General features: G+C 67.0%; 54 protein-coding genes, 2 tRNA genes and 1 pseudogene (2 of these 57 only partly in view). 42 read left to right on the top strand and 15 right to left on the bottom strand.

The features are described 5' to 3' along the window. Together B0684_RS02365 and B0684_RS02360 are read right to left on the bottom strand one after the other, a co-directional pair. Positions 1-309, bottom strand: the 5' portion of a protein-coding gene (locus B0684_RS02365; RefSeq protein ID WP_018650247.1) for an efflux RND transporter permease subunit. The gene continues 2,766 nt to the left of window position 1, outside the view; the window shows 309 of its 3,075 coding nt (coding positions 1-309); it begins with the start codon at positions 307-309; its stop codon lies beyond the left edge, outside the window. Next, the gene (locus tag B0684_RS02360; protein WP_018650246.1) at positions 306-1,526 is read right to left on the bottom strand and encodes an efflux RND transporter periplasmic adaptor subunit; all 1,221 of its coding nucleotides are present in this window, start codon (positions 1,524-1,526) and stop codon (positions 306-308) included. Before B0684_RS02360 ends, B0684_RS02365 begins: the two co-directional genes overlap by 4 nt. Positions 1,527-1,720: 194 nt before the next feature. Here B0684_RS02360 and B0684_RS02355 point away from each other — a divergent pair, with 194 nt between their 5' ends. From B0684_RS02355 to arsJ, 3 genes are all read left to right on the top strand, one after another. After that, entirely contained in the window at positions 1,721-2,179 is a 459-nt protein-coding gene (locus tag B0684_RS02355) for a TspO/MBR family protein (RefSeq protein ID WP_077276954.1), read from the top strand. 84 nt (positions 2,180-2,263) lie between these two features. Continuing rightward, entirely contained in the window at positions 2,264-3,277 is a 1,014-nt protein-coding gene (locus B0684_RS02350) for an ArsJ-associated glyceraldehyde-3-phosphate dehydrogenase (RefSeq protein ID WP_018650244.1), read from the top strand. A 7-nt stretch (positions 3,278-3,284) separates the two neighbouring features. Beyond that, positions 3,285-4,520, top strand: coding sequence for an organoarsenical effux MFS transporter ArsJ (arsJ, locus tag B0684_RS02345; RefSeq protein WP_018650243.1), 1,236 nt, complete (start codon positions 3,285-3,287; stop codon positions 4,518-4,520). Between the two features lie 40 nt (positions 4,521-4,560). Here the strand turns inward: arsJ and B0684_RS02340 are convergent, their stop codons facing one another. Further along, positions 4,561-5,442, bottom strand: coding sequence for a LysR family transcriptional regulator (locus B0684_RS02340; RefSeq protein WP_018145863.1), 882 nt, complete (start codon positions 5,440-5,442; stop codon positions 4,561-4,563). A 447-nt stretch (positions 5,443-5,889) separates the two neighbouring features. On the opposite strand from B0684_RS02340, the gene leuC reads away from it, so the two are divergent. The 17 genes from leuC (at position 5,890) to iscR (ending at position 24,298) form a co-directional block, all read left to right on the top strand. Further along, complete coding sequence (gene leuC / locus B0684_RS02335) at positions 5,890-7,302, top strand: 3-isopropylmalate dehydratase large subunit (RefSeq protein ID WP_018145862.1); 1,413 nt, start codon at positions 5,890-5,892, stop codon at positions 7,300-7,302. A 3-nt stretch (positions 7,303-7,305) separates the two neighbouring features. After that, a complete protein-coding gene (gene leuD / locus B0684_RS02330) occupies positions 7,306-7,953 on the top strand; it encodes a 3-isopropylmalate dehydratase small subunit (protein WP_018650242.1) in 648 nt (215 codons plus the stop codon). A 399-nt stretch (positions 7,954-8,352) separates the two neighbouring features. Beyond that, a complete protein-coding gene (leuB, locus tag B0684_RS02325) occupies positions 8,353-9,426 on the top strand; it encodes a 3-isopropylmalate dehydrogenase (RefSeq protein ID WP_198928518.1) in 1,074 nt (357 codons plus the stop codon). A 46-nt stretch (positions 9,427-9,472) separates the two neighbouring features. Next, entirely contained in the window at positions 9,473-10,498 is a 1,026-nt protein-coding gene (locus tag B0684_RS02320; protein WP_018145859.1) for an aspartate-semialdehyde dehydrogenase, read from the top strand. A 109-nt stretch (positions 10,499-10,607) separates the two neighbouring features. Further along, a complete protein-coding gene (locus B0684_RS02315) occupies positions 10,608-13,085 on the top strand; it encodes a FimV/HubP family polar landmark protein (RefSeq protein WP_018650240.1) in 2,478 nt (825 codons plus the stop codon). Between the two features lie 197 nt (positions 13,086-13,282). Next, positions 13,283-13,945, top strand: coding sequence for a hypothetical protein (locus B0684_RS02310; RefSeq protein ID WP_018145857.1), 663 nt, complete (start codon positions 13,283-13,285; stop codon positions 13,943-13,945). An 11-nt stretch (positions 13,946-13,956) separates the two neighbouring features. After that, positions 13,957-14,808, top strand: a complete 852-nt coding sequence (gene truA / locus B0684_RS02305) for a tRNA pseudouridine(38-40) synthase TruA (protein ID WP_018650239.1) — start codon at positions 13,957-13,959, stop codon at positions 14,806-14,808. A gap of 71 nt (positions 14,809-14,879) precedes the next feature. After that, positions 14,880-15,521 carry a phosphoribosylanthranilate isomerase gene (locus B0684_RS02300; protein ID WP_018650238.1) on the top strand — a complete coding sequence of 214 codons (642 nt, stop codon included), beginning with the start codon at positions 14,880-14,882 and terminating at the stop codon, positions 15,519-15,521. Next, complete coding sequence (gene trpB, locus B0684_RS02295; protein ID WP_018650237.1) at positions 15,508-16,716, top strand: tryptophan synthase subunit beta; 1,209 nt, start codon at positions 15,508-15,510, stop codon at positions 16,714-16,716. The genes B0684_RS02300 and trpB overlap by 14 nt, the downstream gene beginning before the upstream one ends. Further along, a complete protein-coding gene (gene trpA, locus B0684_RS02290; protein ID WP_018650236.1) occupies positions 16,713-17,546 on the top strand; it encodes a tryptophan synthase subunit alpha in 834 nt (277 codons plus the stop codon). Before trpB ends, trpA begins: the two co-directional genes overlap by 4 nt. Positions 17,547-17,582: 36 nt before the next feature. Next, positions 17,583-18,560 carry an acetyl-CoA carboxylase, carboxyltransferase subunit beta gene (gene accD / locus B0684_RS02285; RefSeq protein WP_018650235.1) on the top strand — a complete coding sequence of 326 codons (978 nt, stop codon included), beginning with the start codon at positions 17,583-17,585 and terminating at the stop codon, positions 18,558-18,560. Between the two features lie 8 nt (positions 18,561-18,568). After that, the gene (locus B0684_RS02280) at positions 18,569-19,906 is read left to right on the top strand and encodes a bifunctional folylpolyglutamate synthase/dihydrofolate synthase (protein WP_018650234.1); all 1,338 of its coding nucleotides are present in this window, start codon (positions 18,569-18,571) and stop codon (positions 19,904-19,906) included. Between the two features lie 110 nt (positions 19,907-20,016). Further along, complete coding sequence (locus tag B0684_RS02275; protein ID WP_018650233.1) at positions 20,017-20,616, top strand: SPOR domain-containing protein; 600 nt, start codon at positions 20,017-20,019, stop codon at positions 20,614-20,616. Between the two features lie 82 nt (positions 20,617-20,698). Then, on the top strand, positions 20,699-21,250 hold the full coding sequence (locus B0684_RS02270) for a CvpA family protein (RefSeq protein WP_018169615.1): 552 nt from the start codon (positions 20,699-20,701) through the stop codon (positions 21,248-21,250). A 95-nt stretch (positions 21,251-21,345) separates the two neighbouring features. Beyond that, positions 21,346-22,854 carry an amidophosphoribosyltransferase gene (purF, locus tag B0684_RS02265; protein WP_018169616.1) on the top strand — a complete coding sequence of 503 codons (1,509 nt, stop codon included), beginning with the start codon at positions 21,346-21,348 and terminating at the stop codon, positions 22,852-22,854. Between the two features lie 13 nt (positions 22,855-22,867). Then, positions 22,868-23,455, top strand: coding sequence for a L,D-transpeptidase (locus tag B0684_RS02260; RefSeq protein WP_018176894.1), 588 nt, complete (start codon positions 22,868-22,870; stop codon positions 23,453-23,455). Positions 23,456-23,818: 363 nt separating this feature from the next. Further along, complete coding sequence (iscR, locus tag B0684_RS02255) at positions 23,819-24,298, top strand: Fe-S cluster assembly transcriptional regulator IscR (protein ID WP_018145846.1); 480 nt, start codon at positions 23,819-23,821, stop codon at positions 24,296-24,298. A 114-nt stretch (positions 24,299-24,412) separates the two neighbouring features. On the opposite strand, the gene B0684_RS02250 is transcribed toward iscR, so the two are convergent. From B0684_RS02250 to B0684_RS02240, 3 genes are read right to left on the bottom strand one after another with little or no spacing between them, the layout of a single operon-like run. Continuing rightward, positions 24,413-26,419 (bottom strand): transglutaminaseTgpA domain-containing protein, encoded by a 2,007-nt coding sequence (locus B0684_RS02250; RefSeq protein ID WP_018650232.1) that lies wholly within the window; start codon positions 26,417-26,419, stop codon positions 24,413-24,415. Positions 26,420-26,463: 44 nt separating this feature from the next. After that, complete coding sequence (locus B0684_RS02245; protein ID WP_077276946.1) at positions 26,464-27,486, bottom strand: DUF58 domain-containing protein; 1,023 nt, start codon at positions 27,484-27,486, stop codon at positions 26,464-26,466. Then, positions 27,468-28,406 (bottom strand): AAA family ATPase, encoded by a 939-nt coding sequence (locus B0684_RS02240; RefSeq protein ID WP_077276945.1) that lies wholly within the window; start codon positions 28,404-28,406, stop codon positions 27,468-27,470. Before B0684_RS02240 ends, B0684_RS02245 begins: the two co-directional genes overlap by 19 nt. 124 nt (positions 28,407-28,530) lie before the next feature. On the opposite strand from B0684_RS02240, the gene B0684_RS02235 reads away from it, so the two are divergent. The 7 genes from B0684_RS02235 (at position 28,531) to B0684_RS02205 (ending at position 33,811) form a co-directional block, all read left to right on the top strand. Beyond that, the gene (locus tag B0684_RS02235) at positions 28,531-29,679 is read left to right on the top strand and encodes an MlaE family lipid ABC transporter permease subunit (protein ID WP_018650229.1); all 1,149 of its coding nucleotides are present in this window, start codon (positions 28,531-28,533) and stop codon (positions 29,677-29,679) included. Between the two features lie 3 nt (positions 29,680-29,682). Continuing rightward, entirely contained in the window at positions 29,683-30,486 is an 804-nt protein-coding gene (locus B0684_RS02230) for an ABC transporter ATP-binding protein (RefSeq protein WP_026331566.1), read from the top strand. Continuing rightward, positions 30,483-31,496 (top strand): MlaD family protein, encoded by a 1,014-nt coding sequence (locus B0684_RS02225; protein WP_018650227.1) that lies wholly within the window; start codon positions 30,483-30,485, stop codon positions 31,494-31,496. Before B0684_RS02230 ends, B0684_RS02225 begins: the two co-directional genes overlap by 4 nt. Before the next feature lie 4 nt (positions 31,497-31,500). After that, positions 31,501-32,172, top strand: a complete 672-nt coding sequence (locus B0684_RS02220; RefSeq protein WP_026305966.1) for a PqiC family protein — start codon at positions 31,501-31,503, stop codon at positions 32,170-32,172. Beyond that, positions 32,169-32,678, top strand: a complete 510-nt coding sequence (locus tag B0684_RS02215) for a glutathione peroxidase (RefSeq protein ID WP_018650226.1) — start codon at positions 32,169-32,171, stop codon at positions 32,676-32,678. The genes B0684_RS02220 and B0684_RS02215 overlap by 4 nt, the downstream gene beginning before the upstream one ends. After that, positions 32,668-33,162 (top strand): tRNA adenosine(34) deaminase TadA, encoded by a 495-nt coding sequence (gene tadA / locus B0684_RS02210; protein ID WP_018650225.1) that lies wholly within the window; start codon positions 32,668-32,670, stop codon positions 33,160-33,162. Before B0684_RS02215 ends, tadA begins: the two co-directional genes overlap by 11 nt. A gap of 85 nt (positions 33,163-33,247) precedes the next feature. Next, the gene (locus tag B0684_RS02205) at positions 33,248-33,811 is read left to right on the top strand and encodes an RDD family protein (RefSeq protein WP_018650224.1); all 564 of its coding nucleotides are present in this window, start codon (positions 33,248-33,250) and stop codon (positions 33,809-33,811) included. Positions 33,812-33,862: 51 nt separating this feature from the next. Here B0684_RS02205 and B0684_RS02200 read toward each other — a convergent pair. Together B0684_RS02200 and B0684_RS02195 are read right to left on the bottom strand one after the other, a co-directional pair. Beyond that, positions 33,863-33,938 (bottom strand) — tRNA-Thr (locus B0684_RS02200). Between the two features lie 68 nt (positions 33,939-34,006). Then, a tRNA-Leu gene (locus tag B0684_RS02195) sits at positions 34,007-34,093 on the bottom strand. A gap of 104 nt (positions 34,094-34,197) precedes the next feature. On the opposite strand from B0684_RS02195, the gene queA reads away from it, so the two are divergent. From queA to secF, 5 genes are all read left to right on the top strand, one after another. Then, complete coding sequence (gene queA, locus B0684_RS02190; RefSeq protein ID WP_018650223.1) at positions 34,198-35,274, top strand: tRNA preQ1(34) S-adenosylmethionine ribosyltransferase-isomerase QueA; 1,077 nt, start codon at positions 34,198-34,200, stop codon at positions 35,272-35,274. Next, positions 35,264-36,379: a tRNA guanosine(34) transglycosylase Tgt gene (gene tgt / locus B0684_RS02185; RefSeq protein ID WP_018650222.1), complete on the top strand. Its 1,116-nt coding sequence runs from the start codon at positions 35,264-35,266 to the stop codon at positions 36,377-36,379. Before queA ends, tgt begins: the two co-directional genes overlap by 11 nt. Before the next feature lie 83 nt (positions 36,380-36,462). Beyond that, positions 36,463-36,792, top strand: coding sequence for a preprotein translocase subunit YajC (gene yajC / locus B0684_RS02180; RefSeq protein ID WP_018145833.1), 330 nt, complete (start codon positions 36,463-36,465; stop codon positions 36,790-36,792). Positions 36,793-36,813: 21 nt separating this feature from the next. Then, positions 36,814-38,682 carry a protein translocase subunit SecD gene (secD, locus tag B0684_RS02175; RefSeq protein ID WP_018650221.1) on the top strand — a complete coding sequence of 623 codons (1,869 nt, stop codon included), beginning with the start codon at positions 36,814-36,816 and terminating at the stop codon, positions 38,680-38,682. Positions 38,683-38,696: 14 nt separating this feature from the next. Next, positions 38,697-39,644: a protein translocase subunit SecF gene (gene secF / locus B0684_RS02170; protein ID WP_018169631.1), complete on the top strand. Its 948-nt coding sequence runs from the start codon at positions 38,697-38,699 to the stop codon at positions 39,642-39,644. 115 nt (positions 39,645-39,759) lie between these two features. On the opposite strand, the gene B0684_RS02165 is transcribed toward secF, so the two are convergent. From B0684_RS02165 to B0684_RS02150, 4 genes are all read right to left on the bottom strand, one after another. After that, on the bottom strand, positions 39,760-40,278 hold the full coding sequence (locus tag B0684_RS02165; protein WP_018169632.1) for a DUF302 domain-containing protein: 519 nt from the start codon (positions 40,276-40,278) through the stop codon (positions 39,760-39,762). Positions 40,279-40,377: 99 nt separating this feature from the next. Further along, positions 40,378-40,929, bottom strand: coding sequence for a C40 family peptidase (locus B0684_RS02160; protein ID WP_231362644.1), 552 nt, complete (start codon positions 40,927-40,929; stop codon positions 40,378-40,380). Then, a complete protein-coding gene (locus tag B0684_RS02155; RefSeq protein WP_018650220.1) occupies positions 40,907-41,707 on the bottom strand; it encodes a hypothetical protein in 801 nt (266 codons plus the stop codon). Before B0684_RS02155 ends, B0684_RS02160 begins: the two co-directional genes overlap by 23 nt. A 117-nt stretch (positions 41,708-41,824) precedes the next feature. Continuing rightward, positions 41,825-43,387, bottom strand: coding sequence for a bifunctional aminoglycoside phosphotransferase/ATP-binding protein (locus B0684_RS02150; RefSeq protein ID WP_026313060.1), 1,563 nt, complete (start codon positions 43,385-43,387; stop codon positions 41,825-41,827). A gap of 140 nt (positions 43,388-43,527) precedes the next feature. Here B0684_RS02150 and mrcB point away from each other — a divergent pair, with 140 nt between their 5' ends. Genes mrcB through truD form a run of 5 tightly spaced genes read left to right on the top strand, consistent with a single transcriptional unit; the run spans position 43,528 to position 50,176 of the window. Further along, on the top strand, positions 43,528-45,882 hold the full coding sequence (gene mrcB, locus B0684_RS02145) for a penicillin-binding protein 1B (protein WP_143592436.1): 2,355 nt from the start codon (positions 43,528-43,530) through the stop codon (positions 45,880-45,882). After that, a complete protein-coding gene (locus tag B0684_RS02140; protein ID WP_018650217.1) occupies positions 45,879-46,451 on the top strand; it encodes a tetratricopeptide repeat protein in 573 nt (190 codons plus the stop codon). Before mrcB ends, B0684_RS02140 begins: the two co-directional genes overlap by 4 nt. Positions 46,452-46,470: 19 nt before the next feature. Beyond that, positions 46,471-48,432, top strand: coding sequence for an ATP-dependent DNA helicase (locus tag B0684_RS02135; RefSeq protein WP_018650216.1), 1,962 nt, complete (start codon positions 46,471-46,473; stop codon positions 48,430-48,432). Further along, positions 48,423-49,106: a tRNA (adenosine(37)-N6)-threonylcarbamoyltransferase complex dimerization subunit type 1 TsaB gene (tsaB, locus tag B0684_RS02130; protein WP_018169639.1), complete on the top strand. Its 684-nt coding sequence runs from the start codon at positions 48,423-48,425 to the stop codon at positions 49,104-49,106. Before B0684_RS02135 ends, tsaB begins: the two co-directional genes overlap by 10 nt. Positions 49,107-49,120: 14 nt before the next feature. Then, positions 49,121-50,176 (top strand): tRNA pseudouridine(13) synthase TruD, encoded by a 1,056-nt coding sequence (gene truD, locus B0684_RS02125; protein WP_018650215.1) that lies wholly within the window; start codon positions 49,121-49,123, stop codon positions 50,174-50,176. 7 nt (positions 50,177-50,183) lie between these two features. Here the strand turns inward: truD and B0684_RS02120 are convergent, their stop codons facing one another. The 3 genes and pseudogenes from B0684_RS02120 to B0684_RS02110 all read right to left on the bottom strand — a co-directional run bounded on the left by B0684_RS02120 (position 50,184) and on the right by B0684_RS02110 (position 52,236). Beyond that, positions 50,184-50,615, bottom strand: coding sequence for a PAS sensor domain-containing protein (locus tag B0684_RS02120; protein WP_018650214.1), 432 nt, complete (start codon positions 50,613-50,615; stop codon positions 50,184-50,186). 222 nt (positions 50,616-50,837) lie between these two features. Then, positions 50,838-51,446, bottom strand: coding sequence for a Tll0287-like domain-containing protein (locus tag B0684_RS02115; protein ID WP_018650213.1), 609 nt, complete (start codon positions 51,444-51,446; stop codon positions 50,838-50,840). A 252-nt stretch (positions 51,447-51,698) separates the two neighbouring features. Next, positions 51,699-52,236, bottom strand: a pseudogene (locus B0684_RS02110) (Smr/MutS family protein). 110 nt (positions 52,237-52,346) lie between these two features. On the opposite strand from B0684_RS02110, the gene surE reads away from it, so the two are divergent. The 5 genes in view from surE to rpoS are tightly spaced (at most 59 nt apart) and all read left to right on the top strand, a layout consistent with a single transcriptional unit that may run on beyond the window. Then, positions 52,347-53,117 (top strand): 5'/3'-nucleotidase SurE, encoded by a 771-nt coding sequence (gene surE, locus B0684_RS02105; protein WP_018145818.1) that lies wholly within the window; start codon positions 52,347-52,349, stop codon positions 53,115-53,117. Further along, positions 53,107-53,772, top strand: coding sequence for a protein-L-isoaspartate(D-aspartate) O-methyltransferase (locus B0684_RS02100; protein WP_018169643.1), 666 nt, complete (start codon positions 53,107-53,109; stop codon positions 53,770-53,772). The genes surE and B0684_RS02100 overlap by 11 nt, the downstream gene beginning before the upstream one ends. A 59-nt stretch (positions 53,773-53,831) precedes the next feature. Further along, positions 53,832-54,416 (top strand): YqaA family protein, encoded by a 585-nt coding sequence (locus tag B0684_RS02095; RefSeq protein ID WP_018145816.1) that lies wholly within the window; start codon positions 53,832-53,834, stop codon positions 54,414-54,416. A gap of 1 nt (position 54,417) precedes the next feature. Next, a complete protein-coding gene (locus B0684_RS02090) occupies positions 54,418-55,188 on the top strand; it encodes a peptidoglycan DD-metalloendopeptidase family protein (protein ID WP_018650211.1) in 771 nt (256 codons plus the stop codon). A 23-nt stretch (positions 55,189-55,211) separates the two neighbouring features. After that, positions 55,212-56,200, top strand: the 5' portion of a protein-coding gene (rpoS, locus tag B0684_RS02085; RefSeq protein ID WP_018650210.1) for an RNA polymerase sigma factor RpoS. The gene runs 88 nt beyond the window's last position; the window shows 989 of its 1,077 coding nt (coding positions 1-989); the start codon lies at positions 55,212-55,214; its stop codon lies beyond the right edge, outside the window.

Raw genomic sequence — 56,200 nt, 5'->3', positions numbered from 1 at the left:
CTGGCGGATGTCCGTGCCCCAGGCAAAGTTGATGCGGACGTTGCTGTTGCCCTCGGCGGAGGTCGAGCGGATCTCCTGGGCACCGGTAATGGCGGCCGCGGCCTGCTCCACCTGGCGCGTGACGAGTTGTTCGACTTCCTCGGCCCCGGCATTGGGGTAGGACGTCATCACCGTGACCACCGGGTAGGTGATATTCGGCAGCAGATCCACCGGCAGGCGGGTCAGCGCGGTCAGGCCGAGGATCACCACGATCAGGGCCACCATGCTGGTCAGCACGGGGCGGTGGACCGTTACGCGGGCCGGATTCACGGGGTGTCCGACTCGGGTGTGTCGTCTCCACCCGGCACGTTGCGCGGGTCGGTCAGGCGCAGCGGGGTGCCGTCCGCGAGCAGGTGCTGGCCGAGCACGACGACCTCGGTGCCTTCCGGCAGCTCCGGTTCCAGCAGCTCGACCCAGTCTCCATCACGCACGCCGGTAACCGCCTGATGGCGGCGGGCCTGCGGGCGTTCGCCGCTGCGGTCCACGCTGAACAGGGTCGGGCCGGCCTCGCGCTGGATGATCGCGTCGCGCGGGATGGCCCGGACGGCGTTGCGTTCCCCCAGGGTAATGGCGGCCTCCACGAACATGCCCGGGCGCAGCTGGTCGCGTTCGTTGGGGATCTCCACCTCGACCCGAGCCTGACGCGACCCGGGCCGGAATTCCGGGGCGATGCGGGCGATGGTGCCGGCAAATCCGGCGTCCGGATAGGCGGCGGTGTAGACCTGTGCCCCCTGGCCCGGCGACAGCCGGCCGTAGTCGGCCTCGGTCACGGCCAGGATGGCGCGCACCGGCTGCAGCCGGACCAGCGCCAGTGCGGTGTCGTTGGCGCTGATGACCGTGCCGGGATCCACGTGGCGTTCGGCGACCCAGCGGGTGCTGTCGGCCGTACCCGCCTCGATGCGGGTGTAGCTCAACTGGATCTCGCGGGTGCGTAGCGCGGAACGCCGCTGGCGGATCTGCGATTCGGCCAGGGTGACGCGCGTCTGTGCCAGGGCGAGTTCGGTTTCCGCGGCCTCCAGCTCCGAGCGCGACGCGATCCCCTGGTCGCGCAGCTCGCGGGTGCGCTGCAGTTCGCGCCGGGTGGCATCGCGGCTGGCCAGGGCCTCGGCCAGGCTGGCCTCGGCGACTTCCAGCTCCGCCGCGGCCTGGGCCACATCCTGCTCGAATTCCTCGGTATCCAGCTGCAGCAGCGGATCACCGGGCTCCACGCGGTCGCCCAGATTGACGAACACCTCGGCAACCCGCCCGCCCACGCGGGGGGTGATCTCGATCCGGTCGGCGCCCTCGATGCTGCCGGTGAAGCGCCGCCGTTCGACCAGGTCGCGGGTCTCGATGCCGGCAATGGCGACCGCGACCGGGCGGGTCTCGCCGCCGCCCGGACGACCGGAAGGGGCCGCGTCGTCTTCCGGCCCCAGCAGCATCCAGACGAGGATGCCAGCGGCCAGGAGGAACAGGATCGCCGTGATCAGTGTGGCGGGGCGGGGCATTGCAACTCGCTTGTGTGCCGGGTGGTCAGGTTAGAGTGTCGCGTGGCTGACTGAATCGTGCATGAATTCCGTTCGGAATCCGGCGCCGATTCGATGAAGCCCGGACTAGGACCCGCGAGTACAAGGAGAATTCCGTGACGACATCCGATTCGGCCCGTTCCCCGCGCCCGCGGCGGCGCTCCTTTGCCATGGACATGCTGGGCCTGCTGGCCTGGATGGTGTTGGTCTTCGCTGTGGCGGGATTGGGGGGCTGGGCGACCAGTCTGTCGGTGGGCGACTGGTATCCGACGCTGACGCGCCCGCCGCTGAACCCGCCGGACGCGGTATTCGGCCCGGTCTGGTCCGTGCTGTTCGGCCTGATGGGTCTCGCCGCCTGGCATGTCTGGCGGCGCGTCGGTTTGACCGGTGCCCCGATGGCGCTGGGGCTGTTCCTGGCCCAGCTCGCGCTGAATCTCGGCTGGTCGGTGCTGTTCTTCGGCATGCAACGCCCGGATCTGGCGCTCGCCGAGATCCTGATCCTGTGGCCGGTGATCCTGGCCACCCTGATTGTCTTCTGGCGGATCGACCGAATCGCCGGCGCGCTGCTGGTGCCGTACCTGCTGTGGGTCGCCTTCGCCATCTACCTCAACGCGGGGATCGTCTGGCTCAACTGACGAGCCGGGTTTTCGGCGCCCGGGCGTCATGCGTTTGTCATTTGGGCGGGGTATGCTGACGCGATTTTTCGCGGGAGGGGCTCCATGGCGGTGCGCGTCGGTATCAACGGGATAGGGCGGATCGGTCGGTTGGCCCTGCGCGCGGCATGGGACCGGGACGACATCGAGGTCGTGCATCTGAACGAGTCCGCCGCGGACGGGACCGTTACCGGGCATCTGTTGGAGTTTGATTCCGTTCACGGGCGTTGGGGCCGCGAGCCCGAGGCCCAAGCGGACCAGATCCGGATCGACGGGCGCGAGCTGCGCCACACGGGCCTGGCCGAGCCGGGGCAGGTGCCGTGGGGCGAGTCGGACGTGGACATCGTCATCGACGCCACTGGCGCCTTCCGCACCATGGACACGCTGGAGCCGCACTTCACCCGGGGCGCGAAGCGCGTGGTGGTCGCGGCGCCGGTGAAGGACGAGCGCGCGCTGAACGTGGTGATGGGCGTGAACGACGCCGCTTACGATCCCGCGAAGCACCACGTCGTGACGGCTGCCTCCTGCACCACCAATTGCCTGGCGCCGCTGGTCAAGGTGCTGCACCCGGCGCTGTCGATCCGCCACGGCACCATCCTGACCGTCCACGACATGACCGCCACCCAGTCGCCGGTGGACCTGCCGCGCGACAACCTGCGCCGGGCTCGTGCGGCCGGGCTGAACCTGATCCCGACCACTACCGGCTCGGCGAAGGCGATCGGCGACATCTTCCCCGAGCTGAACGGGCGGCTGAACGGCCATGCGGTGCGCGTGCCGTTGATGAACGCGTCGCTGACGGATTTCACCTTCGAGGCCGCGCGCGAGACGACGGCGAAGGAGGTCAACGGCCTGCTGCGCGAGGCTGCGAACGGTGATCTGAACGGCATCCTCGGCTTCGAGGAGCGCCCGCTGGTCTCCAGCGATTTCCGCACCGACCCGCGCTCGTCCATCGTGGATGCCCAGTCGACGATGGTGGTCGATGGCACGCAGGTGAAGGTGCTGGCCTGGTACGACAACGAGTGGGGCTACGCGAACCGGCTGGTCGAACTGGTCGCCCGCGTCGCCAAGCTCGGGGTTTGATGCCGTCGTGAGCGGCACGGCCGACCAGCCAAACTCCGGCGGGCCGCCTACCCTGGGGCTGGGTGCCTACGCGCGGATCACCGCGAACTATTGGGCGTTCACCGTCACCGACGGCGCGATCCGCATGCTGGTCGTGCTGTTCTTCCACCAGCTGGGCTACAGCCCGCTGGAGATCGCCTTCCTGTTCCTGTTCTACGAGCTGTTCGGGGTCATCACCAACCTCACCGGTGGCTGGCTGGCCGCGCGGCTGGGGGTGAACACCACCATGATCGGCGGGACGCTGCTGCAGGTGGCGGCCCTGCTGATGCTCACGGTGCCCGAGGCGTGGCTGGGCGTGGCCTACGTGATGTTTGCGCAGGCCCTGTCCGGGATCGCCAAGGATCTGAACAAGATGAGCGCGAAGTCCGGCGTGAAGCTGATCGCCGGCGACAGGGAGGGGCGGCTGTTTCGCTGGGTGGCGGTACTCACCGGCTCGAAGAACGCGCTAAAGGGGGTCGGCTTCTTTGTCGGCGGGGCGCTGCTCTACAGCGTGGGCTTCCAGATGGCGCTGGTCATCCTGGCCGGGATGCTGGCGCTGGTCATGCTGTTCTCGGTGGTCGGACTGCCGCGCGGGCTGGGGCGTGTCGGGGGCAAGCCGAAGTTCACCCAGATGTTCTCCAACTCCGCCGCGATCAACGTGCTCTCGGCCGCACGCTTCTTCCTGTTCGGCGCGCGTGATGTCTGGTTCGTGGTCGCGTTGCCGGTGTTCCTCAGCGCCACGCTCGACTGGAACCACATGCAGGTCGGCGCGTTCCTCGCGCTGTGGGTGATCGGCTACGGCATCGTGCAGGCCTCGGTGCCGCGCCTGCTGGGCCGGGGCGGGGTGCATCCGACCGGACTCACCGCGCGCCTGTGGGCGTTCATCCTGATGCTGCTGCCGATCGCCATTGTGATCGGCCTGGAGGTGGGCCTGGACCCGGCCTGGGTGCTGATGGTCGGACTGGGCGTGTTCGGCGTGGTGTTCGCGATCAACTCGGCCGTCCACTCCTTCCTCATCCTTGACTACGCCGAGGCCGACCGCGTTGCGATGAAGGTGGGCTTCTACTACATGGCCAACGCTGGCGGCCGCCTGGTCGGCACTGTCGCCTCCGGCGCCATCTTCATGGTCTGGGGCCTGGAAGGCGCCCTGATCGCTTCCACCTTCTTCATCTTCGCCACCTGGATGATCTCGTCCCTCCTCCCCCGCGAAGCCGCCCGCGCCTGACCGCGCGGCTGCCGGCCTGGAAGGGGGCGGCGGCATCGGGTTACTGCGGCCGCTGTAACGCCTCGATGACAGCCTCCAGCGTGCGGGAGCGGTACCGCTCGGCATGGCGGACCCAGCCGAGCTGGCGGGTGACGGGCCCGCCGGGCCAGTCGAGCACGGCGAGGTCGTCGGTGGCCATGGTGCGGGGGAGGAAGCCGATGCCGAGGCCGGCCGCGATCAGCATGCGGATGACTTCCAGGTAGGGGCTTTCCTGGGCGGCAGTGGGGTGCAGGCCCTGTGCGGCCAGGGCCTGGTCGATCTGGCGGCGGGTGGTGGAATCCCCGGGCGGCAGGATGGCTGGCCAGTCGTGCAGGCGCCGCAGGGTATCCAGCGGGGTATCGTCAGCGCGGTTGCGGGCGACCATGGGAACAAGCTCGTCGGTCCATACGGTGTGCGCCTCGGCGCCCTTCGGCAGATCCTCGGGCAGGGTGGCCAGGGCCAGGTCGGCGTCGCCGTGCATGACGGCCTCGATGCCGGCCTCGGAATCCATGAATGCCAGTTCCAGTTCCAGCTCCGGGTAGCGCTCGCGCAGGGCCGACAGTGGCGTGGGCAGGCGGTGCAGGGCGATGTGGTGCGAGGTGGCCAGGCGGATGCGGCCGCGCACCACCTGGTCGAGGTCGGCGACCTGCTGCTCGATGGCGCGCAGGCGGGCGAGGATTTCCCGGGCCTCGGGCAGCAGGCGTTCGGCGACCTCGGTCGGCCGTACACGCCGACCCTGGCGCTCGAATAACGGACGTTCCAGCGTGGCCTCCAGCGACTGGATGCGCTTGCTGATGGCGGGCTGCGTCAGGTGCAGCCGTTCGGCCGCGGCGGAGAAGGCGCCGGTGTCGACGACCGCGACGAAGGCCTGCAGGGATTCGACACTCAGTTGTTCTGGGCGCATCCGTGTCTCTCCAGTCCCCGCGTGAGATAATGGTCCGTTCGATGGTCGGGCTCGGCATGACCCGGCACCTATATAACCGTATGGAATGATACGGATAAGAAATCGGATTTGAAAGAATACCGGGGCGGGCCCAGACTCTAGATCAACGGGCGTCATGAAACGACGTCATTGCGAGGAGCCGAAGGCGACGCGGCACAAAAGCGCTAAGCGCGTTGAACGGCCGCAGGCCGGCCCGAAGGGCGAGCGCAGCGAGTAACCTCCTGAAGCTGGCAGAGCGCCAGTACCGGGATCGGGTGGTTTCGGACGGAGGTTGCTTCGTCGCTACGCTCCTCGCAATGACGGTGCCAGTTGGCGACGCGGTGCAAGGGCGAGCCTGTATAGCGCCGGTGGATCGTCGGCGGTGGGACGCAAGAACGATAGAACGCGGCGCGGCCGCGGGAGTAGGTAATGGCTGGCAAGACCCTGTATGACAAGTTGTGGGAGGCGCATGGGGTGCGCGAGGAGCCGGATGGCTCGACGCTGCTCTACATCGACCGCCACCTGGTGCACGAGGTGACCAGTCCGCAGGCCTTCGAGGGGCTGCGGCTGGCCGGGCGCAAGCCATGGCGCGGCGATTCCGTGCTGGCGGTGCCGGATCACAACGTGCCCACGGAGAACCGCGACCAGGGGATTGCGGATCCGGTCTCGCGCATCCAGGTGGAAACACTGGAGAGCAACGTCACGAGCCTGGGGCTGAAATTCTTCCCGATGGCGGACGTGCGCCAGGGCATCGTGCACGTGATCGGCCCGGAGCAGGGCGCGACCTTGCCGGGCATGACCGTAGTCTGCGGCGACTCGCATACCTCCACGCATGGCGCGCTGGGCGCGCTGGCCTTTGGTATTGGCACCTCCGAGGTGGAGCATGTGCTGGCCACGCAATGCCTGTGGCAAAAGAAGACCAAGGCCATGCAGATCCGTGTGGAAGGCGCGCTGCGCCCGGGCGTCACCGCCAAGGACGTGGTGCTGGCCATCATCGGCCGCATCGGCACCGCTGGCGGTACCGGCTACGCGATCGAGTTTGCCGGCTCCGCGATCCGCAGCCTGTCGATCGAAGGCCGTATGAGCGTCTGCAACATGTCGATCGAGGCCGGGGCCCGTGCGGGCATGGTCGCGGTGGACGAGAAGACCATCGAATACGTGCGCGGCAAGCCGCAGGCGCCGACCGGCGAGATGTTCGAGCGGGCGGCCGAGTACTGGCGCACGCTGGTCTCCGACCCGGATGCCGAGTTCGACGCGGTGGTGGAGATGGATGCCGCCGAGATCGCCCCGCAGGTCAGCTGGGGCACCTCGCCGGAGATGGTCGCGCCGATCGACGGGCGGGTGCCGGACCCGGCGGCCGAGTCCGATCCGGTGCGCGCCGAGGGCATGCAGCGGGCGCTGGAGTACATGGACCTGAAGGCGAATACCCCGATGACGGAGATCCGTCCGGACAAGGTGTTCATCGGGTCCTGCACGAATTCCCGGATTGAGGACCTGCGCGCCGCCGCCGAGGTGGTGAAGGGCCGCAAGAAGGCCGACAACATCAAGCTGGCGATGGTGGTGCCGGGCTCCGGGCTGGTGAAGCAGCAGGCGGAGCAGGAGGGGCTGGACCGCATCTTCCTGGATGCCGGCTTCGAGTGGCGCGAGCCGGGCTGTTCGATGTGCCTGGCGATGAACGCCGACCGCCTGGAGCCGGGCGAGCGCTGCGCCTCGACCTCGAACCGCAACTTCGAGGGCCGTCAGGGGCAGGGCGGGCGCACGCATTTGGTCAGCCCGTCGCTGGCCGCCGCGGCGGCCGTCGCCGGGCACTTCATTGAACCGTCCGCGTTGAAGGAGGCGTAAGCGATGCAGGCCTTTACTGTACACAAGGGGATCGTCGCGCCGCTGGACCGCTCCAACGTGGATACCGATGCGATCATCCCCAAGCAGTACCTGAAGTCGGTTAAGCGCACGGGCTTTGGCCCGAATGCCTTCGACGACTGGCGCTACCTGGACCCGGGCGAGCCGGGCATGGACGGCTCGAAGCGCCGGCCGAACCCGGACTTTGTGCTGAATCAGGCGCCGTTTGACGAGGCGACCATCCTGCTGGCGCGCAAGAACTTTGGCTGTGGCTCCTCCCGTGAGCACGCGGTCTGGGCGCTGACCGATTTCGGTTTTCGTGCGGTGATCGCGCCGTCGTTCGCGGACATCTTTTTCTCCAACAGCTGCAAGAACGGGCTCCTGCCCGTGGTGCTGGCCGAGGACGAGGTGCAGCGCCTGTTTGATCAGGTGGAGGCGAATCCGGGTGCGCAGGTCGAGGTGAATCTGGAAGAGATGACCGTGACCGCGCCGGACGGTAACGTATTCGACTTTACGCTGGACGAGGACCGCCGCCATCGCCTGCTGAACGGGCTGGACGATATCGCCCTGACGCTGCAGTTTGCGGACGATATTCGCGCCTTCGAGGAGCGCCAGCGCCGCGAATGGCCGTGGATGGCGGAACAACAACGGTAGACGGTGCGTCTGGCACGGCCTGGATCCGGGCACCGTCATTGCGAGGAGCGAAGCGACGAAGCAACCTCCGTCCGGAACCACCGGATCCCCGTACCGGCGCTCTGGCAGCTTTGGGAGGTTACTCGCTGCGCTCGCCCTTCGGGCCGGCCTGCGGCCGTTCAACGCGCTTCGCGCTTTTGTGCCACGGCCCCTGGCGGGGCCTCGCAATGACGGGGGGCAGGAAGCACCGTCATCGCGAGGAGCGCAGCGACGTGGCGATCTTCCAGGGCAGCCCCGGCGCTGGCTCGGGTAAACGTCGGGGGTTGCGACCGGAGGTTGCCACGTCGCCTGCGGCTCCTCGCAATGACGTTGCCACTAGGAATGTATAGGTAAAGAATAATAGTTACTTGGGAGAGGTTTGTGAGCCGAATTCTGGTATTGCCCGGGGACGGGATTGGGCCCGAGATCGTGGCCGAGGCGCTGAAGGTGCTGGAGCGCGTGGGCGAGATCGGCGGTCTGGATCTGGAGATCGAGCAGGGCCTGATCGGGGGCGCGGCGCATGACGCGGCCGGGCACCCCTATCCGGAGGCCACCCGCGAGGCGGCGCGTCGTGCAGACGCGATCCTGCTGGGGGCGGTGGGTGGCCCGCAGTACGAGTCGCTGGAGCGCGACCTGCGCCCCGAGCGTGGGCTGCTTGGCATCCGCTCGGATCTCGGCCTGTTCGCGAACCTGCGCCCGGCGATCCTGTATCCGCAGCTGGCCTCGGCCTCCACGCTGAAGCCCGAGGTGGTCAGCGGGCTGGACATCCTGATCGTGCGCGAGCTGACCGGGGGGATCTACTTCGGCCAGCCACGCGGGATCGAGGAACGCAATGGCGAGCGGGTCGGCTTCAATACGCTGGTCTATAGCGAATCGGAGATTGAGCGGATCGCCCGGGTCGGCTTCGAGGCGGCGATGAAGCGGGGCAAGCGCCTGTGCTCGGTGGACAAGGCCAACGTGCTGGAGGTCTCCGAGCTGTGGCGCGAGGTGGTCGAGCGTGTCGGGAAGGAATTCCCCGAGGTCGAGCTGTCTCACATGTATGTGGACAACGCCGCGATGCAGCTGGTGCGTGACCCGAAGCAGTTCGACGTGATGGTGACCGGCAACATGTTCGGGGACATCCTGTCCGATGCAGCGGCGATGCTGACCGGCTCCATCGGCATGCTGCCGTCCGCCTCGCTGAACAGCGAGGGCGTGGGTCTGTACGAGCCGATCCACGGTTCGGCACCGGATATTGCGGGGCAGGGCAAGGCCAACCCGATGGCGACGGTGCTGTCGGTCGCGATGCTGCTCCGTCATAGTCTGAACCGCAACGACCTGGCCGAACGCATCGAGGCGGCTGTGGGTCGGGTACTGGATCAGGCCTTGCGTACCCCAGACATCTTCGGTGAAGGCATGAAGCTGGTCGGTACGCAGGGCATGGGCGACGCCTTGGTCGCGGCCCTGGATGAGTAATTATCTATCAAAGCGTTAACGATTAAAGTTCAACCGGGAATTAACGATGAGTGACCGCAAATTTGACGTGGCCGTGGTCGGGGCAACGGGCGCCGTTGGCGAGGCCCTGCTGTCCATCCTGGCCGAGCGCGACCTGCCGATCGGGCGCGTGCATGCCCTGGCCAGCTCGCGGTCGGTGGGCAAGACGGTGGACTACGGCCGGCGCGAGTTGGAGGTCGAGGACCTGGCGACTTTTGATTTTTCCACGGTGCAGATCGGGCTGTTCTCGCCGGGCGCCTCGGTGTCCGCGGAATATGCGCCCAAGGCGGCGGCGGCCGGCTGCGTCGTGATCGACAATACCTCCCAGTTCCGCTACGACCCGGAGATCCCGCTCGTGATTCCGGAGGTGAACCCGGACGCGGTGGGCGATTACACGAAACACGGGATTATCGCGAACCCGAATTGCTCCACCATTCAGATGCTGGTGGCGCTGAAGCCGCTGCACGATGCGGTCGGCATCGAACGGATTAACGTGGCAACCTACCAGGCCGTGTCCGGTACCGGCAAGGAGGCGATCGAGGAGCTGGCGCACCAGACGGCGGCGTTGCTGAATGGCCGTCCGGTGGAGTGCAACGTGTATCCCAAGCAGATCGCGTTCAATGCCCTGCCGCACATCGACGTCTTCCAGGACAATGGCTACACCAAGGAAGAGATGAAGATGGTCTGGGAGACCCGGAAGATCATGGGCGACGAGTCCATCCTGGTGAACCCGACCGCGGTGCGCATTCCGGTGTTCTACGGGCATTCCGAGGCCCTGCATATCGAGACGCGCGAGAAGATCAGTGCGGAGAAGGCGCGCGAAATCCTCTCCGGCGCACCGGGGATCACGGTGCTGGACAAGCACGAGGACGGGGGCTATCCGACTGCGGTGACCGAGGGTTCCGGCAAGGATGCGGTGTTCGTCGGCCGCATCCGCGAGGACATTTCCCACCCCCGCGGACTGAACCTGTGGGTGGTCTCGGACAACGTGCGCAAGGGGGCCGCGTTGAACACGATTCAGATCGCGGAGGTTTTGATCCGCGATTACCTGTGATTTAATCCGGGAAAACGCCGGGGACACTACCCGGTACATCCGTGGCCAGGGGGTCATCGGCCGTGTCGGCCGAGGCAGTACGGCCACGTGGCATTTTCAGGGGGAATTCGTGCGCAAGTTTTTGGTTGGGTTTTTGTTCTTGCTGCTGGTGGCCCCGGCGTCCTCGAGTTCCGTGGGCTTCGGCGAAATCAATCTTCAATCCTTCCTGAATCAGCCCTTGCGGGCGGAGATTCCCTTGCGGGGAGCGGCAGCTGCCGGCGATTCCCTGCGAATTCGCCAGGCTTCCGAGGATGCATACCGCCGCGCCGGTCTGAACCGTGGCGGTGTTCCGGGGGACCTGAACATCCAGGTCGAGGGTGACCGCATCATCCTGACCACACGCCGGCCGGTGCGCGAGCCCTATGTGGGCATGCTGCTGGAGGCGCGCTGGGATGGCGGGCGCGCCATGCGCGAGGTCTCGTTGTTGCTGGATCCGCCCGGCACGATGCCTTCCGGAACTTCTGCGCCGGCCGTGAGCGGGGACCCCGGCGCAGCGCCGCGTGCGACCCGCGAAGGCGAAACCATCCGGGTGCGTAGTGGCGACACCCTCTACGCGGTCGTGCGCCGCAGCGGTGTCTCGGGATACAGCGACGAGCAGGCCATGCTCGCGTTCCTCGACGCCAATCCGCAGGCCTTCATGGGTAACAACATCAATTCGCTGCGCGCGGACGCGGAATTGCGTACGCCGTCCCGCGAACAGTTGGACGCGCGCAGTACCGCCGAAGCGCGGGCCGAGGTTGCCGATCAGACGCGCTCCTGGCAGGAATCCACTCGCGCGGCTCGCGAAGAACCGGAGCCGGCTCCGGCCGCGGCTGAGGAGGGTGTCGAGGGCGAGGCGCTCGCCGAGGACGAAGAATCGGCTGTTACGGAGGACGCTGCCGCGGCGGTTGCGGACGACGAATCCGCAGTGGCCGAATCGGACTCGGCCGTGACCGAGGACGAAACGGCGGTGGGCGACGAGGCCGCGACCGAGGCGGTGGCGCCCGAGGATCGCCTGGAGATCGTCGCCGATCTGCTGCCGGAAGATGCCGAAGCCGGGGCAACCCAGGGGGGTTCCGAGGAGCTGCTGCAGGAAGCCCTGCTGTCCCAGCGCGCCGAAATGGACGGAATGCGCGACGAGCTCTCCGAATTGCGCGAGGAGCTTGGCGAGCGTGGGCGTCTGGCCGAGATCTCCAGCGAGAACATGGCTGGGCTCGAGGAACAGCTGAGCCAGCTGCGCGCCGAGCGCGAACAGCTGCGCACCCGTCTGGATCGTGCGGATGCTGAACGCAATGCCCCGCTGCACGAACGCATCATGAATGACCCGTTGCTGCTGATGATGGCGATTGCGCTGGTCATTCTGCTGCTGCTGGTGTTGCTGGCTTTTGCCCGCGGCGGCCGCCGCGAGGTGATGGTCGACGATCACGGTTCCGGCCTGAAGCCGCGTGCGGACAACAGCAAGGTGCAGGCGACCGGCTTCGATGCCCGCAGTTACGAGACCGGGGAGATGGGTTCGCCAGATCGCTCGACGACCCGTGCCGCCGCTGCCACCGTGGTTGGCACGGCCGCGGCGGCGGGTGGCGCGGAACGCGATGATGGGCAACAGGAAGACGCTTCCCATCTGTCGGCCGATTCGGGGGAAGAGGTTGGCGAGGTCGTGGTCGCCAGCACCAGTCAGAAGGGAGGCGAGGCGACAGATGACGTACTGGCAGAGGTGGATGTCTGCCTGGCGTACGGCATGAACGATCAGGCGGTCGAGACGCTCAATGCGGCGATCGAGCGCGATCCGGATAACAAGCAGTACCGCCTGAAATTGGTCGAGGCACATCTCGCGCTTGAGGACGAGGAGAGCGCAAGGCAGGCGGCCGGTGCGCTGCGCGGTCGGCTGGATGCGGGTGATACGGCTACGCGTGATCGCCTGTCCGATCTGGAATCCCGGATTGGGGAGGGGGCCGGTCTTGGCGCCACTGCAGCTGGTGGCGCGATGGCCGGCGATCTCGGTGATGTGCCTTCTGCGGAAGGAAGCCGCGCGACGGAATCCGACAGCAATGAGATCGATTTCTCGGGTCTGGAGCTTCCCGAGACCGACGAGGCGGCGGAAAGCCTGGGGAGCGAGCCGGTTGCGGATGATCAGGGCCTGTCGTTCGACCTCGACGAGAATCTGGAAGCGGATCTGGCGAACGCCGCGGAAGGTAATGTTTCCAGCGCGGATGCTGATGGGGACTTGAACAATCTTGCGTTCGACATCGACGAGAACGAGCTTCCGGAGACAGATTCCACCGCGAGTGGCGGGGAACAGGCGGAGCCGGAAGCTGGCCTGGATCTGGACGAGAACCTGCTTGGCCCGGGTGGTTCCGATGCGCCTGTTGCCGGTCAGGATGAAACCGACGATGGTTCCGCAGGAGCGGACGCGGACGAGAACGTCACGCGTCTGAGTCTGGCCCAGGCCTATGCCGACATGGGAGATCAGGAAGGTGCCCAGGAATTGATCGACGAGGTCCTGACCTCGGGCACCGATGATCAGAAACGCGAGGCCGAGGGGATCCGCGAGCAGATTCAGGGCTCGTGACCGTCGGGAAGTCGGAGTTCCGGACCGGATGTTCCCGGTTCGGTCTCGGCTGACCCCCGGAATGTGCAGACCGGCCCCGCCCGGGGGCAAAACCCCGGGCGGGGCCTTTTTTGTGGTTCATTAATCGCTGCGAGGGCGGTTCACGCTTGGTTCAGACCTCCGAATTGCCGCCAGAATCGGTACCGCACCCGCCGGGCGTGGTGTGGGCGGTGTGGGCGTTTCTGGGGGTGCTGGCTGCTTCTGCTGCGCTGGTATCGGCCGAGCCACGGGTACTCGTGGTGATGGCCGTGCTCGTGGGCGGGCTGGCGTGGCCCGGCGGGTTTGCCTGGGGCCGTGCCGGTCGCTTGATCCTGCGCATGAAGTGGTTCTACCTCTCCCTGCTGATCTTCTATGGCCTATGGCCGATGGAGGGTGGCGATCTTGCCGCTGGGCTCCAGGAGGCCGGGACTCGTATCCTCGCCCTGGTCCTGGTGCTGCTGCTGGTGGTCTGGCTTACCGAGCGGTTTTCAAGGCCTGTGCTCGTACGCAGTCTCGGTTTGGTGCTGGGCGGACCTTGGCAGGTGTTCGGTGCCTGGGGCGAGCGTTTCGCCCGGCGACTGTTTCTCGCCCTGATGTATTTCGAGGGGGATCGAGCGGCGATCAAGGCGCGCCGGGAGGCGCTTGGGGGGGCGAGAAAGGCTCGGCTGGAAGCGGTGCGCGAGTGGCTGGTGCAGCGTCTGGATCAGGCCCTTTCCGGACCGAGCGGGGCGGAGGACGGCCCGGCCGACCTTGGGACGGAGAATCGGGCAGTGCCCCGCTGGGCAGTCATCGGCTTGTGGTTCGGGGTGCTGGCGGCCTGGCTCACTTGGTGGTTTTTTTGAGGAGCGGACATTTGAGTGAGGCGCACGCACAACCGGGCTTCAACGATGCGGGTGAGCTGGTACAACGCTGGGCGCTGGGGGTCGAATATGACGGGCGTGGGTTGTTGGGCTGGCAGCGCCAGAAGGACGGTCCCAGCGTGCAGCAGCAGTTGGAGGCGGCACTGGGGTTTGTGGCGAATCATCCGGTCGCGTTGAGTTGTGCGGGGCGCACCGATGCGGGAGTCCATGCCACGGCGCAGGTGGTGCATTTCGATACTCCGGCGCAGCGCGAGCCGCGTGCATGGATCCTGGGCGCCAACAGTCGCCTGCCTGACGCGATTGCCGTGACCTGGGCGCAACCGGTTCCGGGGGCGTTTCACGCCCGGTTCGGCGCATTTGGCAGACGGTATCGCTACGTCATTGCGAATCGAGCAGTGCGTCCGGCACTGGAGGCCGGACGAGTGTCCTGGTGGCGGCGTCCGCTGGATGCGGAGCGCATGCATCGCGCGGGTCAGACCTTTGTCGGCGAACATGACTTCAGCAGCCTGCGGGCGGCGGCTTGCCAGGCGAAATCGCCGGTGCGGCGCGTGCATTCGTTGTCGGTGATCCGGCGCGGGGCCCTTGTGATCCTGGACATCCACGCGAATGCCTTTCTGCATCACATGGTGCGCAACATCGCCGGCGTGCTGTTGGCGGTAGGGGATGGGCGCGCCGATCCCGGCTGGCCGGCGGAGGTTCTGGCGGCGCGTGATCGGCGCGCGTCGGGGATCACCGCGCCGGCCGGCGGGCTCTATTTCGTGCATGTGGATTATCCGGTGGAGTTCGAGCTGCCGATCACCGCGGGGCCGGTCCTCGATGGCGTCCCGGGGAATGCGCCGGGGTGATTGCGGGAAAGCCGGATCGCGTGCCGGGTTCTGGTAGGCTTTGCGACCGGACAGAGGAGGCCGGCGGGCGCATGCGTTATCGGGTGAAGATCTGCGGAGTGACGAGCCCGGAACAGGCACGCGCCGCGGCGGCGGCCGGGGCCGATGCCATCGGGCTGGTGTTTCATGCAGCGAGTCGGCGGGCGGTTGAGCCGGCGCAGGCCGCGGCCATCGCGGCCGCGCTGCCGCCGTTCGTGACCACGGTGGGTCTGTTCGTGGACCCGGATCCGTCACGAGTCGAAACGGTGTTGCAGACGGTAGGGCTGGATTGCCTGCAGTTTCACGGGCACGAGACGGCGCCGTTTTGCGCGCGCTTCGGGCGGCCTTATCTGAAGGCCATCGCCATGGGCGAGGGGCAGGATCCGCGCCCGGCGATGGAGCAGCACCCGGATGCCCAGGGGTTTCTCCTGGATAGCCATGGTGGGGGGCGCAGCGGCGGGTCGGGGCACCGCTTCGACTGGCAGCGCGTCCCCGATGCCCTGGAACGGCCCTGGCTGCTGGCCGGGGGGCTGGATACGGACTCGGTGCGCGCTGCGCTGGAACACCTGCGCCCGTACGGGGTCGATGTGAGTTCCGGGGTGGAATCCGCGCCCGGAATCAAGGATGCACGACGCATGCGGGCCTTCGTGCAGGCGGTGCGTCAATGCGAGGTGGAGACTGATGAACAAGATTGACTGGGCGGCTTTCCCGGATGCCCGTGGGCATTTCGGGCCGTATGGCGGGCGCTTCGTGTCCGAGACCCTGATGGGGGCGCTGGACGAGCTGCAGGCGGTATACGAGCAGTACATGCAGGATCCCGACTTCCTGGCGGAGCTGGATCATGACCTGAAGCAGTTCGTTGGGCGGCCCAACCCGCTCTATCACGCCGAGCGCATGTCGCGGGAACTGGGTGGGGCGCAGGTCTACCTCAAGCGCGAGGACCTGAATCACACCGGCGCGCACAAGGTAAACAACACGATCGGCCAGGCCCTGCTGGCCAAGCGCCTGGGCAAGAAGCGAATCATCGCCGAGACCGGTGCCGGACAGCACGGCGTTGCGACGGCCACCGTGGCCGCGCGGCTGGGGCTGGAATGCGTGGTCTACATGGGCGAAGAGGACACCCGGCGCCAGACACAGAACGTCTATCGCATGCGTCTTTTGGGTGCCGAGGTGGTGGCGGTGAAATCCGGGACCCGCACCCTGAAGGACGCGTTGAACGAGGCGATGCGCGACTGGGTGACCAACGTCGACGACACCTTCTACATCATTGGCACCGTGGCAGGGCCGCACCCGTATCCGGCGATGGTCCGGGACTTCCAGGCGGTGATCGGCCGCGAGGCGCGCGAGCAGCACCTGGCGATGACCGGCCGCCTGCCGGATACCCTGGTGGCTTGCGTCGGCGGGGGGTCCAACGCGATCGGCCTGTTCCATGCGTTCCTCGGTGACGAGTCGGTGGCGATGATCGGGGTCGAGGCCGGGGGCGACGGGGTCGAGACCGGGCGCCACTCCGCACCACTGTGCGCCGGACAGCCGGGCGTTCTGCACGGCAACCGGACGTACCTGATGGAAGACGAGAACGGCCAGATCATCGGCACGCACTCGGTCTCGGCGGGCCTGGACTACCCGGGCGTCGGGCCGGAGCATGCGTGGCTGAAGGACATCGGCCGGGTGAACTACGTGTCGGTAACGGATGACCAGGCGCTGGCCGGCTTCCACCGCATGACCCGCACCGAGGGCATCATCCCGGCGCTGGAGACCAGTCATGCGATTGCCCATGTGCTGGACCTGGCCCCGCAGATGCGTCCCGATCAAAGCATCATCATCAATCTGTCCGGGCGCGGCGACAAGGACCTGAACACCGTGGCCGAACGCGAGGGGATTACGCTATGAGCCGCATCGAGCAGCGTTTTGCCGAACTGCGCGAACAGAATCGCGCGGCGTTGATCCCGTACGTGACGGCGGGCGACCCGGAGCCGGGGGCCACCGTACCCCTGATGCACGCACTGGTGGAGGCCGGGGCCGACCTGATCGAGCTGGGCGTCCCGTTTTCCGACCCGATGGCCGATGGCCCGGTGATCCAGAAGGCCTGTGAGCGGGCCCTGCGTTTTGGCACCGGGTTGCGCGACGTGCTGGCGATGGTGGCGGAGTTCCGCAAGACCGACACCACTACGCCGGTGGTCCTGATGGGCTACCTGAATCCGGTGGAGCGCATGGGGTACGAGACCTTTGCCCAGACCGCGAAGGCGGCCGGGCTGGATGGGTTGCTGACGGTGGACCTGCCGCCGGAGGAGAGCGAGGACGTGGTGGGGCTGCTGGAGCAGGCCGGCATCGATCCCATCTTCCTGATCGCGCCCACGACCTCGGAGGCGCGTATCGATCATGTGGCCCGGGCGGCGCGCGGCTTCGTTTACTACGTATCGCTGAAGGGCGTGACCGGTTCGCAGACCCTGGATACCTCGGCACTGGCCGCGCGCCTGGAAGGTCTGCGTCGCCACACCGGGCTGCCGTTGGGCGTGGGCTTCGGCATTCGCGATGCCGAGACCGCGGGGAGGGTGGCGCAGGTGGCCGATGCCGTGGTGGTGGGCAGCGCGATCGTGCGCCTGGCCGAGGAGCACGACGGAGATGCCGACGGCTTCGCCCGTGCGGCGGCGGCGGTGGTCAGTGAGATGCGTCATGCCATGGATGCGGCGCGCTCCCCGGGCGCGGCAGCCACGGTGTAGAATGCGCGGCGCCGATTCGAATTACGGGGAGACGGCATGAGCTGGTTCGAGAAGTTGATGCCTTCGCGCATCCGCACCGACAATGCGACCAAGCGGGGGGTCCCGGAGGGCCTGTGGGTCCGTTGCGAGGGCTGTGACGCGACGCTTTATCGCCCCGAGGTGGAACGCAACCTCGATGTCTGCCCGAAATGCAGTCATCACCGCCGCATGAGCGCACGCCGGCGCCTGGAGACCTTCCTGGACGCCGAGGGCCGCGAGGAGATCGCGGCGGATATCGAATCCTCCGATGTCCTGAAATTCCGCGATTCCAAGAAGTACAAGGATCGCCTGGTGGCGGCCCAGCGGGCCACCGGCGAGCGCGATGCCCTGATCGTGATGCAGGGCCAGCTTCTGGGGCGCCCCTTGGTGGCGTCTGCCTTCGACTTCCGCTTCATGGGCGGTTCCATGGGCTCCGCGGTGGGCGAGCGCTTCGTGCGCGGCGCCAACCGGTCGCTGGAACAGGGCATCCCGCTGGTGTGCTTCAGTGCCTCCGGTGGTGCGCGCATGCAGGAGGCGTTGTTCTCGCTGTTGCAGATGGCCAAGACCAGCGCGGTGCTGGCGCGCATGCAGGAAGAACGCCTCCCGTTCATCTCGGTGATGACCGATCCGACCATGGGGGGTGTGTCCGCGAGCCTGGCCATGCTGGGTGATCTGAACGTGGCCGAGCCGAATGCCCTGATTGGCTTTGCCGGGCCCCGCGTGATCCAGCAGACCGTGCGCGAGACCCTTCCCGAGGGCTTCCAGCGTTCGGAGTTTCTGCTCGAGCATGGCGCGATCGACATGATCGTCGATCGCCGTGACATGCGCAGCCGTCTGGCTGCGGTGCTGGGCATGCTGACCCACGCCCCGGCGCCGGGCGCCGACCCAACCGCAGATGAGGCGGAGGGTGAGGGTGAGGGTGAGGGGTCCGTCGAGGTTATCAGTCCCGAAAACGGGGCGGAGGGCGAGCGCGTCGACGCGCCGCGCCCCGCCTGAGGCAGTCGGTGCGCTTCACGACCCTGGCGCAGTGGCTCGCCTTCCAGGAGCAACTGCATCCCGTGGGAATGGATCTGACCCTGGAGCGCATTGCCCTGGTGGCCGACCGCCTGGGGCTGCGTGGGGCCGGCAGACCGCCCACCGTGATCGTGGCCGGGACCAACGGCAAGGGGACGGTGGCGACGCGCACCGCGGCCCTGCTGCAGGCGCAGGGGCTGAAGGTCGGGCTGTTCACCTCGCCGCACCTGCTGCGCTACAACGAACGCATCCGCATCGACGGCGAGCCCGTCTCCGATGCCGCCCTGTGCTGTGCCTTCGAGGCGATCGACCAGGCTCGCGGCGAGGATTCCCTGACCTATTTCGAATTCGGTGCACTGGCCGCGGTCTGGCTGTTCCGCGAGCAGGGAGTCGCGGTACAGGTGCTGGAGGTGGGGCTGGGCGGGCGCCTGGACGCCGTCAACATCTGGGATGCCGACGTTGCTGCGATCACCGCGGTGGACCTCGATCATCAGACCTGGCTGGGCGACAGTCGCGAGGCGATCGGCCGCGAGAAGGCCGGTATCATGCGCCCCAATCGCCCGGTAGTGCTGGGCGAGCCCGAACCGCCGGCCAGCGTGCTGGAGCATGCCGCACAACTGGGGGCGCAGGGCCTGCGCAGTGGGCGTGATTTCGCCCTGACGCGCGACGCGACGACGCTACGATGGCAGTGGCAGGGGACGGCGCGCGAATGGCGGGTCGAGGGCGCAGCCGCCCGGATTGATGGTGCGGCGCTCCTGAACACGGCTACGGCCCTCGCTGTGGTCGAATCACTGGGACTGGCCCGGGGGCTCGACGATGGTGTCGTCAGTCGGGCCCTGGCGATCTCTGCGCCGGGGCGTCTGCAGCGGCTACACGGCGACCCGGAATGGCTGCTGGATGTTGCCCACAACGTGCATGCGGTCAACGAACTCGCGCGCTGGCTGGAGGCGCATCCCGCCCCGGGCGCGGTGGTGGCCCTGGTCGCCGTCATGGCGGACAAGGAGCGGGCCGCCATGTGGAGTCGTCTGGATGGCCTCGTCGATGCCTGGGTGCCGGTCCCGCTGGACCTGCCGCGGGCATTGCCCGCCGCGGCGCTGGCCACCGAGTTGGAGGCGAGCGGACAACGCCGGGTGTCCCGCGTGGATGACGTCGCGGCGGCCCTCGCAGAAGCAACGCGTTGCGCCGGACCTTGCGGCCGGGTGGTGGTGTTCGGTTCGTTCTACACCGTGGCGGCGGTACTGGAGCAGTCGCAGGACCTGGCCGAGCTGGCACTGTCCGGGCAGGCCGAGGCGCTTGGTGCTGCGGGCGAGGTTGTGCATGCCCTTTGAGCGTCAGGAGCGTCATGCCCGACGGCTTGCGACGCCGGCGCGAGCGAGCGTACTGTCACAGGCGTGTAGTGTTTCCTTAACTGGCCCTGGCGCCGCCCTCGGATGACCGCATGACCAGCAGCGACAATCCCATCCGCTTTCGCCTGGTTGGCGCGGTCATCCTGATCGTGCTGGCGGTCATCTTTTTGCCCTGGTTGTTCGACGGGGCAGGTTACGAGTACATGAGCGGGATCGATGACCCGGTGCCCGCGGCGCCCACCTTTGCCGAGCCCGATATCTCCCTGCCATCGGAGCGCCCGGCTGCACGTCGGGACACGGCACCCGCCGCGCCGGCGGCGGAACGCGACGGGCCGGTTGCCGAGTTGCACAGCCTGGAGAATGGCGAGGGCGCGCGGGCGGCCGCTGGGGAGCAGGGAGGTTCCGCGGCCCGCCAGGATGCGCCGGTGCGCTCGGTCGAGCCAGACGAGCCGGTGCAGGCCGGGTGGGCGGTGCAGGTCGGGAGCTTCCGCGGCGAGGACAACGCGCGCGAGCAGGCGGCCCGCTTGCGCGACACGGGCTGGCCGGCCTTCATCGATGACTCCATGGCCGATGGCCGCCCGATTTACCGGGTGAAGGTCGGTCCGCTGGCGCAGCGCGAGGAGGCCGTGAAGCTGGGCGAACGGCTGCAGGACGAGCTGGAGTTGTCCGGTATCGTGGTGGCACACCCCTGATGGCCATGACGACCGGGGCACCCTGCGAGGAACCGATGGCTGGGGTAAACTACGCGCCCTTTCAGCACGCGATGCCGGCCCCGTGAACTGGATCGACCTCATCATCATCGCCCTGATCGTTGTGTCAGGGCTGATCAGCCTTTTCCGTGGCTTCGTGCGCGAGTCCTTTTCGCTCGCCACGTGGATCGTGGGCGTGTGGCTGGGTATCCGCTATGCGGCCGAGGTGGCGGAACAAATCCCCCAGGCGGTTTCGGATGCCACCCTGCGCCTGGGCATTGGCTTCGCCCTGATCTTTATTGGCGTCCTGATTGTGGGCGGCATCCTCGGAGTAGTGGCCAACCGCCTGGTGAAGGGAACCGGGCTGACCGGTACCGACCGCTCGCTGGGCGTGATCTTCGGGCTGCTGCGCGGCGTGCTGCTGGTGGCGGTACTGATCTTCCTTGCCTCGCTGACCTTGATGCCGGACGAGTCCTGGTGGGAAAACAGCCGCCTGATCCCGGAGTTCGAGCGCCTGGTGGATTGGCTGATTGCCCAATTGCCGGAAGGCTGGCAGGAACAGATCCATGATCTGCTGGCGAGTGACGAGCCGGTCGAAGAAGTAATCCCCGACGCCGACGAGCCGGCGACACCCTAGAAGCGAGCTGCAAACGGCATTTGCAGCGCAACGTGTGCTGACAGGCCGTGAACGGCTTTGGTCAGCGTTTGCAAAACCCTGGAGCCTGAAACCGTATGTGTGGAGTTGTCGGAATCGTCGGGCGCAGCCCGGTGAACCAGCCCCTTTATGACGCCCTCCTGGTGCTGCAGCACCGGGGGCAGGATGCCGCGGGCATTGTGACCTGTGACGATGACGGCCGGCTGCATCTGCGCAAGGACAACGGTCTGGTGCGCGATGTGTTCAACAACCAGCACATGCAGAGCCTGACGGGCCATATGGGTATCGGCCACGTGCGCTACCCGACGGCCGGTTCGTCGAGCTCGGCCGAGGCGCAGCCGTTCTACGTGAACTCGCCATTCGGGATTACGCTGGGGCACAACGGCAACCTGACCAACGCGCGCGAGCTCAAGCAGGCGCTGTACGCCACGGATCGCCGGCACATCAATACCGATTCGGACTCCGAGATCCTCCTGAACGTCTTCGCCCAGGAGCTGCTGCGCTTCCTCGACAACGGGCTGACGCCGGATTCCGTGTTCGATGCGGTCGAGCGCGTGCATCAGCGGGCCGAAGGCGCCTACGCGGTGGTCGCGATGATCGCAGGGGGCGGTTTGCTGGCGTTCCGCGATCCGCACGGCATTCGACCCATTGTTTATGGCTCGCGCGAGGCCGAAGAGGGCGGGCGCGAATGGATGGTCGCCTCGGAAAGTGCCGCGCTGGAGTCCCAGGGCTTTGATCTGGAGCGGGACCTGGCGCCGGGCGAGGCGGTGTTTATCACGCCGGACGGCGAGGTCAGCACGCGCGTGTGTGCCGAGGGGACTCGCCTGAACCCGTGCATCTTCGAGCACGTCTACTTCGCGCGCCCGGACTCGGTGATCGACAACGTGTTCGTCCACCGCGCCCGCATGCGCATGGGGACCGCGCTGGGCGAAAAGATCCGGCGCATCTGGCCGGATCACGACATCGACGTGATCGTGCCGATCCCCGACACCGGCCGTACCGTAGCGCTGGAGATGGCGCACGAGCTGAACATCAAGTACCGCGAGGGGTTCATCAAGAACCGCTACATCGGGCGTACGTTCATCATGCCGGGCCAGACCAAGCGGCGAAAATCCGTGCGCCAGAAGCTCAACGCGATCTCACTGGAGTTCCGTGGCAAGAACGTGATGCTGGTGGACGACTCCATCGTGCGCGGCACGACCTCGCGCGAGATCGTGATGATGGCGCGCGAGGCCGGGGCGAAGAAGGTCTATTTCGCCTCGGCCGCGCCGCCGGTGCGCTATCCCAACGTGTACGGTATCGACATGCCGGCCGCCGACGAGCTGATTGCCCACGGTCGGGACGAGGCCCAGGTGTGCGAGGCGATTGCCGCCGACCGCCTGATCTACCAGGACCTTGAAGACCTGCAAAAGGCCGTGCGTCGCGGCAACCGGAACATTCAGGAGTTCGACTGCTCGGTCTTCACCGGGGAGTACGTGACTGGACTGCCTCCGGACTACCTGGAACACCTCGCAGCGCTGCGCGGCGACGGGCTGGTGAACACGCCGGTCGCCGGCGAGGTGCTGGATCTGGCCAACAAGAAGTAGACGCGAGGTGCTCTTGCCCAGTCTCCAATGGATCGAACCCGTCGTCCGGGATGCCCGCGAACGAGCCCCCAATGCGGATGATGTCCCGGTGGTGGTGGTCCGGGTGGATCAGCAGCGGCTGTACGTCTGGGAGGCCGGGCGGGTGACGGAGATCTTCGATGTATCGACCTCGGCGCGCGGGGTGGGTTTCGAGGAGGGCACCTTCAAGACACCGCTGGGCCTGCATCGGATTGCCGAGCGCTTCGGTGACAGCGCGCCGCGGGGCACGATCTTCCGTGCCCGTGGCAACACCGGCCAGATCGCGGAAATCCTGACCGAGCCGGGCGCGCAAAGCCCGCGCGACAACATCACCTCGCGGATCCTCTGGCTGGAAGGGCTGGAGCCGGGCATCAATCGGGGCGGCAATGTGGATTCGCTGCGCCGGTACATCTACATCCACGGGACCGACGAGGAGGGACGCATTGGCGAACCGGCCTCGGAGGGCTGTGTGCGCATGCGCAACGATGAAGTGATCGAGCTGTTCCCGCGCCTGCCGGTCGGGACGCTGGTGATGATCCTCGAGGGTCCGGCCGTGCCGGAGCTCAGTCGGCCGTCCGGCTGACAAGCCAAGTGCCCGGACGGGCACGTCCGTCATCTCCGGTACCCATCGGAAAAGCGCGTCTCCGCTCGGGCATATCGTCTCTTCGTCCTTCCTCCCCCCCTGCCTTCTGCCAAGGCTGGCCCGTTGCCGATTCGCTCTTGTGCCGGGGAACTCCGTTGCATGGAACGGTTCTGAATACCTACGTTAGCATTCCGTGATCTTTGTTCATTCGCCTGCTAGAATGAGGGAATTATTCCCGACTACCATTGTCAGGTAAGTAAGGAATTATTCCTGACAGGCGCTGTCAAGAATTAAGAATGGATGCCAGCCTGCGAACGGATGTCGAGCAGGACACATACTCAAGGTTATTCGGAGGCAACAAGCATGAAACTCTCAACCAAGGGCCGCTATGCAGTGACGGCCATGATGGATCTGGCGATTCACGACCGGATCGGTCCCGTGACGCTTGCCGACATCTCGCAGTGCCAGGGCATTTCGCTGTCCTACCTCGAGCAGCTGTTTGCCAAGCTGCGCAAGGCCGATCTGGTGGAAGGCGTGCGGGGCCCGGGTGGCGGTTATCGCCTGGCCAAGCGTGCGGACCAGATCAGCATTGCCAACATCATTACGGCGGTCGATGAATCAGTCGACGTGACGCGCTGCAAGGGCCACAAGGACTGCCAGGACGGCGATCGCTGCCTGACGCACGAGCTGTGGGACGACCTGAGCCAGCAGCTCTACGACTTCCTCGACGGGATTACCCTGGCGCAGTTTGCCAACCGTCCCGAGGTGCAGAAGGTCGCGCGGCGTCAGGACGAGCGGCGCGGTGCGCGGCACCACTTCATCTTCCGTAACGACGCGGCATAAGGCGTCACGCGGGACGATTCGCTCACGCGGATCGTGGACAGGAAACGGGGCCGTCCGGGTCAGACAGACCGGACGGCCCCGAGTCGTTTGGGGCGCCGGAAACACGGGCGCGCACTACGCCTGGACGGGGTCCGGTCCGGGCGCGGGCGGCTTCCCGCGCGGTACCGCGTACAGCAGGCTGCGCAGGTGACGCAAATCCTCCCGGCGTTGTTCGGGCGTCAACGGGGCGAAACGCTGGCGGTTGTAGGTCTCTGCGAAGGCCTTCAAGGATTCCCTCAGATCCGGGCGCGCCCGTGCGACGCGGCGGGACCAGGCATCCACAGGCTCGTGGGCCTGGCGCTCCAGGCGGCGGTCGTGGCGCGCGATGCGGCGCGATAGTTGTTGCAGTACGCGATCGGCGGGCGCGTGCCGCTGGCGCGGCCGGCGCAGCCCTACCCAGGTCAGGGCGATCAGCGCCAGGCAGCCGAACCCAACCCCCAGCGCGATCAGGACCGAGCGCCAGTCCTGCGAATCCAGCCCGAGGCGAGCGAACAGCTCGCGCTGGCGTTCGGGGTCGAAGGCCAGCACCCAACTCTCCCAGCGAAAGCGTACGAAGTCGCCCCAGTCGTCCATCCCGAAGCGCGCCCGCTGCAGCCAGGAGAGCCCCTCCCCGCGGCGGAGAAAGCCGGGTATCTCCTCGCCGGTGTCGCTGGCCAGCCCGGGCAGCCCCTGTTCGATGCGTTCGGGTGCGATGGCGGCGGTGGGGTCGACCCGGATCCAGCCTTCGCCATCCAGCCAGACCTCGTTCCAGGCGTGGGCATCGGCGTTGCGCAGGCGCAGGTATTCGCCACGAGCCTGCCATGCTCCGCCCTGGTAGCCGGTGACGACGCGGGTCGGGATATCGGCCGCGCGCATCAGGACTGCAAACGCGGAGGCATAGTGCTCGCAGTAGCCGGCCTGGGTCTCGAACAGGAAGGTGTCGGTGGTATCGTCTTCGAGTCGTGGAGGCTGGAGGGTGTAGCGGTATGGCTCGGAGCTGAACCGTTGCAGGGCCGCCTGGATGATGGCGCGATCGTCGTCTCCGTGGGTGGCGCGCCACAGGGCGACCTCGGCCCGCGACCGGGGCGCGGCGGAAGGCGGCAGGTGCAATGCGCGGGTGCGCTCCTGTGGATCCAGTGTGGGTTCGCCCGCTCCGGGTGGGGTGGTCAGGGCGGCCTCGGCGCTGTACTGGATGCGGCTGGTCACGGGGCGATCGCGTAGGACCTGGTAGTTTGCGCGCAGCTCGGCGTCCTCGGGCAGGGCACTTGGGTAATCCAGCATCGGCAGATAGCGCGCCCGCGTGGGCTCCAGGGTGGCGGTGTAGCGGATGAGGTTGTCGGTGTCGGCGGCCGTGGGCTGGATCACCGAGCGATTCTCGTCCGCGGACCAGCGCCGGCCATCGAAGTCCGTCATGACCAGGGCGCGCCAGTATTGCGCCCGCAGGGGCGGCACCTGGCGGTCGAATTCGACCCGCAGCGCGGTCGATTCGTCCTGCAGCAGGTTGGCGATATCGCCGGGATTGAGCTCGCCGGACAACCCGGTGCGCGCGGTCTGCTCGCGTTGTGGGTCGCCCCACAGCGGACCCTCGACGCGCGGGAAGACGAAGAACAGGATCAGCATGAAGGGCAGGGCATGCAGCAGCATGGCGCCCGCCTGCCGCGCGAGGCGCGGGCGGGGGATCACGCGTCCGGCATGCACCTGGATCAGTGCGGCGGTGAGCAGCCAGGTGGCCAGGAGCGAATAGGCCGCGATCAGGATGGATTGGTCGAAGAAATAGGTGGTGACCACCACGAAGTAGCCGAGGAACAGTGCGATCACGATGTCGCGGCGGTTGCGGGTCTCCAGCAACTTGAAGGCGATCATCACCAGCAACAGCGCGGTGCCGGCCTCCTGGCCGAATACGGTGCCGAACTGCGCGAAGGTCAGGCCACCGGCGATCACGGCCAGCACGCTCATCACGCCCAGCGAAGGGGCGGGGCGGCCCGTGCCCAGCAGCCACGCCCGCGCGGCGATGGCGAGCACGACCAGCGCGGTGATCCACGGTGGCTGATGCCAGACGTGTGGCAGGGCGGCGACCGGCAGGGCGACCAGGGCCAGCTCCAATCCGCGCAGATTCGTGTGGTCTGCAGGCCTGGCGGTCTTGTCTCTCATGGGCCCGGCTCCGGGTTCATTTCGACCGGGGTGCTGCGGAACCGCGCAAGGGCATGCAGGCAGTGATCGCGGTGAATCACTCCCTGGGCCGGCTCCAGGGCCTGGTCGGGCAGGCGCAGGCCGAAGACGCGGCCCTCGGCATGGGCCGCGAGTACCTGATGGCACAGCATGGACAGGCGGGTCTCGGTATCGGAGGCGGGCATGGCCCCCCATTCCAGCCACAGGCGATCACCCTGGCCGCTGGCGAATTCACGGACATGCAGCTTGCCGCTGCGGGCGAAGGCCTTCCAGACGATGCGACCGGGTGGATCGCCCGCGCGGTAGGGGCGGATCTGATCGGGCGCATCGCCCTCGCGCCGGTCGTGCGCCCCTGCGGCTTCTTCGCCATCGTCCCCGGTGGTGTGTCCCGGATCGATCGGCGCCGGGTAGACCACGATCTCCGGCGCCAGGGTCAGCCAGCTCCAGACCTCCAGGATGCCCAGCGGGTAGCGTGTGTCCAGCCGCTGGCGTGGCAGGCGGTAAACGCCGCGTGCGAGTCCGGGCAGTTCCAGCTTTGCGGTATGGGTCCCCTGTGCCGGGACCGGGAAAGGGGCGCTGGAGTGCGTCCCGATGCGCAGGACCAGGGCCTCGCGGGCCCGTCCAGCGGTCTCGCTCAGGCGTAGCGGGAGGGTCAGCGGTTGACCGGCAAATACCGCAGGGACGGGCAGGGTGGAGACCTGCAGACCCAGCAGGTTGCGATGGGTGTACCACATGGCGTTATGGCCGATGCCCACCAGCAGGAAGGTCAGCAGGAACGCCATGTTGTTGGAGTAGTTGATCGACCCCAGGAGCATCACCAGGATGATGCCGAATAGGGTGTACCCGGCACGCGTGGGCAGGATGTAGATGCGGTCGCGCCCGAGGTGCGCCTGGTCGCCATCGTGTGCGTGGCGCCGGGTGATCCAGCGGATGGCATCGTCGCGCAGGCGGGCCATGCGGCCGCGCGAGCGAGCGGGGCCGGTCATGGAGTCGGGACGCATTCCATCAGGCGCGCGACCGTGCGTTCGGGGGCCTCCGGCTCGCGTGCGCGCACCCGATGCCCGGCAACGGCTGGCAATACGTGGGCGATATCGTCGGGTGTCGTGTAGTCACGGCCCTCCAGGAAGGCGTGGGCCCGGGCCGCCCGCAGTAGCCCCAGCCCGGCACGCGGTGACAGGCCGTGGGCGAAGCGCGCTCGGTCGCGGCTGGCACTGATCAGGCCCTGGAGATAGTCGAGGACCTCAGCGCCGGCGTGGACTTCGGCCCCCCGGTCCTGCCACTCCCGCAACTGGTGCGGGGCCACCAGACTGGGCGGGGCGGGGTGGCTCTCCGCCACCGGTGCGGCCGCGGGGGCGGGACCGCTGCGTTCCAGCAGGGCCCGTTCGGCACCGGCGTCCGGGTAGCCAAGCTGGATGCGCATCAGGAACCGGTCGAGCTGGGATTCCGGCAGCGGGTGAGTGCCAACCTGCTCCTCCGGATTCTGGGTGGCGATGACGAAAAACGGCACCGGCAATTCGCGGGTGGCACCCTCCACGCTGGCCTGGCGCTCTTCCATTGCTTCCAGCAGGGCACTCTGCGTTTTCGGGGGCGCGCGGTTGATCTCGTCGGCGAGCAGGACCTGGGTGAAGATCGGCCCGGGATGGAAGCGGAACTGGCCGCTGGCCTGCTCGAAGATGGAGACGCCGAGGACATCGCCGGGCAGCAGGTCACTGGTGAACTGCACGCGCTGGTACTCGAGGTTCATCGCCCGGGCCAGGGCGTGGGCCAGGGTGGTCTTGCCCACCCCGGGCACGTCCTCGATCAGCAGGTGCCCATTGGCCAGCAGGCAGGCCAGCGCCAGGCGCACCGGCTCGGGTTTGCCAAGGAGGACCTCGTTCAGTGCGTGTTCTACCTGTTGCAGGGCGTCCTTGGCCGATGACATTCGAGCCTCGTTGTTGGTTGCGGCGGATGGATTGGCAGTCTGCCTTGAAGAGTTCTTCACCGGCGAATGGTTCCAGGTGCCAGGATGCGGCTACCATGAAGGCTCGTTCTCCGCGAGTCACGCGATGGATTCCACGGCCGCCAGTGCGGAACCCCCGTTCGAATATGATGCCACAGTCGATCCCGCACCCCGGCTGCGCCTGTCGGGGCGGCTGGACGTGCATGCCGTGGAGCAACACTGGGGCCCGCTGCGGCGCCGCGCCCGCGATCTGGGGCAGCAGGCGGCGGGTGCGGTGCTGGTTGACCTGCGGGGCGTCGAGTACTGCGACGGGGCGGGGGCGGCGTTGCTGCATGCGCTGGAGCAAGACTTCGCGCGCGCAGACGCCGAGGTCCAGTTCGAGGGTATGAGCCGCATGGTCGAGGAGCAGCTTGCCCCCTATCGGGAGCTGGATGCGGTCGAGCCGGCTCGGGCTGCGGACGGGCGCGGTTGGTGGCAGGGGTGGATGGACGGCGTGGACCGGGTGGGGCGTGCGGCGCACTCGCAGTTCAGCTTTGTCGGCGAGCTGACCCAGGCCGTCGGCAGTGCCCTGCGCCACCCGCGTCAGGTGCGTTGGGGCGATACCCTGCGGGTGGCGGAGGCGGCGGGCTTCCAGGCCCTGCCAATCGTCTCGCTGATTGCCTTCCTGCTGGGCGTGATCCTGGCGTTCCAGTCGGCGATCGCGATGCGCCAGTTCGGGGGCGAGATCTTCGTCGCCAACCTGGTGGCGGTCTCGCTGTTCCGAGAACTGGGGCCGTTGATGATGGCGATCCTGCTGGCGGGCCGCTCGGGGGCCGCCTTCGCGGCCGAGATCGGCACGATGAAGGTGAACGAAGAGGTCAACGCCCTGAAGACAATGGGGCTGGATCCGGTGCGTTTTCTTGTGTTGCCGAAGGTGCTCGCGGGGTTGCTGGTTGCGCCGTTGCTGGCCCTGTACGCGAACATGATCGGGCTGATCGGCGCTGCGGTGGTGATGCAGGGCTTCGGCATCCCCTGGGTGGCGTTCTTCAATCAGGTGACGTCCGCGCTGTCACTTTCGGACCTGTTTTCCGGGCTGGTCAAGGCGGTGGTGTTCGGCCTGGTGGTCGCCACGGTCGGCTGCCTGCGCGGATTGCAGACTGGCAGCGGGGCCGCCTCGGTGGGGCTTTCGACCACCAGCGCGGTGGTCACGTCCATCATCCTCATCGTGGTGCTGGATGGCGTCTTCGCCGTGCTGTTCTACCACCTGGGGGTCTGAGGGATGACAGGTGTGGCCGCGACGAACCCGGATAACGCGCAAGGTGAAGTGGTCATCCGTGTTCGCGGGCTGACCATGGGCTTCGACGACCTCGTCCTGATGCGCAATCTGAACTTCGAGGTGCGCCGGGGCGAGATATTCGTGATTCTCGGTGGCTCCGGTAGTGGCAAGAGTACGCTGCTCCAGCACATGATCGGGCTTTACCGGCCTCAGGCCGGCCATATCTGGGTCGCCGGTGCGGATATCACCGAGGCGGAGGGCGCGCAGCGCGAGGCGATCCTGCGCCGGGTCGGGGTGATGTACCAGATGGGGGCGCTGTTCGGGTCAATGACGCTGCTGGAGAACGCGCGCCTGCCACTGGAGGTGCACACCGATCTCCCGCGCGAGGCGATGGATGCGGTCGCGCGCGCCCGTCTGCAATTGGTGGGGCTGGGGGCGTTCGCCGATTTCATGCCCTCGGAGATCAGCGGCGGCATGCAGAAACGCGCGGCCATCGCCCGCGCCATGGTGCTGGACCCGGAGGTCCTGTTCCTGGACGAGCCCTCTGCGGGCCTCGACCCGATCACCTCGGCGGACCTGGATCGGCTGATCCAGCGCCTGGCCCGGACCCTGGGCATGACCATCGTGATCGTGAGTCACGAACTGGCCAGTATTTTTGCGATTGCCGACCGGGTGATTATGCTCGACAAGGAGAGTAAGGGGATTGCCGCCGAGGGCGACCCGGCCACCCTGCGTGACACATCAGATCATCCGTGGGTGCAGCGCTTCCTGCGGCGGACGGATTCCGACCAAGAGAGGTCCGCATGAGTGCCCGACATCATTTCCGACTGGGGTTGTTCATCCTCGGCGGGCTGGCGGCCCTGGTGGCGGCGTTGCTGATCCTGACGGCGGGCAATCTGCTGCGCCCGTCCATCCAGATCGAGACCTACATGGATTCCTCGATCCAGGGCCTGGAGATCGGGGCGCCGGTCAAGTTTCGCGGCGTGAACATCGGCGAGGTGACCGACCTGACCTTTACCTCGGTGGTCTACGAATCCGATGTGCGCCCGCGTGATCGCCGGCGCTACGTGATGGTGCGGGCGCGGCTGTACCCGGACCGCTTTGCCGCCAGTGCGCGGGAAGGCGAGTTCGAGACCCGTATTCTCGAGAATCTGGTCGAGGCCGGGCTGCGCGTGCGCATGGCGGCACAGGGAATCACCGGCATGAGCTACCTGGAGACGGATTTCTCCGAGCCGGGAACCCATCCGCCACTAGCCCATGACTGGGAGCCACACTCGATCTATGTGCCGTCTGCGCCCAGCACCGCAATGCAGTTCCTCGAATACGCGGAGAACCTGCTCAAGCGCATCGACGAGCTGGATATCGAGGGCGTCGTGGACAACCTGACCAACCTCTTGGTGACCGTGGATACCACGCTTAACGAACTGGATACCGGGCGCCTGGCGGAGCAGGCCGATGAAATGATCGACGAACTGAAGACCACGACCCGCACGGCGACCCGGGTGATGGAGTCGGTCGAGCGTCTGGTCGAGCATCCGGATACCCAGGCCCTGCCCCGCGAGACCCGCGCCGCGCTGCGCGAATTGCGCGAGACCGCCGAGGCGGCCGATGTCGGGCGCCTGGTGGACCGGATGGATGCCATGGTGGAGCGACTGGACCGGGGGATGGACGTCAGCGAGAGCAAGTTGCTGGAGACTCTGGACGAGCTGCAGGCTACGATCACCGGCTTGCGCAGCCTGTCGGACGATGTTCGCCGCAATCCCGGAGGTGCGCTGTTCGGTGCCCCGCCGCCGCGCAGTTCGATGGACGAGGAGTAAACCGATGACCCGATGGACCCTTCCCGCGCTTCTACTGATGGCCTGGACGCTGGGCGGCTGCACGCTGATTCCCGAGCGCGATGCAGTGGACCGCGCGTGGTTCCTGCTGGAACTCCCGGCCGATCCGGCCCCGCGAATGGCCGAGACGAGCGAACCGCTGGCCGTGGAGCTGGGGTCGGTGCGGGTGGCGCCGGCGTATGGCGGGAAGGGGCTGGTCTACCGACTGGGAGATCACCGCTACGAGTCGGACTACTACAACGAATGGTTCCTGGCGCCGGCGGAGCAGGTCGAGCAGCTGCTGCGGGAACGCTGGACGCGCCACGGGGCGGCCATCGAGCTGGTCGACAACGCCTCCGCTGCGCGCGCGCAGGGGCGTCCGGCCGTGCAATTGCACATCCTGGTGACGGCCCTGTATGGCGATCTCGATACCGCGAATCTGGAAGAGCTGGGCGAGGTGGGTCCCGATGACCCGGTGCGCGGGGTCGGTCGTGTAGGCCTGCGCACCCAGCTGCGCTTTGCCGAGCACGCCCGCCTGGCCCACATGGAGGCCGAGCGCAGCATCAACCGCCGTTCGGCCTCGCGCCTGGTGGCGGCGCTGTCGCAGGCGACCGCGGAGGTGCTGGCCGGGCTGGAAGACGAACTGCTCCGCGAGGCGGAACGGGCGGGCGACGAATGAACGATGTCTTTGACTTTGCCGCGCCGCTTCCGGACGGCGAAGAACAGCCACTGGCGGCCTGGCGCGGGGATGTCCTGCTGATCGTCAACGTGGCCAGCGAGTGCGGGTTCACGCCGCAGTACGAGGGCCTGCAGGCGCTGCAGGAGCGCTATGCCGAGCGTGGATTCCGGGTGCTGGGGTTTCCATGCAACCAGTTCGGCGGGCAGGAGCCCGGGGATGCCGACCAGATCCGCGCCTGCGGGCTGCGCTTCGGAGTGTCGTTCCCGGTGTTCGCCCGAATCGAGGTGAATGGGGATGCGGCGCATCCCCTGTACCGGCATCTGAAGGACCAGGCGCCCGGGGCGCTCGGCACCCGGGGCATCAAGTGGAACTTCACCAAGTTTCTGGTCGGGCGCGACGGCCGCGTGATCGACCGCTTCGCCCCGCAGAAAAAGCCGGCTGATCTGACCCGTGCGATCGAGGCGGCGCTGGACGAACCACACCCGAGCGCGGCGAATGGATCCTAGCGGCGCCGGCCCCGCGCCGGATCACGCAGGGGCCGATGACTACTGGATGGAGAAGGCCCTGGAACAGGCCGAACAAGCGGCACAGGTCGGCGAGGTCCCGGTGGGGGCGGTGCTGGTGGCCGCCGATGGCACATGCCTGGCGGCCAGCCACAACGCGCCGATCGGGCTGCACGACCCGACCGCGCACGCCGAAATCCGGGCGCTCCGGGCCGCCGGTGAGCGCCTGGAGAACTACCGGCTCCCGGGTGTGACGCTCTACGTGACCCTTGAACCCTGCAGCATGTGTGCCGGCGCGATGATCCACGCCCGGTTAGCGCGCGTGGTGTTCGGTGCCAGCGACCCCCGCACCGGGGCCGCCGGAGGCGCCCTGGAGTTGTTCGACCACCCTGCGCACAACCACCGGGTCGATGTGACAGGCGGAGTGCTCGGGGACGTGGCCGGAGAGCGACTGCGCCGTTTCTTCCGCGCACGGCGGGACAAGTGATGGCGCGCGCGTTTCAGGCGGATGCCAGACCAAGGAGAAGGCCTTCAGATGGGCCCGGGAACGGGCATGACACAAGGAGAGTGAGATGTTCTGTATGCAATGCGGACAGGAAGTCCACCAGGAAGCGCGGTTCTGTCACGGGTGCGGGACGGCGCTAAAGCCGCAGGCGTTGGGCGCCGAGTGTGAGGTTGCGACGCCCCGGGCTTTCGCCCAATACGCCGGTTTTTGGTATCGGGCGCTGGCGTTGTTGATCGACTGGGTGCTCGCCAATATCCTGGGGATGCTGGTCGTGCTGCCCCTGAGCTTTGTCCTGGGCATGACGATGGTGGGCCATGAACCCGAGGTGATTGCTGGCGCCGGGGCTTTGCTGGGGATCGTGATGGGGACGGCTGTGTTCTGGCTTTACTTCACGGTTTTCGAGTCGTCCGGCTGGCAGGCGACACCAGCCAAGCGGATGCTGGGCCTGCGAGTCACGGATGCGGATGGCCAGCGGATCGGCTTCGGGCGAGCCAACGCTCGCTATTGGTCCAAGATCCTCTCCGCCATGACCCTCTACATCGGTTTTTTGATGGTCGCGTTCACCGAACGCAAGCAAGGGCTGCACGACATGGTGGCATCCACTCTGGTAGTACGACCGGCCCGGCAATGAGGTGCGGATTGCGGGCGATCCGGCCGATGCCGGGGTGTTCCCCGAGAAAAATGGAGCCGGCGACAGGAGTCGAACCTGCGACCCTCTGATTACAAATCAGATGCTCTACCAACTGAGCTACACCGGCCTGGTGCCAGGGAAGCATCATTGGATGCTTCCCTGGGGTTTGGGCCTGGCGGCGGGCCCGAGAAAATTTGGTGCCGGGAGCGAGAATCGAACTCGCACTCTGTTGCCAGAACCGGATTTTGAATCCGGCGCGTCTACCAGTTCCGCCATCCCGGCTTGTGGGGCCGTAGTGTAGCGCAGGTTCTCTGCGGCACAAACGGGGCAGAGCGATCTTCCGCACTCCGCGCCGCGTCGAGTGGTGCGTGGTAGGATCGCGCGCCATGCGTGTTGCCGATTTCGATTACGAGCTCCCGCCGGAGCTGATTGCACAGTATCCGCTACCGGACCGGGCGGGTTCGCGTCTGTTGGTCCTGGAGGAAGAGCGCCCGCGGGACGCTCGCTTTGCAGAGATCGAGGATCTTCTGCGGCCGGGTGACCTGCTGGTGCTGAACGATACCCGGGTGATTCCGGCGCGTGTCTTCGGGCGCAAGGAGAGCGGGGGACAGGTGGAGGTCCTGGTCGAACGAATCGAGTCGCCCGGCCAAGTGCTGGCGATGGTCCGCGCCAGCCGGGCGCCGAAGGTCGGGGCCCGGCTACGCCTGGCGGATGCCTTTACCGTTGAAGTGACCGGCCGCGAGGGCCCGTTCTTCCGCCTGGCCCTGGTTGATGCCGACGATGTGCTCGCGTTGTTGCGCGAGCATGGACACATCCCCCTGCCGCCCTATATCGAGCGCGCCGACGAGGCGCATGATGCCGATCGCTACCAGACCGTGTTCGCGGCGCGCGAGGGTGCGGTTGCTGCCCCCACGGCAGGCCTGCATTTCGATGATGCCCTGCTGGGGCGCCTGCGCTCGGCGGGGGTGGAGACCGCGACGGTGACCCTGCACGTCGGGGCGGGGACCTTCCAGCCGGTGAAGGTCGAGGACACTTCGGCGCATGAGATGCATGCGGAGTGGTTGGAGGTGTCCCCCGAGGCCTGCGCGGCGGTAGCGGCCTGCAAGGCGCGTGGCGGGCGTGTGGTCGCGGTCGGTACGACCTGCGTGCGCTCGCTGGAGACCGCGGCCGCTGGGGGAGAACTGGCGCCGTTCCAGGGCGAGACGCGGCTATTCATCCAGCCGGGGGATCGATTTCGGGTGGTGGACCGGATGGTGACCAATTTTCATTTGCCGCAGAGCACGCTGTTGATGCTGGTGGCGGCATTTGCCGGCTATCGCCGGATCCTGGATGCGTATGCCCACGCGGTGGCGCAGCGCTACCGGTTTTTCAGTTACGGCGACGCGATGTGGCTGGCGCCGGGGCAGGGCGATGATCTGCCCCCGAGTATGACCACCGCCGCGGGAGAGTCCGATGGAGTTTGAGAATCTGGCTGCCGATGGCGCGGCGCGCCGCGGCCGTCTGCACTTCCCGCGCGGGACGGTGGAGACCCCGGCCTTCATGCCGGTGGGAACCTACGGCACGGTCAAGGCGATGACGCCGGAGGAGCTGCGCGAGCTGGGCGCAGAGATCATTCTCGGTAACACCTTCCACCTGATGCTGCGCCCGGGAACGGAGGTGATCCGGGCGCATGGCGACCTGCACGATTTCATGCACTGGGAGGGCCCGATCCTGACCGATTCCGGCGGATTCCAGGTCTTCTCGCTTGCGGAGATGCGCAAGATCAGCGAGGAGGGTGTGCGTTTCCAGTCACCGGTGGATGGCTCGAAGGTGCTGATGACGCCGGAGTCCTCGATGCAGGTGCAGCGTGAGCTGGGCTCGGACATCGTGATGATCTTCGACGAGTGCACGCCATACCCGGCCACCTTGGACGAGGCGCGCCAGTCGATGGAGTTGTCGCTGCGCTGGGCGGCGCGTTCGCGCACGGCACACGGTGACAATCCGGCGGCGCTGTTCGGCATCGTGCAGGGCGGGATGTACCCGGACCTGCGGCGGGAGTCGGCCGAGGGGCTACAGGCGATCGGCTTTGACGGTTACGCGATCGGCGGGCTGTCGGTGGGCGAACCGGAGGACGAGCGCCTGCAGACCCTGAATGCCACCCTGCCGCTGCTGCCGCAGGATCGTCCGCGCTACCTGATGGGGGTGGGCCGGCCGGAGGACATCGTCGAGGCCGTGCGACGCGGCGTGGACATGTTCGACTGCGTGATGCCGACCCGCAATGCCCGCAACGGGTTCCTCTATACCCGCGAGGGCGTGCTGCGCATCCGCAATGCGCGCTTCCGCGACGATGTCGGCCCGGTCGATCCGGAATGCGGGTGCTACACCTGTCGCCACTATTCACGGGCGTATCTGAAGCACCTGGACAAGTGCAACGAGATCCTCGGTTCGCGCCTGGCGACGACCCACAACCTCCATTACTACCAGGATTTGATGCGCGGATTGCGCGAGGCGATCGCGGCCGGCGCCCTGAATGAGTTCGTCGCCGATTTCTACAGTCGACGCGGCATGGCAATCCCGCCTGTGCCATAATCCGCGCGGTATTTTTTCGCTCGCCGGGTGTGGCCCGAGCTCCCCGGTAGCGTCCGAATCTGAACCGAAGACGGAGTGTTTCGATGGACTTTCTGATTTCTGCAGCGCATGCCCAGGAAGGTGGAGCGGCCGGCGGCGGCATGATCGAGTTCCTGATCATGATCGTTATTTTCTTTGCGATCATGTACTTCCTGATCATCCGCCCGCAGAGCAAGCGCGCCAAGGAGCACCGCTCCATGGTCGAGGCCCTGTCCAAGGGCGACGAGATCGTCACCAATGGCGGTGTGGCCGGCAAGATTACCGAAGTCAGCGACGACTTCATCAAGGTCGACATTGCCGACGGCGTGAACGTGGCCGTACAGAAGCAGTCGGTCGCCTCCGTGATGCCCAAGGGCACGCTCAAAGATCTCTAAACGCCCTCCAGGGTTTTTGATATGCGCAATTCCTATCCGGCGTGGCTGTACGCCCTGATCGTCGTGGTCGTTCTGGGCGCGGGGCTGTATGCCGCGCCCAACCTGTTCCCGGAAGACCCGTCGGTGCAGATCGGCAATCCGGTCACCGGCGAGATCGACGGGAACATCCGTGACCTGATGGGCACCATCCTGGGTGCCCAGGGCGTGACGCCGAAACAGGTGGAGGAGCAGGACGACGGGCAGCTACTCCTGCGCTTCGAGACCACCGACGAGCAGTCGCTGGCCGCGGAGATCCTGCGCAATGCCCTGGATGACAACCACACCGTCGCCCTGAATCTGGCCCCGGCCACACCGAACTGGCTGCGCGCGATCAACGGTCAGCCGATGGCGCTGGGTCTGGACCTGCGCGGCGGGGTGCACTTCCTGATGGAGGTGGATCTGGATGCCGTGATTGGCACGGCGATGGAGCGCTACTCCAACGAGCTGCGCGGAAGGATGCGTGACGAGCGTCTGACGTTCGACACGATCGAGCGCAGTTCCAGTGACCTGACCGTCATGTTCGCGGACGAGGAAAACCTCGCGGCAGCCGAGAGCTGGCTGACCCGCGAATATCGCGGCGAGCTGGAATGGGAGATCCGCGGGAGCGGCGACACCACCCGCATGGTGGGCACCCTGAGCGATGACCACCTGACCGAGCTACGCCGTCAGGCCCTGCAGCAAAACATCTCTACCCTGCGCTCGCGCGTGGATGAGCTGGGTGTGGCCGAGCCGATCATTGCCCAGCAGGGCGAGCACCGGATCGTGGTTCAGCTCCCGGGCGTGCAGGACACCGCGCGGGCCAAGGAAGTGCTCGGCGCGACCGCCACGCTGGAGTTCCGCCTGGTCTCCGAGGCCGGTGACCCGATGGAGGCCGCTGAATCTGGCCGCGCACCGTCCGGGACGCGTCTGTACCGCGAGCGTGACGGGACCCCGGTGCTGCTGCAGCGCCAGGTGATGCTCACCGGTGACTACATTACCGACGCCTCTTCCGGGATTGCCCAGGATAGTGGCGGCCCGGCCGTGTTCATCAATCTCGATGGCCAGGGGGCGCGCATCTTTTCGCGCGTGACCTCGGATAACGTGGGCCGCCTGATGGCGTCGGTGTTCATCGAGACGACCACCGAGACGGTGGAGGAAGACGGCGAGCAGGTCATGCGTACCTCGCGCAGCGAAGAGGTCATCAACGTTGCGCGCATCAACGAGCCGCTGGGCCGACGCTTCCAGATCTCGGGCCTGGACACCACGCGTGAGGCGCGCAACCTCGCGCTGCTGTTGCGCGCCGGTGCGCTGGCCGCGCCGATGTCGATTGTCGAGGAACGGACGGTGGGTCCGAGCCTGGGCCAGGAGAACATCGATCGCGGCATGCAGTCGGTGGTGATCGGATTCATCCTGGTGATGATCTTCATGATCCTCTATTACCGCGCCTTTGGACTGATCGCGAACGTGGCGCTGGCGCTGAACCTGATCTTCATCGTCTCGGTTTTGTCGATGCTGCAGGCGACCCTGACCCTGCCGGGGATTGCGGGGATCGTGCTGACCGTCGGCATGGCGGTGGACGCCAACGTGCTGATCTTCGAACGCATACGCGAGGAGATCCGCAACGGACTGTCACCCCAGGCGGCCATTTCGTCGGGCTATGACCGAGCGTTCACCACCATCGCGGACGCCAACGTGACCACGCTGATCGCCGCGCTGGTGCTGTTCCTGTTCGGTACCGGGCCGATCAAGGGCTTTGCCATCACGTTGTCGATCGGGATCATCGCGTCGATGTTCACCGCGATCATCGTGACCCGCGCAATCGTCAATCTGACCTACGGGCGCCAGCGTCGACTGACGCGCCTGTCCATTTGAGCGCGGAGAAAACCATGCTTCCGCATCTGAATTTCGCTGAATCGCACATCGATTTCCTTGGCAAGCGCAAGATTACGATCGCGATCTCGCTGGTCCTGATCATTATCTCGGTGGCGCTGCTGGCCACCCGCGGGCTGAACTTCGGGATCGACTTCACCGGGGGGACCCTGGTGGAAGTGGGCTACCCCGAAGCGGTGGAGCTGGATACGATCCGCGAGACCCTGTCGGCGGGTGGCTATGAGGGGGCGCAGGTGCAGACCTTCGGCACCTCGCGCGATGTGCTGATTCGCCTGCCGCCAAGCGAAGACGACGACAACCCGGCGATGTTGTCCAACCGGGTCCTGAACGCCCTGCAGGATGGTGGGCCGTCGGATCCGGACCTTCGCCGCGTGGAGTTCGTCGGTCCGGCCGTCGGCGAGGAGCTGCGCGAGCAGGGCGGTCTGGCGATGATCTATGCGCTGGCCGGCATCCTGATCTATGTGGCAGTGCGTTTCGAGTGGCGCTTCTCCATTGGATCGGTGCTGGCGCTGGTGCACGACGTGTTGATCACGCTGGGAATCTTCTCGCTGCTGCAGATGGAGTTCGACCTGGGGGTGCTCGCCGCCGTGCTGGCGGTGATTGGCTACTCGCTGAATGACACCATCGTGGTGTACGACCGAATACGCGAGAACTTCCGTGTGCTACGCAAGCAGAGCACGGAACAGGTGATGAACAATGCGGTGAACAAGACCCTGGCGCGGACCATCGTGACCAGCTTGACCACCCTGCTGGTGTTGCTCTCGCTCGCCATTCTGGGTGGGGCGGCCCTGCAGAACTTCTCGATTGCCCTGATCATCGGGGTGGTCGTGGGGACGTACTCGTCCATCTTCATCGCGGCAACCGCGGCGTTGATGCTGGGTGTGGACCGTCAGGTCCTGCTGCCGGTCAAGAAGGAAGGGGCGGAAGAGGATCAGACACCCTGACCCGGTTCACGCCTGACCGAATCACCCTGTCCTAGCCACGTAGGACAGGGGACATAAAAATGCCCGGGGCCGCAAGGCTGCCGGGCATTTTTCGTTGCGACAAAGGTCCTTGGGATCAGAAGGCGAGGGCTTCCTTGATGATGCGCTCGACCAGTTCGTTCACGGCGCGCAGGCTTTCCTTCGAGTCCTTGTCGCCGACCTCGGGAACCGGCGTGTAGCCCATGTAGATTGTGCCCGGTTCCTCGGAGAGCTCGTAGACCGTGATGATGTAGGGGCAGAAGAGCATGTTGTGCGGATCGGCCTCCATGGTCGCGCGCGAGTAGGTGGCGCTGCAGAAGTCGACCGATTGCCCGTTGAGGTAGATGCCTTCGCCGCTTTCCTGTCCGCCGGTGCGGTCCAGCATGTTGGCGATGTAGCCGACGTTGTTGATGACCAGGCCTTCAGCCGCGATGGCCTCTTCAACCATCTCGAAGTAGAAGTCGTATTCGCCTTCGGTCGTGAAGATGACGCGTTCGTCGGTCTCCATGAACGTCTCATAGGCGCTGGCGGTGCCGCCAACGGCGAGACCGAGGCCCAGGCCGATCGCCAGGGCGGAGTGGCGCAGGGTGCGCGAAATACCGGTGAGTGTTTTCATGGTTCCTTCCTCTATTGTGATTCCAGGCCTGGCCAGGATGGGGTTGTATGCCCGCCGTCAGCGGTGAGTTTGGCGACGACGGGCGGGCTCTGATCGCGGTCAGTTGAAGAAATGACCGGCAAAGCGGGTTCGGGGTGCCCAGTACGGGTTGTCCAGATGCTCGATGCGAACCTGACCCCGTGCGCTGGGCGCATGCACGAAGCGGCCGTCTCCCACGTAGACCCCGACGTGGTCGATTTGATTCCCGTTAATGGCGAAGAACACCACGTCACCCGGGGTGGGCGGTCCCTCGCGTCGGGTCGCTGCGCGGGCCTGGTCGCGTGTCGTGCGCGGGACGGCGCGCCCGGCCTCGCGGTAGGCCCGCTGGACGAGGGCCGAGCAGTCCAGCCCGGTGGCATCCGTGCCGCCGTACTGGTACGGGGTGTCGAGGTGACCGAGGGCGGTCAGCACGACCTCGGAGCGTTCCAGGCCAGCCTCGGGCGTGGGGCTCATTGGGCCGTCCGCAAGGCCTTCGGGTGTGGCAACGGGCGCGGTATCCCCTCCGCGCGGTTCGGGGCCCGCACTGCAGGCCGCAAGCAGCAGAAGCCCGGGGCCGGCCAGGGCAAGCGGCAGCCGTCGGCGCCAGGTGTCAGAAAAGATCGCGTTCGGCATAGCTGTCGGGGACGCTGAAGAGTGCGGCGCTGAGGTCGTCGGTGGAGATGCCGGCAAGCCGCGTGGTCACGCCGCCCTTTTCACTGACCTGCAGCGGGATGCCGTCGACGCGCGGCAGCAAGGAGGCGCCCATCTGCGAGGCCATCGGCCCGCCGGCCTCAAGGGCGTTCAGGGACAGCTCGTACAGGCGATCCATCAGGGCGCCCAGGGTCGCGAAATCCGCGCTGCCCAGGCCCAGGGTATCCGGCTCCGTTACGCAGACCGTGCTTTGCACCTGGCCGTCGATCAGCACCTCGTAATCGTCGCAGACGAAGTCCCCGATTTTGTGTTGTTCGCCGGTGGCGCGGGTGTCGATCTCGGCATCGAAACCTTCCGCCCCGATGCCCAGCTGCTCCTCGAGCTGCTGGCGCACCTCGGGCGGGAGCTGCGCCATTTGCCGGCGCAGGTCGCTGACCATGTCGGTCATGGCGCGCATCTGCTGGTCCATCACCTCGCGAGTCAGCGGGGTGTAGGTCTGTTCCGTGTCGTCCACGACCGTCAGCTGATCGGTTCTGGCGTCGAAGAGCATGTAGCCGGAGGTGCCGCTGATGGACTCGTTGAGCTCCATGCGCACGATGTCGCCGCGCACCAGGATCTGGCTGTCCAGTCCTTCGTCGTCGACGTAGTGCAGCAGGGCATCGGCCTGGGCGGTGGAGCCGATGGCCAGCAACCCGCCGACAGCAATGGGCGTGAGGGTGCGGCGGATTCGGTCGAGCGGACCGGGGCGGTAATGATGCATGGGGGCTCCTGCGGTTTCCTGGTCGGGTTCCGGGCTCGAGGGCGAGCGTGCCAGTTCCTGTGTCTCGAAGTTGACGGAGTATCCGGGGTCTGTCTATCGCTGATTGTACGCGGTCGCTCAGCTTGCGACGGGTTGCAGCAATTGGCGGGCGAGCGCGTCCGGATCCAGCGGTGCCTCCGGGGCCACCTCGATGCAGCCCTCCTCGGGGGCGGGCCATTCCTGCTGCGGCTGTTGCTGTTCCATCACCTCGACGCCGGCATCCGAGGCATCACGGCCCGCACGGGTGCGGGCCTCGAGTCGTTCGCGCAGCACTTCGTCACGGGCGCGACAGGCAACCACCGCAAAGCCGGCCGCCTGCTCCAGTGCCAGACGCTGGAACGGGGCGCGCTGGTCCTGGGTCAGGAAGGTGGCGTCGACCACCACGGTCAGGCCGAGCGCCAGCAGGCGTTGGGCGCGTTCGCGCAGATGGCCGTAGATCTGGGCCCGGGCGTCGGCACTGTAGGAGACGGCGTCGGACAGGCGTTTGCGTTCGATATCCGAGCGCAGGCGCACGGCGCCCAGGGCTTCGATGATCTGTGTGCTGATCACGGTCTTGCCGCTGCCAGAGACGCCATGCATCAGGATCAGGCGGGGGGATCCAGGTTCGGTCAGGCGCTCGGCGAGGGCTAGATAGCGGCCCATCTCCGCCTGGTGGGCCGCCTGTTCGTCGGAAGGGAGCTGCGACTCGGCCCCGTGAATGCCCTGGACCTTGGCCCGGATGAGTGCGCGGTAGACCTGGTACAGCGGCAGGAGCGCGAGACCGTCGAAGTCTTCGCGCCCGTCCAGGTAGGCATTGAGTAGCCGCCAGGCGTGGGCGCGCGACTGACGGGCCAGGAGATCCATGGTGGTAAAGGCGATCTCGGAGATCACGTCGATCCAGCGCAGGGCGGGGTCAAACTCGATCGCGTCAAAGGCGACCGGCACTTCCTCGCCGTTCTCGTCATCGACATAAACCAGGTTGCCCAGGTGCAGGTCGCCATGGCCATGGCGCACGAAACCCTCGTCATGCCGAGCTTCAAGTGTAGCCTTCAATCGATTGATTTCCGATCGCGTCCACTGTTCCAGCCGTTCCAGGCGTGCCCGGTCCGACGCACCACGAACGGTCTCCTTCAGGGCCGGAAAGTTGTCCAGCATCGGTTGGGTGGCGGCCTCTTCGGTGCCGTACTCGGACTGCGCATCGGTGCGTTCGGTGCGTTCGTGGAAGGCGGCGATGTAGTGCCCCAGGGCATCCATGGCGGCGGCGGGCAGTTGGCCCTTGTCCAGAAGGTGGTCCAGCTGCCGTTTGCGGTCGAACCGGCGCATATGCACGGCGTAGTCGAGGATGGGCCCCTCGCCGTTGATGACAGGGTGGGCATCGTCGCCATTGAGGGTGGCAACCTCCAGGTAGATCTGGGGTGCCAGACGGCGATTGACCTCCAGCTCGGTCTCGCAGTAGTGCTGGCGAGCCTCGAGGGTCGAGAAGTCGAGGAAACCGAGGTTCAGCGGTTTCTTGAACTTGTAGGCGTCCTCACCCGCGAGGATGACCGTGGAGATGTGGGTCTCGATGGTGCGCACGGTGTTGGCATCCGGCACCGGGGCGGGAAATCCGCGGTCCGCGACCAGTTGGTGCAGGCGCTTGTGGTGCTGTTCCAGTTCGGTCATCAGGGCTCCGCAGTAGGCCATGGGGGTGTTGGGCATCGGGAGCCGGGTCTTTTTCCCGGAATCGCCGGCCATGCACCCGTTTTCGCTTACGCATCAGGTTACCATTGCTGCCGTTTCGGTCACCTCGCCCATCACACGCCATGCCGCGAAAAGCCACTACACGTTCCCGCAAGCGAAGCGCGCCCCGAAGGGGCCGGCTCCGGCGCCTGTTCGGTGCGGGCAGCTGGACCCTGGCAGGGCTGCTGCTCGCCGGCCTTACGGTGGGTGGCATCTATGTGCATCAACTGGACCGCGAGATTCGTGAACGGTTCGAGGGGCAGCGTTGGGCGCTGCCGGCGCGGGTGTATGCGCGGCCCCTGGAGCTCTATGCGGGGCGGTCGTTGACCGCGGATGCGCTGGAGATCGAGCTGCGCACCCTGAATTATCGCCAGACCCCGGATGGCGCCGGGCCCGGCGAGTTCCGCATCGAAGGCAGTAGCGCGCGCCTGACCACCCGGCCGTTTACCTTTGGCGACGGTCGGGAGCCGGCGCATTCGGTGCGGGTGCGCCTGTCCGAGGGCCGCGTGGAGTCGGTCACCGAGCAGTCCAGTGGGCGCAATGTGGACCTGATGCGGGTGGAGCCGCTGCTGATTGGGAGTATCTATCCGACCCACGGGGAGGACCGTATCCTGGTCGATATTGACGAGGTCCCGCGCGAGCTGATCGGGGCCTTGCTGGCGATCGAGGACCGCCGCTTCATGTCCCATCGGGGGGTGGACCCGGTCGGCATCGGGCGGGCCGCGGTCGCGAACCTGCGGGCCGGACGCACGGTGCAGGGTGGCAGCACCCTGACCCAGCAGCTGGTGAAGAATTTCTACCTGACCCGTGACCAGACGCTGACGCGCAAGCTGAACGAAGCGGTGATGGCCCTGTTGCTGGAGCACCGTTATGACAAGCGGGAGATCCTCGAGGCCTACCTGAACGAGGTCTTCCTGGGGCAGACCGGTGAACGGGCGATCCACGGCTTCGGTCAGGCTGCGCAGTTCTACTATCAGCGCCCGTTGAACGAGTTGCGGCTGGACCAGCTGGCGCTGCTCGTGGGGCTGGCGCGCGGGGCCAGTTACTACGACCCCCGACGTTATCCGCAGCGTGCCACGCAGCGCCGGGACCGGGTGCTGGAGGCGATGGCCGAGACGGGACTGGCCGAACGCGACCGGGTGGACCGGGCGCTGGCGACGGCGCTGGATGTTTCCCCGGTTATGCCGGAAGGGCGCAGCCGCTTTCCGGCGTTCCTGGATCTGGTGCGCCGGGAGCTGCGTACGGATTACGCGGACGAGGACCTGCGCAGCGAGGGCCTGCGGATCTTCACGACCATGGACCCGGTCGTCCAGATGCGCCTCGAGGAACGGCTGGTACGCGGCGTGGACGACCTGGTCCGGCGTCGCGGGGGCGGCACCGACCTCGAGGATCTGCAGGCCGCGGCCGTCGTGACCGACCCGCAGGCCGGCGAGGTGCTGGCGGTGGTCGGGGATCGCAACCCGCGTTATCCCGGCTATAACCGGGCGGTGGAAGCCCAGCGGCAGGTCGGTTCGGTGATCAAGCCGTTCGTGTACCTCGCGGCCCTGACCAACCCGAACCGATACACCCTGGCGACGCTCCTCGACGACAGCCCGCTGACCCTGCAGCTGCCGCATGGCGAGCCCTGGACGCCACGCAACTTCGACCGCGAACACCGGGGGCCGGTGACCGCGTGGGAGGCACTGGTGCAGTCCTACAACATCGCTACGGTGCGTCTGGCCGAGGATATCGGGATCTCGCAGGTGGTCAGCTTGCTGCAGACGCTGGGTCTGCAGCGCACACCGGCCCCGTTGCCGTCGCTGGCGCTGGGTGCGATCGAGCTTTCGCCACTGGAGGTGGCCGGGCTCTATCAGGCCCTGGCGAACGGTGGCTATGCGACCGAAACCCGGGTGATCCGCGACGTGCTGGATCAGGACGACGAGATGCTCTCGCACTACGGGCTGTCCCTGCAGGGCGCGGTGTCGGATGGTGCGGTGCGTTTGTTGACCCACGCGCTGCATGACGTGACCCGGGAAGGTACTGGGAGCCGGATCAATGCGCGCCTGAACGGTGAGGTCGTGGCCGGGAAGACCGGAACCACCAACAACTTTCGCGACAGCTGGTTTGCGGGTTTTGATGATCGCCACGTGGCGGTGGTCTGGCTGGGTATGGACGATAACCGTCCCACCGGTCTGACCGGTGGGGTGTCCGCCGCGCCGGTCTGGGCGGAGATCATGGCGGGGATCGGGGTGCAATCCCTGCGCCTGGAGGGCCACCCCGGCATCGACTATCAGGGGGTCGATCTTGCCTCTGGGTTGCGTGTGGAAAGCGATGACCACGCCTGCGAGTCGGTGAAGAGGCTGCCGTTCTGGCAGAATTCGAGCCCCGAGACACGCGCCGAGTGTGATCTGCGCAGTGATTCCAGCCCGCAAGGCTGGTTCGAGAGGCTATTCCGGTGAAGATGTTGTGTACCGCACGATCCCCGTTTCGCGTCGCGCTGCCCGCCGGTTCGGCGTGGCGCCCGGCGCAGTGGCTGGGTGCTGTTGCGCTGGCCGCGCTGCTCGCCGCCTGTGCGACGCCGGCGCCCCGGGATGCGAGTGCCCCGGTGCCCGACGACGGGGATATCACCGGGGAGGATGCAGCGCCCAGCCAAGATCGGGCCGAACCCCGTGAGCCGGAACGCGCGGCGACACCCGCCGCGGCCCTGAACCTGGCCCAGCAGGCCGAGTCCGCGCGCCAGGCCGGGGACACCGCGCGAGCGGAGCAGCGTCTGGAACGCGCCTTGCGGATCGCGCCGCGGGATGCCGGGCTGTGGCACCAGATGGCCGCGCTGCGCATGGAACAGGGGCGCTATCAGCAGGCCGAGCGGCTGGCCGGTCGTTCGTTGCAGATGGTGGGCGCTGGAGACCGCGAACTGGCCCTGCAGAATTGGCGACTGATCCTGAAGGCCCGCGAGGCGCAGGGCGACGCGGCCGGGGCCGACGGGGCCCGCGAGGCGATCCGCCGCCTGGAAGCCGACATTGTCTGACTCGTCGAACGCGGTAACGGTGGAGTCGGCGGCGGTACGGGCCCTGAGCCCGGGCGGGGACCTGGCCACTGCGGTCGAAGGCTTCCGTCCGCGCGAGCCACAGCAACGCATGGCCGTGGCGGTCGAAGAGGCGCTGGCGACTGCGCCCACCGCCCTGCTGGTCGAGGCGGCGACCGGGGTCGGCAAGACCTTCGCCTATCTCGTGCCGATCCTGCAGTCGCGCCGGCGTGCCCTGATCTCCACCGGAACCAAGACCCTCCAGGACCAGCTCTTCGATCGCGACCTGCCGGTGGTCTGCGAGGCCCTGGGATACCGCCCGCGGGCTGCGCTGCTGAAGGGCCGTGCCAACTATCTGTGCCACTACCGCCTGGAACTGGCCGCGGCCGAGGCCGGGGGGGCGACCGGCAGCCCCGTGCGCCGCGAGCAGTTGCCGGTCATCGAGGCCCTGCAGCGGTTTGCGCGTACAAGCCCTACCGGCGACCTGGGGCAGGCCGGGATCCTCGCGGAGGACTCCAGGTTGTGGCCGCAGGTCACCTCGACCGTGGACAACTGCCTGGGAGGGGAATGCCCGAGCTACAACGACTGCTTCGTGGTGCAGGCCCGCAAGCGGGCACAGGAGGCGGACGTGGTGGTGGTCAATCATCACCTGTTGCTCGCGGATATGGCCCTGAAAGAAGAGGGCTTCGGCGAACTCTTGCCGGAGGTCGACGCGGTGATTGTCGACGAGGCTCATCAGCTGCCGGATATCGCCGGGTCGTTTTTTGGTATTGCGGTCGGCACGCGCGCGTTACGCGAACTGGCTCGAGACACCCGGCGCGAGCAGGAACAGCATGCCCCGGAGATGCTGGATATCCGCCAGCGCATCGCGGAGCTGGAGGCGAGTGTGGCCGAGCTGCTGGATGCCTCGCGCACCTGGGAGGGCCGCTCCAGCTGGGATACGGTCAGTCCTGGCGGCGAGCTCGATCCGTTGCTGGATCGGCTCGACACGAATCTCGGTTTTGTCGGCGACGCGCTGGAGGCCGCGGCCGCACGGGCACCAGGCCTGGAGCAGCTGCGCGGGCGCAGCGCCCTGTTGCTGGAACGCCTGCGCGACTGGCGCGAGGAGACCCCGGACACGGTGGCCTGGGCGGAGCGTTTCAGTCAGAGCCTGATCCTGCACCGGACACCGCTGGATGCGGCACGGCCGCTGGCACAGCGGCGCGCCGCGCGGCCGGCGGCGTGGATTTTTACCTCGGCCACCCTGGCGGTGGGCGAGGACTTCGGCCATGCGGCGCGCCGACTCGGCCTGCCGGCCGATGTCGCAAGCGAACGCCTGGACAGCCCGTTCGATTTTCCCAATCAGGCCTGCCTGGTCCACCCACAGCCCCCGCTGCCCAATCCGAACGACCCGGGCTATACCCGCGCCTGCATCGCCTGGGCCTGGCCGCTGCTGCGTGACAACCCGGGCGGCGGATTCTTCCTGTTTACCAGCCATCGCGCATTGCAGGAAGCGGCAGCGATCCTGCGTGCAGAGTTGCCGGCTGATCGCGAACTGCTGGTGCAGGGCGAGCAGCCGCGAGGCGACCTGCTGGCGCGTTTTCGCGAGTCGGGCAATGCATGGCTGCTGGGGGCGCACAGTTTCTGGGAAGGCGTCGACATCCGCGGCGAGGCACTGTCGGTGGTGATCATTGATCGTTTGCCGTTTGCCGCGCCCAATGACCCGGTGCTGCAGGCGCGCGCGTCCGCGCTGGAGGCGGAGGGGCGTTCCCCGTTCATGGAATTCACCCTGCCGCAGGCCGTGCTGGCGCTGAAACAGGGCGCGGGGCGGCTGATTCGGGACGCCGAGGATGCGGGCATCCTCGCCTTGTGTGATCCGCGGCTAACCGGGAAATCCTACGGCCGGCGCTTTCTGGCCAGCCTGCCGGCGTTTCACCGTACGCGGGAGCCGGCCGCCGCGCTGCGTTTTCTCGAGCAGGCCCGGGGACGCAACACATGCGCTTGATCGCACTGGAGACCGCTTCCGAACAGTGTTCGGCAGCCCTTTATCTTGATGGCGAGATCCATTGTGTGCGCGAGCGCGCGGCGCGCCGGCATGGCGAGCTGATCCTGGGGCAGATCGAGCAATTGCTGCGCGAGGCGGACGTGCCGCGCAGCAGTCTGGATGGCGTGGCCGTCGGACGGGGGCCGGGGGCGTTTACCGGTGTACGCCTGGGGCTGGGCGTGGCGCAAGGGATTGCCTTCGCCCTGGACCGTCCGGTGGTTCCGGTCTCCACGTTGCAGGCGCTGGCCCAACAGGCGCTGCGCGATGATCGCCGGCCGGCGGCCGTGCTTGCGGCGCTGGATGCTCGCATGGGGGAGGTGTACTGGAGCCTTTGTCCGGTTCAGGGCGAGCGCGTGGGCCTTGGGCCGGAGCAGGTGGCCGCACCGGAGAGCCTGGTCGTGGCCTGGCCGGTGGGCGAGCGCTATGGGCTGGGGTCGGCCTTCGCCACCTTCCCCGATCTGGCCGCCGCCCAGGGGCTGGCGAGCGAGGCGGTGGACGCCGACGCGTTGCCCGACGCGCAAGAGGTTGCGCTGCTGGCAGTGGATGCCTGGGAGCGCGGTGAGGCGGTGGCGCCTGAAGACGCGCAGCCGGTCTATGTGCGCGACGATGTTGCCCGGCCGGCATCCCCCCGATGAGTCAGGAGCCCGAGATGAACGCGACACCCTACCCCTGGCACCCGCCCCTGAGCGCGATGATCAAGGCGTGCCCGGAAGATTTCCGGGTTGAGGAATTGCCGGCAACGACGCCCGAAGGTGAGGGGGAACATGTCTGGCTGGAGATCGAGAAGCGCCTGCTGAACAGCGAGGACGTGGCGGTGTGGCTGGCGCGCGAGTCGGGCGCAGGCCGGGGCAAGGTCAGCTACGCCGGGCGCAAGGACCGCCAGGCGGTGACGCGCCAGTGGTTCAGCGTGCAATGCCCGCCGGAGTCCGAGCCGGATTGGACGGCCCGGGCCGAGGCCTGGAATGGCGCCCAGGAAGGCGAGGAGGCGGCGGGCCGGATGCGGATGCTGCAGGGCGCCCGCCATGCGCGCAAGCTGCGTACTGGGCACCTGGTGGGCAATCGCTTCGAGATCCGTCTGGGTGATGTGCAGGGCGATCGCGCGGCCGCGGAACAGATCCTCGAGGCGATCCGTAGCGGGGGGATTCCCAACTACTTCGGGGCGCAACGCTTTGGCCGCGACAACCTGGCCAAGGCGCGGGCCTGGCTGGGGGGCGGTCGCGCGCCGCGCAGCCGCAACCAGCGCAGTCTGCTCTTGTCCGCCGCCCGTTCCGCGATCTTCAACGCGGTACTGGCCGAGCGGGTCCGCCGCGGCGACTGGGACCGGTTGCTGCCGGGTGACGTGGCCAATCTCGAAGGCTCGGGCAGCGTGTTTCCGGTGGCGGAGGTGGATGCCGAGCTGGAGGCGCGCGCTGCCCGGCTGGATCTTCATCCGACGGGGCCGCTGTGGGGCAAGGGTGCGATGCAGACGGAAGGCGAGGTTGAGGCACTGGAGACGACGATGGCCGCTGGCGAGCCGGCGTTGGCGGAAGGACTGGCCAAGGCGGACGTGAAGGCGGCGCGGCGCGCGCTGCGCATGGTGCCAGGCGCCGTGGAGTGGCGCTGGGAGGGGCATGACCTGTGGCTGACGCTGGAGCTGGGGGCCGGGGAGTATGCGACCGGTGTGCTTGAGGCGATCTGCGTCCCGCGGGCAGCGGATCGCGCCTGAGTCGGCGTCAGGCGGAGTTCTTGAGCTTGCGTTCGGCGCGTTCGGCGCGCTGCTCGGCTTCCACGCGGTCGGTGATGTCTTTCTGGATACCGATGTAGTAGGTGAGTCGGTCTTCGTCGTTGAACACCGGGGTCAGCGACAGCTCGTTCCAGAACAGGCTGCCGTCCTTGCGGTAGTTGCGCAGGGTCACACGGCAGGGCCGGTTTTCGTCGATGGCCGCACGAATCTCCTGGCGCACCCCCTGGTCGGTATCCTCCCCCTGCAGGAAGCGGCAGTCGCGGTAGAGGATCTCCTCGGAGCGATAGCCGGTCAGTTCCTCGAAGGCACGATTCACGTAGATCAGGATGTTGTCGTCGCCCTCGCGCTCGGCGATCACGATGCCGTCATTGGAGGCATCCACGGCGAGGGCAAGCAGTTCGGCATCTATGGTTCGCGTCATATATGGCGTTTCGGTCGGGTCTGGGGGTCGTGCGCGCGGAGGGGCGTTTTGCTGGCGCCCCTCTCGGCTTTCATGGCACGAAAATAGCACGTTCCGGTGCGGTTGTGCTCAAGGATGGAGGCTGTGGTGGGCGCCCCGGCATGGTCCCGGCCACAAAAAAGGCCGCCCGGGGGCGGCCTCTTCCGATGGGCCCGGGACTCGGGCCCGATGGTCCCGGAATGCCTACATTTCCTGGGTCACGGTGAAGGCGCCGCGCACGTCACCCTCGCGGAAGCCGGTCGCCTGGTCGTCGGGGTAGAGACGTTCCAGCGCGTGCTTGACGTCGCCACTGACGTCGGAGCCGTGGCAGGTCAGGCAGGCGCCGCCGGTCGGGATGGCCGCCATGAAGCGGAATTTCGGGTCACCATCATCGGATTCGACCACGCCAAAGCGCGGCGGCAGATCCGTGGCTGGAGTGCCAGCCGCATGCTGGGCCTCGAAACCCTGCAGGGTCAGGCGTTCCCAGCGGTCGGGGGCGTTGTCCTGGTTGCGCAGCTTCAGGCTGGTTCTCCCGATCTCGATGCCGGTTTCCGCCGAGATGTCACGCGCAATGGCGGGGGCGCGCTCGTTGCACACCTGGATCGCCTCGGTGGGGCCGCCGGACTGCATGGCGGACATCAGTTCGCCCTGGAGCGTGCTGGCAAATTTCTGAATGGCGTCACGATTGGCAGCGATGCGCTCTTGCAGGTCGTCCTGAGAGAGCTGCGGCATGCTGTCTGCGCCCGCTTGGCCGCTGGCGGCAGAGAAGGCGATCAGGCCGAGGGCCAGGGGGGCAAGCTTCCAGTTCTTCATGGCAAATACCTCGTAGTGCAGAGTCCGTTGCGTCCTGTGTCTGTACAAGACCTGTACAAAGCATGGACCGATCGTGGATAAAGTGCAAGGTCGGTGTTCACCAAATGATAGATGAATCCGGGTCAGGATTCCGGGGTCCGCCTTGCGGGTCTGGATCCAGTCTAAGCATCCAAATCGCAAAATGCGAATATATCGAAAGGCGTATGTGAGGGCGCCGTTTGTCGCGTGGAAGATGGTCTCTGGATGCGGGTTTCAGCGGCCGGGATCCGGGCTCCGGGAGCGCTTGAGGAGGACATAGACGGCACCGGTGCCGCCGTCGGTCGGCCGCGCGGAGCAGAACGCAAGGACATCGTCGCGCTGGCGCAGCCAGTGGTCGGTCAGCCCCTTGAGTACCGGGCCCTTGTGGCGTGAGCGCAGGCCCTTGCCGTGCACGATGCGTACGCACAGCGCGCCGCNNCAGGCCAATGGCGCGGCGCGCCTCGTCGGCGAACAGGCCGTGCAGGTCGATCTCGTCCTGTACGCGGTAGTGTCCGCCCCGCAGCTTGCGGAAGACGCGCGGGCTGATGCCGGGGCGGGCAAAGCGGAGTTCATCGCCCGGTTGCAGATCGGCGGCGTTAAGCGGATCGCTGAGCCAGTCGGCATGGGCGCGCGCCTCGTCGGCCTCTCGCTGGCGTGCCCGGGCTGCGGGAGGCGGGGGACGGACATCGGCCTGATCACTGTGCAGCCGTCGCACGTTGCCAACGGCCTGCAGGAATTCGTCGAAATCGTTGGGATCATCCCCGGAGTTCATGGCAGGATACTCGCACTTTTCGGGGGGCGGGCGCGATCGAGTCGATTCGAGAGCGTCTCCCTGGACGGTTTCCAGTATATTGAACGCCCTCCCAACGGCCCTGTTCCTGCATGCGCATTCTGGTTAGCAACGACGATGGAATTCACGCCCCGGGCATCCAGTGCCTGGCGACGCATCTGCGGCGGATTGCCGAGGTGCACGTGGTGGCCCCGGACCGGGATCGCAGCGGTGCCAGCAACAGCCTGACGCTGGTGCGGCCGCTGCGGGCGCGTCACCTCCAGAGCGGTGATGTACAGGTCGACGGGACCCCGACGGACTGCGTGCACCTGGCGATCACGGGGTTGTTGCAGCAGGAGCCGGATGTGGTCATCTCCGGCATCAATGCCGGTGCGAACATGGGCGACGACGTGCTGTATTCCGGCACGGTGGCAGCTGCGATGGAAGGACGCTTTCTGGGGCTTCCGTCGATTGCGGTGTCGCTGGTGGGTCCGGATCTGCAGCACTACGACGCTGCGGCAAGCGTAGTGGTTGAATTGCTGGACCGCATCAACCGCGTGCCGCTGCCGGCGGCCACCATCCTGAATGTGAATGTGCCCGATCTGCCGCGCTCCGAGATCCGTGGTGTGCAGGCCACGCGCCTGGGGCATCGCCATCGGGCGGAGCCGATGATCGCGGACGAGGACCCCCGCGGGCGCCCGATCTACTGGGTCGGGCCGGCCGGGTCGGAACAGGATGCCGGCCCGGGTACCGACTTCCACGCGGTGCGCGAGGGCTACGTCTCGGTGACGCCGATCCAGGTGGACCTCACGCGCTTTGACGCCATCGACACGGTGGGACGCTGGCTGGACGACTCGCTCCCGGAGGCTGGACATGGTTCCTGACGCCACCGGCGCCGGTTTGACCTCGCAGCGTGCCCGTGACCGACTGGTCCGGTTGCTGGAGGGGCAAGGCATCCGCGACCCGCGAGTACTGGAGGCGATCCGTTCGATTCCGCGCCACCTGTTTGTGGAGGAGGCGCTGAGTCATCGCGCCTACGAAAACACGGCGTTGCCGATCGGACATCGCCAGACCATCTCCCAGCCCTTTATCGTCGCGCGCATGACCGAGGCACTGCTCGAGGGCGAGCGCCCTCGGACGGTCCTGGAGATCGGGACCGGCTCCGGCTATCAGGCGGCGGTCCTGGCGCAGATCGTGGATCGGGTGTTCTCGGTGGAGCGCATTCAGGCGCTCAGCCGGAACGCCCGTGAACTGTTGAGCCGTCTGGGCATCAACAACGTCAATCTTCGGCACAGTGACGGGGCCGACGGCTGGCCGGACAAGGCGCCGTTCGACGGCATCATCCTGACCGCAGCGCCGAAGGAGGTCCCCGAGGCATTGCTGACCCAGCTGGCGCTGGGCGGGCGCCTGGTCGCGCCGGTGGAAGGCCCGGATGGGCGTCAGCAGCTGGTGCGCTATACCCGGACGGAAGAGGCCTATGTGCGCGATATCCTGGATGCGGTGATGTTCGTGCCGATGCTTCCGGGGGCCGAGCAATGACGGCGGACCGTGCAGGTCGAGGCATTTGTGGCTGAACTGGTCGCGGTGGTACGGCATCGATGAAGCTCTTCGAGCCGCTCTACGACCGGGTGATGGCCTGGTCCCGCCATCGTCATGCGCCGCGTTATCTGGCTGGGCTCTCGTTTGCCGAGTCTTCGTTCTTTCCCATCCCTCCGGACGTGATGCTTGCGCCGATGGCGGCGGCGCAGCCGCGTTCCGCCTGGCGGCTGGCCGCGCTGACCACCCTGTTTTCCGCGCTTGGCGGTTTGCTCGGGTACCTGATCGGGTGGCTGGCGTTCGAGTGGATCGGGCCCTGGCTGCATCAGGTCGGGTACGGCGAGGAGTTAAGCCAGGCCGAGGCCTGGTTTGACACCTGGGGAGTCTGGGTCGTCCTGGTCGCCGGCTTTTCACCGATCCCCTACAAGCTGTTCACCGTGACCGCCGGGGCGCTTTCTATGGCCCTGTTGCCGTTCTTGATCGCGTCGCTGGTGGGGCGCGGGCTGCGTTTCTTCCTGGTCGCGTTGTTCATGGCCTGGGCCGGGCCGCGTGCGGAGCGCCATCTGCGACCGTATATGGAGCGTCTGGGCTGGGCGGCCATTATCCTGCTGGCCGTGGCCATGGCGATCTATCTGGTAATGGACTGACATGCGCCGGCGCATGGTTCAGGGATTGGTGACGGGGTTGGTGCTGGTCCTGGTTGCGAGTGTCCTGGCCGGTTGTGCGGCGCGTGCGCCCAGCGGGGCCTCAATGCCGGACACCCACGTGGTGCAGCGCAACGAGACGCTGTATCGCATTGCCCAGCGCTACGGCTTGGAATGGCGCGATCTGGCCCGACGCAATGCCATCGGTGCCCCTTATGTCATCCATCCCGGTCAGCGCCTGCGGCTGCGAGGTGCGGCGCGCTCGTCGCCGCCCAGCGCGCCACAGGCCTCTTCATCGCCGAGCACGCGGCAACCATCCTCGGGCGCCTCTGGCCGCGACAGCGGTGGCGGAACCTCGTCCGGCTCTACCTCAAGCTCGTCGACTTCGAGTCCGCCGCCCTCCGATCCGGGTGGCTGGCAATGGCCAGCGGCGGGCGAGGTGCTGCGCGGATTCTCCAGCAGCGGCACGCGCCGAGGGCTTGCGATCGGCGGCGAACGGGGGGATCACGTACGGGCAACGCGGGCCGGGGAAGTGGTCTATGCAGGTGGCGGCCTGGTGGGGTATGGTCGATTGATCATCCTCAAGCACGACGCGCGGTTCCTCAGTGCCTACGGGCACAACGATGAATTGCTGGTGAGCGAGGGTGACCAGGTGCAGGCGGGCGACACCATCGCGCGTCTGGGGTCATCGGGGGCCGAGCGCCCGATGTTGCACTTCGAGATCCGGGTGGACGGGACGCCGGTAGACCCGGCGCGATACCTCCCGGACCGCTGACTCGATCGAGAGCAGGACACTACATGGCCAAGACCCGGCAACCGGCCGCTCCGGAACTGCACAACGACAACCAGACCCACGATCCGGATCCGGAGGAGGCGACCCAGGTGCCCGAGGATCTGGCCCATCCGGTCGAAAAGATCGAGGAATCCGAAGATCCGGAAGACGTCTCGGAGGCGGTGCTACCCGACGTCACCGCCGGCTTGAAACCGGAAGAAGGCGCTCCGGTACGGCCGAAAACCCTGCGCGACGCCCGTCCCGCGGAACTGGATGCGATCCAGATCTACCTGCGCGATATCGAATACCGCCCGCTGCTGACCCCCGAGGAAGAGCGCAAGTACGCGCGTCTGGCGCGCGAGGGAGATGAGAGTGGCCGCCGGCGCATGATCGAGTGCAATCTTCGGTTGGTGGTCAAGATCGCCCGTCGCTACCTGAACCGGGGTCTGCCGCTGCTTGACCTGATCGAGGAGGGCAATCTCGGCCTCATGCACTCGGTGGAAAAATTCGACCCGGAGCGCGGCTTTCGTTTTTCCACCTACGCCACCTGGTGGATCCGCCAGACCATCGAACGGGCCCTGATGAATCAGGGGCGGACCATCCGCATTCCGGTGCATGTGAGCAAGGAGTTGCGCATGCACGCGCGGATTGCGCGCAACCTGACGCAGGAACTGGGCCGCGACCCCACCGAGGAAGAGCTGGCGGAGCGCCTGGGCCGGCCGGTGGCGGAGATCCAGAAGCTGCGCGCGATGTCCGAACCCTCCACCTCGATGGATTTGCCGTCGGGCCCGGACGGCGATCGCTCGCTGGCCGATATCCTTGCCGACGTGAATGCGCCCGAGCCCTCCACTTTGCTGGAGGATCAGGATCTTCATCATCTGGTGGATGCCTGGCTGGAAGAACTGGACCACAAACAGCGCGAGGTGCTGGTGCGCCGGTTCGGGCTGCACGGTTTCGAGCGCTCGACCCTGGAGCAGGTCGGGGCGGAGATCGGCGTGACCCGGGAGCGGGTGCG

Source organism: Thioalkalivibrio versutus, assembly GCF_001999325.1.
GTDB classification, from domain to species: domain Bacteria; phylum Pseudomonadota; class Gammaproteobacteria; order Ectothiorhodospirales; family Ectothiorhodospiraceae; genus Thioalkalivibrio; species Thioalkalivibrio versutus.
The sequence above is the reverse complement of the archived record's forward strand: the minus strand, read 5'-3'. Positions and strand labels throughout refer to the sequence as shown.

Excerpts from the sequence above, each read along its gene's own strand:
- B0684_RS02360 (WP_018650246.1), bottom strand. The coding sequence starts at position 1,526 with ATGCCCCGCCCCGCCACACTGATCACGGCGATCCTGTTCCTCCTGGCC.
- B0684_RS02355 (WP_077276954.1), top strand. The coding sequence starts at position 1,721 with ATGCTGGGCCTGCTGGCCTGGATGGTGTTGGTCTTCGCTGTGGCGGGA.
- B0684_RS02350 (WP_018650244.1), top strand. The coding sequence starts at position 2,264 with ATGGCGGTGCGCGTCGGTATCAACGGGATAGGGCGGATCGGTCGGTTG.
- B0684_RS02340 (WP_018145863.1), bottom strand. The coding sequence starts at position 5,442 with ATGCGCCCAGAACAACTGAGTGTCGAATCCCTGCAGGCCTTCGTCGCG.
- leuC (WP_018145862.1), top strand. The coding sequence starts at position 5,890 with ATGGCTGGCAAGACCCTGTATGACAAGTTGTGGGAGGCGCATGGGGTG.
- leuD (WP_018650242.1), top strand. The coding sequence starts at position 7,306 with ATGCAGGCCTTTACTGTACACAAGGGGATCGTCGCGCCGCTGGACCGC.
- B0684_RS02320 (WP_018145859.1), top strand. The coding sequence starts at position 9,473 with ATGAGTGACCGCAAATTTGACGTGGCCGTGGTCGGGGCAACGGGCGCC.
- B0684_RS02300 (WP_018650238.1), top strand. The coding sequence starts at position 14,880 with ATGCGTTATCGGGTGAAGATCTGCGGAGTGACGAGCCCGGAACAGGCA.
- trpB (WP_018650237.1), top strand. The coding sequence starts at position 15,508 with ATGAACAAGATTGACTGGGCGGCTTTCCCGGATGCCCGTGGGCATTTC.
- trpA (WP_018650236.1), top strand. The coding sequence starts at position 16,713 with ATGAGCCGCATCGAGCAGCGTTTTGCCGAACTGCGCGAACAGAATCGC.
- accD (WP_018650235.1), top strand. The coding sequence starts at position 17,583 with ATGAGCTGGTTCGAGAAGTTGATGCCTTCGCGCATCCGCACCGACAAT.
- B0684_RS02275 (WP_018650233.1), top strand. The coding sequence starts at position 20,017 with ATGACCAGCAGCGACAATCCCATCCGCTTTCGCCTGGTTGGCGCGGTC.
- purF (WP_018169616.1), top strand. The coding sequence starts at position 21,346 with ATGTGTGGAGTTGTCGGAATCGTCGGGCGCAGCCCGGTGAACCAGCCC.
- iscR (WP_018145846.1), top strand. The coding sequence starts at position 23,819 with ATGAAACTCTCAACCAAGGGCCGCTATGCAGTGACGGCCATGATGGAT.
- B0684_RS02245 (WP_077276946.1), bottom strand. The coding sequence starts at position 27,486 with ATGCGTCCCGACTCCATGACCGGCCCCGCTCGCTCGCGCGGCCGCATG.
- B0684_RS02240 (WP_077276945.1), bottom strand. The coding sequence starts at position 28,406 with ATGTCATCGGCCAAGGACGCCCTGCAACAGGTAGAACACGCACTGAAC.
- B0684_RS02235 (WP_018650229.1), top strand. The coding sequence starts at position 28,531 with ATGGATTCCACGGCCGCCAGTGCGGAACCCCCGTTCGAATATGATGCC.
- B0684_RS02230 (WP_026331566.1), top strand. The coding sequence starts at position 29,683 with ATGACAGGTGTGGCCGCGACGAACCCGGATAACGCGCAAGGTGAAGTG.
- B0684_RS02225 (WP_018650227.1), top strand. The coding sequence starts at position 30,483 with ATGAGTGCCCGACATCATTTCCGACTGGGGTTGTTCATCCTCGGCGGG.
- B0684_RS02220 (WP_026305966.1), top strand. The coding sequence starts at position 31,501 with ATGACCCGATGGACCCTTCCCGCGCTTCTACTGATGGCCTGGACGCTG.
- B0684_RS02215 (WP_018650226.1), top strand. The coding sequence starts at position 32,169 with ATGAACGATGTCTTTGACTTTGCCGCGCCGCTTCCGGACGGCGAAGAA.
- tadA (WP_018650225.1), top strand. The coding sequence starts at position 32,668 with ATGGATCCTAGCGGCGCCGGCCCCGCGCCGGATCACGCAGGGGCCGAT.
- B0684_RS02205 (WP_018650224.1), top strand. The coding sequence starts at position 33,248 with ATGTTCTGTATGCAATGCGGACAGGAAGTCCACCAGGAAGCGCGGTTC.
- queA (WP_018650223.1), top strand. The coding sequence starts at position 34,198 with ATGCGTGTTGCCGATTTCGATTACGAGCTCCCGCCGGAGCTGATTGCA.
- tgt (WP_018650222.1), top strand. The coding sequence starts at position 35,264 with ATGGAGTTTGAGAATCTGGCTGCCGATGGCGCGGCGCGCCGCGGCCGT.
- yajC (WP_018145833.1), top strand. The coding sequence starts at position 36,463 with ATGGACTTTCTGATTTCTGCAGCGCATGCCCAGGAAGGTGGAGCGGCC.
- secD (WP_018650221.1), top strand. The coding sequence starts at position 36,814 with ATGCGCAATTCCTATCCGGCGTGGCTGTACGCCCTGATCGTCGTGGTC.
- secF (WP_018169631.1), top strand. The coding sequence starts at position 38,697 with ATGCTTCCGCATCTGAATTTCGCTGAATCGCACATCGATTTCCTTGGC.
- B0684_RS02165 (WP_018169632.1), bottom strand. The coding sequence starts at position 40,278 with ATGAAAACACTCACCGGTATTTCGCGCACCCTGCGCCACTCCGCCCTG.
- B0684_RS02160 (WP_231362644.1), bottom strand. The coding sequence starts at position 40,929 with ATGCCGAACGCGATCTTTTCTGACACCTGGCGCCGACGGCTGCCGCTT.
- B0684_RS02155 (WP_018650220.1), bottom strand. The coding sequence starts at position 41,707 with ATGCATCATTACCGCCCCGGTCCGCTCGACCGAATCCGCCGCACCCTC.
- B0684_RS02150 (WP_026313060.1), bottom strand. The coding sequence starts at position 43,387 with ATGACCGAACTGGAACAGCACCACAAGCGCCTGCACCAACTGGTCGCG.
- mrcB (WP_143592436.1), top strand. The coding sequence starts at position 43,528 with ATGCCGCGAAAAGCCACTACACGTTCCCGCAAGCGAAGCGCGCCCCGA.
- tsaB (WP_018169639.1), top strand. The coding sequence starts at position 48,423 with ATGCGCTTGATCGCACTGGAGACCGCTTCCGAACAGTGTTCGGCAGCC.
- truD (WP_018650215.1), top strand. The coding sequence starts at position 49,121 with ATGAACGCGACACCCTACCCCTGGCACCCGCCCCTGAGCGCGATGATC.
- B0684_RS02120 (WP_018650214.1), bottom strand. The coding sequence starts at position 50,615 with ATGACGCGAACCATAGATGCCGAACTGCTTGCCCTCGCCGTGGATGCC.
- B0684_RS02115 (WP_018650213.1), bottom strand. The coding sequence starts at position 51,446 with ATGAAGAACTGGAAGCTTGCCCCCCTGGCCCTCGGCCTGATCGCCTTC.
- surE (WP_018145818.1), top strand. The coding sequence starts at position 52,347 with ATGCGCATTCTGGTTAGCAACGACGATGGAATTCACGCCCCGGGCATC.
- B0684_RS02100 (WP_018169643.1), top strand. The coding sequence starts at position 53,107 with ATGGTTCCTGACGCCACCGGCGCCGGTTTGACCTCGCAGCGTGCCCGT.
- B0684_RS02095 (WP_018145816.1), top strand. The coding sequence starts at position 53,832 with ATGAAGCTCTTCGAGCCGCTCTACGACCGGGTGATGGCCTGGTCCCGC.
- B0684_RS02090 (WP_018650211.1), top strand. The coding sequence starts at position 54,418 with ATGCGCCGGCGCATGGTTCAGGGATTGGTGACGGGGTTGGTGCTGGTC.